This window comes from Acinetobacter sp. S-1 (genome assembly GCF_059579785.1).
Genome location: NZ_CM184207.1, coordinates 978,736 through 1,036,406, shown reverse-complemented (window position 1 = coordinate 1,036,406; position 57,671 = coordinate 978,736). Strand labels below are relative to the sequence as shown.

The window sequence follows — 57,671 nt, the reverse complement described above, 5'->3', positions numbered from 1 at the left end:
TTGGCTGTTGTTGAGTATCAATTGAGAAATCAATCGCGTAACCCAGCTCAGGAAGTAAAACATGTTCGAACTGGCGCAAAATCTGTCTCAGAAAAAGATCAGGATTTTCGTGGGAAGATAATTGCTGTAATTGAAGTAAAGTTAATTGATATTGCTCAAAAGTTTGTGGCATTGCCTCTTCTAATGGGCAAAGTCTAAGAACAATTTCATTTAAATAAAATCCGGCAAAAAAAGCATCACCAAAAAAGAAAACAGGCTGATTTAATATTTCCAGCTTAGTAAAATTTTTGAGTTCACTTTTACCTGTGGCTTGCAGTCGAATAGGTTGATATTGAGGGGGCGGAGTCTGTCTTAAAATACCATCAACTCGCCCATATTCCTGAGTAAAAAGATGCACAATATGACTTTTTTCACGGTACTTACGGTGATGAATCATATATCCATGGAGGACTTCATTGCGCATCATAAAAAGAATCTATTCCTCAGATTCTTTTTCTTTTTTATCATCCTCATCATCACCGTCAGGAATAACAGCACCTACAACAGCTGCTGTACCTTTAACCACCCCTTTAGTAGTTTTATAGGCGATACCTACTGGTACGGTTACAAGCTTATATACACAACCTTGTAACATCAATGTACATCCAACTATAGCGATTAATGATGTAATTGTTTTCATACCAGCATCCTTATCCTTTAGATATCACTGTATCCTAAGCTTTTGAGAGCACGCTCATCATCAGACCAGCCACCCTTCACTTTCACCCAAAGTGTGAGCATAATTTTTTGCTCAAACATTTTTTCCATGTCTTTTCGAGCATCCATACCAATCGTTTTAAGCTTGGCACCTTTTTCACCAATCACAATGGCTTTTTGACCAGCGCGGTCTACAAAAATCGTTGCATCGATATAGGTACAAGCTGGTTTTAAACGACCAGTTTTTTCATTAACAGTTGCTTCTTCTGTTTTGAAAGATTCAATTTGTACTGTTAAATCATAAGGAAGCTCTTCACCCAACTGACGCATGATTTTTTCGCGAATAATTTCACTTGCCAAGAAGCGTTCAGAGCGGTCAGTAATCTGATCAAATGAATACAATGGTGGTTGATAAGGAAGGTATTTCTCAATCGTTTCACTCAAGTGTTCTAAGTTTGCACCACGCAAAGCAGAAACAGGAACAATCTCAGCAAAATTCATAAGTTTGGCACGTTCTTGAATGAGAGGAAGAATCTCTCTTTTATCTTCAAACGTGTCCGCCTTATTAATGACCAAAATAACCGGCATTTCAGCGTTCTTGAGTTTTTCAAGCACTAAATCGTCGTTTTGAGTCCACTTATAAGCATCGATAACGAATAAAACTAAGTTAACGTCACGTAATGCAGAATGAGCAGCACGGTTCATCATTTTATTAATAGCACGCACTTCTTTTTTATGCATACCTGGGGTATCTACATATACCGCCTGCATCTTTTCGCGCGAATCAATACCAATAATTTTATGACGTGTTGTTTGAGGTTTACGCGAAGTAATAGAGAGCTTTTGACCCAATAAATGGTTCATAAGGGTAGATTTACCCACATTTGGACGTCCCACAATCGCCACAAATCCGCTCTTAAAATCCGAAGGGATTGTTACACCTTTGGAACTAAAAAATTGATCAATCAGATTATTAGGATCTTGGTTTTCATTTGAATCTGGATTGATTTGATCAGAATGCATCGACATGCAGGTTATTGCTCCAATAACTTTAAAATTTCCGCCGCTGCTGCCTGCTCGGCAAAACGACGACTTGAACCCTCACCATAAATCTTCGGTAAACCATCTACCACACATTCCACTTTAAAGTGCTGATGAGGTGCATCACCCTGAATATCTACAACCTCGTAAACAGGGAGAGGTTTTTTACGTGCTTGTAGATACTCTTGTAAACGTGATTTCGGATCTTTGAGTTGATCCGTAGGTTCTATATGGTCTAAATAGGGTATGTACCATTTTAGCACAATATCTTTAAGTAAGTTGAGATCACCACTATCAAGATAAATTGCACCAATAATCGCTTCTACCGTATCTGCTAATATTGACTCACGATGATGACCACCAGATTTCAACTCGCCTGTACTTAATATTAAACACCGACTAAGTTGCAAATCGGTTGCAATCTTACCTAACGCTTCTTGGCGAACTAAGGTCGCACGCATACGCGTGAGACGACCTTCATTTTCATTTGGATAGGCATGATATAGATAATTGGCGATTATCATGCCTAATAATGAATCGCCGAGAAACTCTAAGCGCTCGTAATTGTATTTGTGACTCACCGAACGATGAGTCAAAGCTAACTGTAACAATTCAAGCTGCTTAAATTGATATCCGATTCGACTCAGTAAGCGAGGATCACTTAGTTTGAACTGATGTTTTATCAAAACTCTTCTCAAATGTTAAAACTAAATCAATATTGAATAAGAAAGGTTTTCTTACTTCATATTTCTTTTTGACCGTTAGACCTGACTGATTAAACACTTGAGCGATCTCTTTAAAGTGGAGATCACGAATATTGTTCATTTCGAGTCGCTGATCCATTTGTGTTACAAACTTTTGTGGTGTGGTCTCAGAAGAGCTTTCTTGTAAAAGCTCTTCTATCTGATTATTAATCAGCCGATCATCCCAATATGCTGGCCAAACTGCAAGTACAGCTTTTACTGCAATTGCAAATATAACCACCCCAAATAAAATTGCTAAATACGAAGTACCCTGTTGTGCCTTACGCATTTCTTTTTTTCCTAATGGTTGTTTTTAATCTATTTTTCCATTTCGGCTGAAGTTAGGAAGGTGTAAACCCGGTTCTTTATGCATCCACACGTAGAATGCTCGTCCTGTTAAGTTTTCTTCAGGAACGAATCCCCAGAAACGACTGTCTGCACTTTGATCGCGGTTATCCCCCATTGCAAAGTAATGTCCTTTTGGTACAGTCACTTCCCAATATAAACCGTCTTGGTTCGCATATTTACCATTTTCAACATAGTTGATAAACGGTGCTTGGCGCGCCACATTTACGCCTTCAAGCTCACGCATCGTAAAGGTATGCTCACCAATCGTCTCTTTATGATAAATAGACGTTGGCGTATCCATCACATCTTTTTCACGGCTGAACTGTGTTAATACTTTCGGTACTTTTTGCCCGTTAATAATTAATTGCCCATGGTCATAAACAATATGATCACCAGGTAAACCGATTACACGTTTAATATAACTAATAGTCGGTTGAGGTGGATAACGGAATACAATTACATCACCACGCTTCGGTTCGCCTACATCAATAATCTTCTTATTAACGATAGGTAGACGTACACCATAATCAAATTTATTCACCAGAATAAAATCACCAGTTTCTAAAGTTGGCACCATAGAGTCCGATGGAATATTAAATGGCTCATAAAGAAATGAACGAAGCACAAGTACTACAGCTAAAACTGGCCAAAAGTCATAGGCCCATGTAATGACAAAATTTTCGTTCCCGCGTCCTTTATTTGCACGCTGTTTTAATACAAGTTTATCTAACAACCACACTGCAAATAGAATCAGCGTAACTGGAACAAGAATTAAATTAAAATCAAAATCCACATGACCTCACTCGCAGCCTCGCTGCTTGTATTACAGTGGGGAAAGGAAATTATTCACTTTCCCCACCCTCATTTCTTATCTTTCTACTTTCAATACAGCCAAGAACGCTTCTTGTGGAATTTCAACACTTCCCACTTGTTTCATACGTTTCTTACCTTCTTTTTGTTTAGAAAGTAGTTTTTTCTTACGCGAAACGTCACCACCATAACATTTTGCCAATACGTTTTTACGCATCGCTTTTACGGTAGAACGGGCAATAATTTGTGCACCGATTGCTGCCTGAATAGCAACATCGAACATTTGGCGAGGAATTAAGTCTTTCATTTTCTCAACCAATGCAATACCACGATGGCGTGCATCATTACGGTGACAAATCATAGCCAAGGCATCAACCTTTTCGCTATTAATTAACACATCAACCTTAACTAAAGCTGAACTTTCAAAACGTACAAAGTTATAGTCTAAAGATGCAAAGCCGCGAGAGCATGACTTTAATCTGTCAAAGAAATCCATAACGACTTCAGCCATCGGGATTTCAAATGTAATAGAAACTTGGTTACCCAAGAATTTCATATCTTTTTGTACACCACGACGTTCGATACATAGTGTCATTACGTTCCCTAAATATTCTTGAGGAACAAGGATATGACACTCCGCAATTGGTTCACGTAAATCTTCTACAGTCGATCCATCTGGCATTTTTGATGGACTATCGATGTAAATCGTTTCGCCTTTCTTGGTTAATGCCTCATAAATTACGGTAGGTGCAGAACTGATGAGGTCAAGATCGTACTCACGCTCTAAACGCTCTTGTACAATTTCCATGTGCAGCATACCTAAGAAGCCACAACGGAAACCAAAGCCTAAAGCATCCGAACTTTCTGGTTCAAAGAATAAAGCCGAGTCATTGATCTGTAATTTTTGCAATGCTTCACGGAACGGTTCAAAGTCACTCGCATCAATAGGGAAAAGACCAGCATATACTTGCGGTTTAACCTTTTTGAAACCTGGTAAAGTTGCAACGTCTGGTGTAGAAGCAAGAGTAATTGTGTCACCTACTGGTGCACCAAAAATATCTTTAATACCAGCAATAACAAAACCTACTTCACCAGCTTCAAGAATATCTGTTTCAGTATGCTTAGGATTAAATACACCTACAGAAGTGACCGGATGAGTTTGTCCTGTCGATTTAACCAACATTTTGTCGCCCTTGCGGATACGACCTTGTTTAATACGAACAAGAGAAACTACGCCTAAGTAGTTATCAAACCATGAGTCGATAATTAATGCTTGTAATGGTGCTTCACGATCACCTTCTGGCGCCGGAATAACATCGACTAAACGCTCGAGTACACCTTCAACACCTAAACCAGTTTTTGCTGAACAGGTTGGTGCATCTGTCGCCTCAATCCCGATAATTTCTTCAATTTCATGAATTACACGTTCAGGTTCAGCCTGTGGTAAATCAATTTTATTTAGAATAGGAAGAACTTCTAGACCTTGTTCAATTGCTGTATAACAGTTTGCAACTGATTGAGCTTCAACGCCTTGTGCAGCATCTACAACCAGTAGCGCACCTTCACATGCAGCTAATGAACGAGAAACTTCATAGGAGAAGTCAACGTGCCCTGGCGTATCAATAAAGTTAAGTTGGTATTCCTGACCATTTGGATGGGTGTAATACAGCGTGACAGAAGCGGCTTTAATGGTAATCCCACGTTCACGCTCAAGCTCCATTGAGTCTAAGACCTGAGCTTGCATTTCACGATCTTGTAGACCGCCACACATCTGAATAAAACGGTCAGCCAATGTAGACTTACCATGGTCAATGTGGGCAATAATCGAGAAATTTCGTATATTTTTGATATCGACGGATTTTTTAGCTTGCGCCATGGGTTACCTTGAGAAAATATAGAGTGCTATGTAGCTTGTTTTAATACACAGCCAAAGCGGTTAAATAAATTGCGTGAGATTATAACAGATGCATATTTTAAAGTATCCAAAATAATCATTAGCTTTGTACTTATGTTTTAAAAAAGGACAGTCAAAGTAAGCGTCTTACTTCAAATTATCGAGCATACGAAACGGTAAAATCGTAAGGGTTTATGCTTGAGTCAAGCGGCTTATATGCATGGGTAAAAGTTGGTGACATTCGTTTTGGACGTCCTGTAGCAATTTCAATACATGCCCATTTGGTATTTCCAACAAATAATACGGCCTGATCTGATGGACGAAAAAACACATACTGGCGGAATGAATAAAGTGCATTAATGTCATCTAACCATGTACGTAACACAATTTGTTCGCCTTCAAATGCAGCTTTACGATATTGCACATGATGCTCAACCGCGACCATGGCGTGTTTTAACTCAAGATATTTAGTTACCCCTACTCCCAAAGTTTCAACATGAGCAGCAGCTACATCCTGCATCCATTGAACATACATTACGTTATTTACATGCCCTAACGCATCAATGTGATGTGGCTGCACCTGAATATGTAAATCAAAAATACTACTCACAAATGAACACTCTTATTTATTAACCTTAAAACTGAAATAAGTGTAGGTAGATATCGCTAAACGCTCAAGATAAATAATAAAAACCACCCATTTTCAGGGTGGTTTATTGATTGGGTTAAGAATTATTGAATACGTAAACCAAGCATTGCGCGCTGTCCCTGACGAATAATAGCAACACGTGCTACGGTATTTTTCGGCAAGTTAGAAACAACTTTTGCAAAATCCTGACTATTTAAAATTTGGCTATTATTGACTTGGGTAATCACATCACCTGGAATGATATTGGACAATGACGCTAAACCGCCACGGCGAACATCTTGTACATAAATACCTCCTTTCACGCTCAACGCATTTTTTTCCGGTTCAGCTAGATCACGAATACTCATGCCTAAAACTGGCCCTTTAGATGCAGCACCTTGTGCACCAGTAGCAGGTGTTTCATCTGGCGCAGTCGTTAAGGTTGCTGAAATATTACGTGTTTTATCATCACGTAACACTTCAAACTGAACAGTTTGATTTGGCTGTACTTTGTTTAATGCATACAGTAAATCACTCGTACGAAGTACAGGCGCACCATTTAATTTTAAAATCACGTCGCCCGCTCTTAGCCCTGCTTTTTGTGCAGGTGAGTTCGGAGAAATTTGAGTAATTAAAGCACCTTCAGGTTTTGGTAATTTGTACGCATCAGCAAGGTTTCGGTCAATATCTTGCATCATCACCCCTAGATAAGAGCGTGTGACTTTACCTTTTGTTTTAAGCTGATCGGCAACATCCATAGCTACATCAATCGGAATAGAGAAAGACAAGCCCATATAGCCGCCAGTACCACTAAATATTCGAGAATTTACCCCGACTACTTCACCATTTTGATTAAATAATGGACCACCAGAGTTACCTGGGTTTAAAGCCACATCAGTTTGAATAAACGGCACCGAAGTTTCACCGCTCATGTTCCGTGATTTTGCACTGACAATGCCGGCCGAAGCTGAGTAGTCAAAACCAAACGGCGAACCAATAGCTAAAACAGGTTCTCCGACACGTAAACGATCAACATTTCCTACTCGTAAAGCTGGATAATTTGTTCCGTTTACTTTTAACAAAGCAACGTCTGTACGCTCATCACTACCCACCACGGTTGCATCAATTTCACGGCGGTCATTTAGAGTGATGCTGATACGCGAGGCATTTTCAATCACATGATGGTTTGTGAGTAAGTAACCATCTTTACTAATGAAGAATGCACTTCCGTAAGCTGTCTTTTCTTGTGGACCTTGTTGCTGTGGAATGATGACCTGATTGCCAAAGAAACGTTTTAAAATTTCAGGAACTTGCTGTTGCAACAGTTCATCCTGAGTCATTTTTTTTACGACATTTACACTCACCACTGCTGGACTAACTTGTTCAACAAGATTTGAAAAATCAACAGCAGCATTTGCTTGAACAGCAGCAACTGTAAATACCGCTGCATACATTCCTTGTTGTAAATAGCGAGATTTCATTCGGTGCTCACCCACAATTGGTCTACGAGAATAAGGATAAAAATGTTGTATCACAACGCTTTGAGGTTGTGCGTAACAATATGTTTATTTGTAATACGTCATCACAAGGATTATTTTACGCATTGCAACTTTTTAAGCCAATTGCAATTTTTCTCTGAGTTAGAGCGCTTAAGCTCTTGCCTTTTTAGGTAAAAAGGGGTGTCATTAGCGGACGTTTTAAATTGATGCGAATGGACATGCCTAATTTACAGACAATTCACCACTTTGACGTGATTATTGTGGGCAGCGGCGGCGCTGGTTTAAGTCTGGCTTTATCGTTACCAAATCATTTTAATATTGCAGTTTTAGCCAAAGCTGCTCTAACCGAAGCAAGTACCTTTTATGCTCAAGGTGGCGTTGCTGCTGTTCTTGACGAGACTGACTCTATTCAACAGCATATTAATGACACTATGATTGCAGGTGCTCATTTATGTGAAATGGACGCGGTACAACATACCGTAGAAGGCGGCCGCCCTTCTGTTGATTTTCTTTTAAAACAAGGCGTGCAATTTACCTTAGATGAAGATGAACAACTTCACTTAACTCGCGAAGGTGGTCACTCGCAGCGTCGCATTATCCATTCCGCTGATGCAACAGGCAAAGCCATTTCAACCACTTTAGTTGAGCGTGCCAAAGAACGTAAAAATATTACTATTTTTGAAAACTATATTGCGATTGATTTAATCACCTCACATAAATTAGGCCATACCGACCAAGCGAATCGCGCTATTGGTTTATATGCATTAGATGAAAATACTGAAAAGGTTCATACTTTCCTTGCACCATTCACCGCGCTAGCTTGCGGCGGTGCGATGAAAGCTTATCTGTACACATCTAATCCAGATATTGCCACAGGTGATGGTATTGCTATGGCTTACCGCGCAGGTTGCCGTGTAGCGAATATGGAATTTAATCAGTTTCATCCAACATGTCTCTATCATCCTCAAGCCCGCTCTTTCTTAATTACTGAAGCTATGCGTGGTGAAGGTGCTTATTTGCGCCTACCTGATGGTGAACGTTTTATGCTGCGTTTTGACGATCGTGCAGAACTGGCTCCTCGCGATATTGTGGCACGTACCATTGACCATGAAATCAAACGTCTCGGTATTCGTCACGTGTGGTTAGACATTACCCATAAATCACCTGAGTTTATTAAAGAGCACTTCCCTACACTTTATGCAAGATTGCTTGAGTTAGGTATCGACATTACCAAAGACATGATTCCAGTGGTACCAGCAGCTCACTATACATGTGGTGGTGTTGTGGTTGACTCAAATAGCCAGACAGATATTGAAGGTCTCTATGCGATTGGTGAAACGTCATATACGGGCTTACATGGTGCAAACCGTATGGCAAGTAACTCATTACTTGAGTGCTTCGTTTATGGCATGAGTGCGGCAAAAGATATCGAAAATAAATTTGATGAAAACTTCAAATTACCTGAAGTACCAACTTGGGATGACTCACAAGTAACTAATCCAGATGAAGATGTTGTGATTTTACAAAACTGGGATGAGTTACGTTCGACCATGTGGAACTACGTTGGTATTGTAAGGACTACTAAACGTTTAGAACGTGCTTTACACCGTATTGAAATGTTAAAACGTGAAATCACCGAATATTATCAAGACTACCGTGTTAGCAAAAACCTGATTGAACTGCGTAACCTTGTTTTAGTATCGGAAATGATTGTGCGCTGTGCTATGCAACGTAAAGAATCACGTGGTTTACATTACACACTCGATTATCCGGAAACTTCCAGCGAGATTCGTAAAACTGTTTTAACTCCTCCAAATTTTGCAGTAGAACAGCCATTGGTTAATACTGATATTTAAACTGTTCTTCTACAAAAAAGCACAGCTCTGACTGTGCTTTTTATTTGGTTTGATATTTATGGTCTAGGTGGGATTGAATAAGTCGCCGTCACATGCGCAACAGGTTCATCCAGACCAACTGAATAAATCCAAACCTCACCCACCACTAAACTCTTTCCGACTTTCATGAGTTTACATTCACTACGTAAGTCTTGATCACCCGCAGGTTTTCTTAAAAAATTAATATTAAAGTTGGTGGTTACGGCTAAACCGATAATTCCGATTTCACCTAATATGGCAATATATAAAGCAAAGTCTGCCAAAGTCATCATGGTTGGGCCAGATATGGTGCCACCAGGACGTTGATGTCTTTGATCAACATGATAGTAAACGACAGCAGCTTTAGGCGTGACTGATTCAATCGTGCAGTGTTCAAGACTTGGTGGAAATTCCTTTTCAAGAAATGCCACGATTTCTTCTTTTGAGCTTTTCATCCTTGTTATTCTTCAATCTATAAAATCATATGTAAGATAGCATAAGAAAATAACAGATCTTTTCTATGACTTTTTAAATCAGAATTAACATCATTTTTCACCACTCCCATATTTTTATAAGAGTGGCTCATCCAATTTGCTTACCGTAAATATTGCAATGCCTGTTCGAACACCTGATCAGGACTTTGAGTTGCATCTATTCGCTTAATACGTTCTGGTTCAGCTTTCCATAAGGTTTCATAGCCTTCACGAACCTTAGTAAAGAAGCTTAACTTTTCTTGTTCAAAACGGTCTAAAGCTCCGCGTTCACGTGCACGGTTCATACCAAGTTCAATCGGTGCATCTAACCAGAAAGTCACCTCCGGCATGCGTGAAACGAAGTTCTGATTTAAAAGTTGTAATTTATCTTGGCTTAAACCACGACCAGAACATTGATAAGCAAAACTCGCATCGGTAAAGCGATCACTTAGTACAATTTTGTTAGCTTCTAAAGCAGGCAAAATAACCTGTTGTAAGTGTTGAGCGCGTGCCGCATAAATAAGCAATAGCTCAGTATCATGACTCATATTTTCATCATGATTCACCGCCAAAAGCATCGAACGAATTTGCTCAGCTAACGGTGTGCCCCCCGGCTCTCGAGTTAAAATAACTTGTTTGCCTTGCTCTTCAAAATGCTGATGAATTTTTCGAATGAGTGTAGTTTTACCTACCCCTTCCGTGCCTTCAAAGCTGATAAACATCTCTTTTCCTTATTTCTTCGATCTCAACACGGATAAATATTCTTGCACAGCTTGATTATGTGCTTGCAAGCTTGCCGTAAATTTATGACCACCATTACCAGTCGCTACGAAATAGATGTTATTTGAATCATCTGGATGTAACGCTGCTTCAATTGCTTTTTGGCTTGGCAAAGCAATTGGAGTCGGCGGTAAACCATTAATGGTATAAGTATTATATGGTGTTGGAGTACGCAGGTCTTCTCGGGTAATGTTGCCTTTATAGTTATTACCCATTCCGTAAATAACAGTTGGATCCGTTTGTAAACGCATACCGAGTTTTAAACGGCGGACAAAAACTCCAGAAACTTGTGTAAGTTCACTGTCTAAACTCGTTTCTTTCTCAACAATAGAAGCCATAATTAATGCTTCATATTTATCTTTATAAGGTAAATTCGGCGCGCGATTTGCCCAAGCTGTATCTAGAGCTTTTATTTGACGATGATATAAATCGGTAAGAATTTTCTTGTCAGTCTCGCCTTTGGCAAAGAAATAAGTATTCGGCGCGAATAAGCCTTCTGGATGATCGTAAGGAATCCCAAGCGCTTTCATAAGCTGATCATTAGGTAAATCCAATATTGTATTTTTTACATTTTTATCATTTTTGAGTGCAGTAATAAGCTGCTTAAAAGTTGTACCTTCAATCACCAAAACACGATTCATCTGAGCATTATCAGCGTCAGATAACATCTCTAACACTTGTCTTACGCTCATCCCTTGTTCAATTTCATACACACCAGCTTTCATGCTGTCATGAATCATAAACTTTTGATAAAGCTTCAATATGATAGGAAAGCTAACTTTATCTTCTTTTGCCAAACGATCAATAAAACCAGAATAAGTTTCTCCAGATGTAATCGATAACATCTGTTTTTTGCCTTCGATAGGATAAGCCTTAAACAAACTTGACCATAAAATGGCAAACGTAAAGATTAAAACAATAAAAAGGCCAATTAGAACCAATCGCTTAGAAAATTTTGGAGCTTGTTTTTTGTTATTTTTCTTGGCGTTTTTTGCTTTCGCATTCACAGGTGGCTTCGGCATATTAATGAATCTGATTTAAGTTAAGGATATGAAATAAATCTATGCATGCCTGTGTATCTAGCGTTTTCTCGCCTAAATGAGTAACCACTCGCATAGGGTTTAAAGCATTACAAAAGAATAGACTTTGTATTTCAGATACTTCATCTAATTCAATCACACGTACTTCACAGGCAATACCATGGTGCTGCATACGCGCCAGAATTTCTGCCCGCATTACACCGTGGACGCCATTATAGCGAAGTTCAGGAGTAATCCATCTATCATTTAAACGAATAAAACAATTACTACTGACCCCTTCAACAATATAACCTTGTACATCAGTAACTAATGCTTCAGCCCACCCGAGTTGATCTGCTTCTTTTTTTAGCAATACTTGTTCAAGGCGGTTTAAAGATTTAAGCCCCACTAAGCTCGGCATGGTTAAACCTAGGGCCTGATTTAAAACACCACACTGGATAAAATCAGGCATACACGGCTCTAAAGCTTTTGGATAAAACCAGATATAAATATCAGCTTCATGTTTCGGCAAAGTATAACCGCGATCGCCTTCCCCACGACTAATCACAATTTTTAAAGTGCCATTGAGTACGAGGTTCTGCTTTTGCAGCTGCTGTAAACTCAGTTCAATTAATTCAAAATTTACAGTCAAAGACAGTTTTTGACATGCAAGTTTTAGACGTTGCCAGTGCCTTTCTTTAAGCTCAATTTGGTTTTGAAAAACACGAATTGTAGTAAAGCATCCATCTCCATAATGAAAGGCTCGATCTAATAAAGGAATAGTCTCAACGGGTTGCCCATTTTTAAAACACCACATGTTTGTTCCATCCTTTGCTAAAAGCCGCACAACAATACAACACCTTTCATTTAAATAATAAATGATTGATTTTAAAAAATTATACCGATTTCCTATCTACTTTTGAAACTTGTTATATATCAAGATTTAAGAATAGTTTATCTCTTATTATTATTTCTATTTTTTTCATATTAAATTCGTTTTTTATTATTTTTTTAGAATAAAGACTAGCGCTATTCTGCGTTCATGTTTTGAACATTTCATATTTTTTGAGGACTTATCTCATGCGTTTTTCTCAATTAAAAGTCGGGGTTATCGCTGCACTTCTTTCTGTTTCGTCATTTGCAGCCCAAGAATTTTTAAACGTTTCTTACGATCCTACTCGTGAGCTATATACAGATTTCAACAAACAGTTCGGTACTTACTGGAAACAACGTACTGGTCAAGATATTGAGTTTAAGCAATCACACGGCGGTTCTGGTAAACAGGCTCGTGCGGTTATCGATGGCTTAAATGCAGATGTGGTGACATTAGCACTTGCAGCAGATATTGATGAAATTGCTGAAAAAGCAAAACTACTTCCAACTAACTGGCAGAAAAAACTGCCACAGAACTCAACGCCATATACATCAACTATTGTATTTTTGGTGCGTAAAGGCAATCCAAAGCAAATTAAAGACTGGGCTGATTTAATCAAACCAGGCGTAGAAATCATTACACCAAACCCGAAAACCTCTGGTGGTGCTCGTTGGAACTATCTTGCAGCTTGGGCTTGGGCAAAACATCAACCAGGCGGCAATGACGCGAAAGCACAAGAATACGTTCGCCAAATTTATAAACACACTAAAGTTCTAGACTCTGGTGCTCGCGGTGCGACGACTACTTTCGCTGAGCGTGGCATTGGTGATGTATTACTGGCTTGGGAAAATGAAGCTCATTTAGCTATTCGTGAACAGCCGGGCAAATTTGAAATTATTACTCCGTCTCTTTCGATCTTAGCTGAGCCTCCAGTTGCAATTGTGGAGAAGAATGCAGCTAAAAAAGGCAACTTAACTATTGCTAAAGGTTATCTCAACTATTTGTACTCACCTGCTGGTCAAGAAATTGCAGCACGTAACTTCTACCGTCCTCGTAACGCAGCTGTTCTTAAAAAATATAGCAATGTATTTAAGCCATTGAAGCTTGTAACAATCGATAAAGAATTTGGTGGTTGGACAAAAGTACAAAAACAACACTTTGATAATGGTGGTGTTTTCGATCAAATCGTGAAAATCAATAGTGCAGAGAAGTAATTCTTTGCACTAAAGGTAAGGAGAACAGACATGATTCACACTGTAATTGTTCCGGGTGTAGGTGGCAGTGAACATCAGCATTGGCAATCTTGGTTGCAGCGTCAACTCGTGTCTAGTTCTCGTGTTGAGCAAAAAAACTGGGATAGACCTGTATTAAGCGAATGGGTAGAGCAATTCGTTAAAACACTTCAAGCAGCTCAAGCTCCTGTTCAAATTGTTGCACATAGTTTTGGATGCTTAACGAGTGTAGCTGCTTTAGCTGAGCATCCAGAATTAAAAAGCCAAGTTAAGAAACTAATTTTAGTGGCTCCAGCGAATCCAGCACGCTTTGGGGAGGCGGGGTTTGCCCGCCATAGCTTGACCGACTACAAAGATTATTTTCATCAATTAAAAATTGATGTGCCTACAACGCTACTCATTAGTGAAAATGATCCATGGCTCGGCTTTTTTGATGCTTTACAACTTGCAAAATCATGGAAGTTAAATCCCGTCAATCTTGGTGAAGTGGGCCATATTAATGTTGCCTCAGGTTTTGGGCCATTTCCGGATTTGCTGAACTATTTGATTCCAGAAGATTCGATGTGTAGTCACTCATCTATCGACCCGGTAAAAACACATTTCTCTCTGAAATTTGCTTAATACCAATCTTTATACCGCACTGTTTATCTTTTTTTATTCGCTTACTGGTTTCAGCAGGCTTTTCTCTTTGAGGAAATATCATGTCGCAGCGATCCCGAGTGCTGCCTGGGTTTGGTCTATCTTTGGGCTTCACCCTCGCCTACGTTTCTTTTATTGTGCTTATTCCATTAGCCGCAGTCTTTATCAAATCATTTGGAATCGGATGGGACGGATTATGGGAAATTTTAACGTCTGAGCGTATTTTGAAATCGCTTCAACTCAGCTTTAGTTCAGCTTTAATCGCAGCATCTATTAATGTTGTGTTTGGTCTGCTTTTGGCTTGGTGTCTTGTCCGCTATAACTTTCCAGGAAAGCGTCTAGTTGATGCATTGGTCGATTTACCTTTTGCTCTTCCGACCGCAGTTGCAGGTATTGCACTGACTTCACTCTATGCACCTACTGGTTGGTTAGGTCAATATCTGGAACCACTTGGTATTCAGGTTGCCTATACGCCTATCGGGATTACGCTGGCATTGGTATTTATTGGTATTCCTTTTATTGTTCGGACCGTTCAACCAGTACTCAGCGATATTGAAACCGAACTTGAAGAGGCTGCTTCAGCACTTGGTGCAAATCGTTGGCAGACCATTACTAAAATTATTTTACCCATCTTACTACCTGCTCTATTTACAGGCTTTGCTTTAGCGTTTGCTCGCGGCGTGGGTGAGTATGGTTCTGTTATTTTTATTGCAGGTAACCAGCCATTTAAAACAGAAATTGCACCGCTGATGATCATTTCTCGTCTTGAAGAATATGATTATGCAGGTGCAACGACCATTGCAGCGGTCATGTTAGTTCTCTCTTTTATCATCCTATTTGTCATTAACTTACTTCAAGCATGGGCAAACCGTCGTACAGGGAGAAACATCACATGAATTTACATACCGACAGCAATGCACTTGCCTTGAAGTTACAGTCTCGTGATGCAACACGTGAGCCAACTTGGGTACGTTATACCCTTATTACAATTGCACTGATTTTTTTCCTCAGTTGCCTCATGCTGCCACTTATTTTGGTTTTCGTAGAAGCATTTAAACAGGGACTTGAAGTCTATGTTCAGGCTTTGATTGATCCAGATACGTTATCAGCAGTGAAATTAACATTACTCACCGCAGCAATTGCAGTTCCAATTAATGTGATATTTGGTGTTGCTGCAGCATGGGCTGTCTCTAAGTTCCAGTTTAAAGGTAAGGCAATTTTAACAACTATCATTGATATGCCTTTTTCAGTTTCACCTGTTATTGCAGGTTTAATGATTGTTCTAATTTTTGGTGCGCAAGGTTGGTTCGGCGGCTGGTTAATGGATCATGACATCAAGATTTTATATGCCGTACCTGGAATTGTTTTAGCCACCATTTTTATTACAGTTCCATTTGTGGCGCGTGAGTTAATTCCACTCATGGAAGCTCAGGGAACAGAGGAAGAAGAAGCAGCAATTGTACTCGGTGCATCAGGTTGGCAAACTTTTTGGAAGGTCACCCTCCCTAACATTAAATGGGGTCTGATTTACGGCGTGATTTTGTGTAATGCCCGTGCAATGGGTGAGTTTGGCGCAGTATCAGTGGTTTCTGGTCATATCCGTGGTGAAACCAATACTCTGCCATTGCATGTTGAAATTTTATATAACGAGTACACCTTTAGCGCAGCCTTTGCCGTGTCCTCACTGCTTGCCTTCTTAGCTCTTTTAACACTGATTTTAAAAACTTGGTTAGAGCTACATCAAGATAAACCAGAACCGCATTCAACTGATTCGTAAGGAATGAAATCATGAGTATTCAAGTTAAAAATATTGAAAAACACTTTGGTGCATTCCATGCGCTTAAAAATATTTCCCTAGACTTTCCAGAGGGTGAACTGGTTGCGCTACTTGGACCATCTGGTTGTGGTAAGACGACTCTGCTTCGTATCATTGCAGGTCTAGAGTCAGCCGATGGCGGTCAGGTTTTACTTGAAGGTGAAGATGCGACTAATGTACATGTGCGTGAGCGTCAGGTCGGCTTTGTATTTCAGCACTATGCTTTATTCCGTCACATGACTGTATTTGACAATATTGCCTTTGGTTTACGTGTTCGACCTCGTGCAACCCGTCCTTCGGAAGCTGAAATTAAAAAACGTGTCACTCGTTTACTTGATCTAGTTCAACTAGGCTTTTTAGCAGACCGCTACCCTGCTCAGCTTTCTGGCGGACAACGTCAGCGTATTGCTTTAGCCCGTGCTTTAGCAGTAGAACCTCGCGTGTTATTACTCGATGAACCATTTGGCGCTCTAGATGCCAAAGTACGCAAAGAATTACGTCGCTGGTTACGCAACTTACATGATGAATTGCATATCACTTCAATTTTCGTGACTCACGATCAAGAAGAAGCACTTGAGGTTGCAGACCAGATTATTGTCATGAATAAAGGTAATGTTGAGCAAATCGGTTCACCTCGTGAAGTTTATGAAAAACCTGCAACGCCATTTGTGTTTGATTTCTTGGGTCAGGCAAATCGATTTGAAGGTGAACATACGGAAGGTATTATCCGTATCGGTAATGACCGTATTCAATTACCAACAGCAGTTGAGGCACCTCAAGGAAAAGTGATTGCTTTTGCCCGTCCAGATGAGTTACATATTCACTCGCAACCGCAAGCGAATACCATTGAAGCGACTTTTGTACGTGAAATCTGGATTGCTGGAAAAGTAGTGGCCGAATTACAAGACCGTAATGGACGTTTAATTGAAATTGCTCTGAGCAGTGAAGCTGCAAAATTACATGCATTTAAACCTAATCAAACTGTTTGGGTGAGCGCATCTCAATTGCACTTATTTGCAGACCAAGTTGCTTAAGAAATATATTTGGTGAGGAAATATCTTGCGGATCTTTAGACGCTCCTCACCTCTTTTGAGGAAAAGTGTAAATGAACTTTCAACAATTAAGAATTATCCGAGAAACAGTACGCCAAAACTTTAACTTGACGGAAGCATCGGCTGCACTCTACACATCTCAATCGGGTGTAAGTAAACATATCAAAGATTTAGAAGATGAATTAGGTGTTCAACTTTTCGTTCGTAAAGGTAAACGCCTTTTAGGTTTAACTGAACCAGGCCAGTCACTTCTTAGCATTGTTGAACGCATGTTAGTGGATGCTGAAAATATTAAACGACTTGCTGAAGATTTTAATAAGGTTGACGAAGGAACATTAACAATCGCAACTACGCATACTCAAGCGCGTTATGTATTGCCTCCAATCGTTAATCAATTTAAGAAATTATTTCCAAAAGTTCATTTGATTTTACAACAAGCTAGCCCTGTCGAAATTTCAGAAATGCTTTTACAAGGCGAAGCGGATATTGGAATTGCAACCGAGTCTTTAACGACTGAAGAAAATCTGGCTAGCATTCCTTACTACCAATGGCAACACAGTATTATTACCCCGCAAAATCATCCTTTAGTGCAGGCAGATAAGATCACTCTAGAACTTTTAGCAGAATATCCACTCATTACTTATCATGGTGGTTTTACAGGTCGATCTAAAATTGATAAAGCCTTTGAAGAGGCTCATCTAGATGCAGATATCGTAATGTCAGCTCTTGATGCCGATGTTATCAAAACCTATGTGGAACTTGGCATGGGTGTGGGTATTGTCAATGACGTGGCTTATGATACAGAACGTGATTATCGTTTAAAGCAAACCAAAACTGATATTTTTGGTGTTAATACGACATGGATTGCGGTTCGCAAAGGCCACTTATTACGCGGTTATGGTTACGAATTTATTTCTTTATGCTCACCTGATGCGGATATTAAAGCGCTTAAGAAAATTGCTTACCCAGACGAATAAAAATTAAAAATAAATAAAAGAGCTTTTTAGCTCTTTTATTTATTCTATTAAGTACAAAAAAAACGAGCCGTAGCTCGTTTTTTCTTTTGTGATCTTACCAGTAGAAGTTCACACCAACTTTACCAACTGGCATCCATTGGTATTTATCGTCATTACGAATTTCATTTGCTTCTTTATCAACAGCATCTTGGGCAGATGTTGGGTTACCTGTTACAGGAGCAAGGTTATATTGAGTTAACTGAACTTGTGGGTTACCAGTATAGTAAGCACCTACCTCACCAAATACACCCCAGTTTTTATTGATTTTAGGTGCAAAACCAAAACCTAAGTATGGAGCGATATCATTCTTGTAAGACATTTTACCTCTTACACCGCCCTCTTGGCCTGCAACTGCTTGTTGATAGTTCTTACCATCAATTGATAAAGTTTCACCATTACCAATACGTTTAGCTAAGTCATAATCATTATCTAGATAAGCAGCACCCGCAGCTATATATAATCCTTGAGCCCAACGGTTAGCACTTGCACCCCATGGACGAATCTCAGCATTTAAATAGATATTATTGTTATCCATATCTAGGTCATATTTAGTACCATTTACAGAAACATCATCTGTCCACGAAATGTCACCACCGTTATAACCCAAAGCCAAACCTACATATGGGTTTGCTTGCCATAATAAAGCACCACCGTAACCAGTTGTACCTACCTCAGCACGTGCCCCCACAGGAATTAATTGGTTTTTGTCAAATGCGTAGCTGTCATGAACAACGGCTTCATCTGCCATAGCAGCGCCAGCAGCGAATAAAGCTGTTGTAGTGACTAATACACGTAATGCTTTCATAGTTTTCTCCTCAAAAAGGCTCTGTTTTTAATTTATTCATCTTGTGACTGAAATCATAATAATGACAGCTTAGATTCTTTTTTATACAAAAAATGCTAGATTTCTGTTATTTTTTGATACAAATTGAGTTAAATTTTTATTTTCAAATCATTTTTGTGTAAAAAACACTTGATTATCTAATAAGCTTATTTCGATTTACCTCATTTATATCATCAATTAAACGTAACACGTTTTTTGAAAGATTCTTGTCACAAATTAGTGTAAAATCTTTAAAATTTTTTATGGAAGGAAGATCATGTCTCAGCTTTCTACGATCATTGAGCAAGCATTTGAAGACCGCGCAAATTTTACTGCAGCAGATTGTTCAAGCGAAATTCGCCAAGCTGTTGAAGAAGCAATTGCTGGTTTAGATAACGGTACACTTCGAGTTGCTGAAAAAATCAATGGTGAATGGGTTGTTCATCAATGGTTAAAAAAAGCTGTTTTATTATCATTTAAACTTAATGACAATAAACCAATTGAGTCATGTGATCTTCGTTTCTATGACAAAGTTGAAACTAAATTCTCTGGTTGGACTGAAGAGCAATTTAAAGCTGCAGGTGTTCGTGTTGTTCCTCCTGCTGTAGCACGTCGTGGTAGCTTCCAAGCTAAAAACGTGGTGTTAATGCCATCTTATGTCAACATTGGTGCTTATGTAGATGAAGGCACAATGGTTGATACATGGGCAACTGTAGGTTCATGTGCTCAAATCGGTAAAAATGTTCACTTGTCTGGTGGTGTAGGTATTGGTGGTGTTTTAGAACCATTACAAGCTAACCCAACCATTATTGAAGACAACTGCTTTATCGGTGCACGTTCAGAAATCGTTGAAGGCGTTATCGTTGAAGAAGGTTCAGTCATTTCAATGGGCGTTTTCATTGGTCAATCAACTAAAATTTATGACCGTGAAACTGGCGAAATCCATTATGGCCGTGTACCAGCAGGTTCAGTTGTAGTTTCAGGTAGCTTGCCATCTAAATGTGGTACTTACAGCTTATATGCTGCAATTATCGTGAAAAAAGTTGATGCGCAAACACGTTCAAAAACAAGCTTGAACGATTTGTTACGCGCTGACTAATTTGTTATAACTCTGTTGCGGAGCTTTAATCGCTCCTCATCTCTACGATCAAACTGATCGTAGAGATTTTATTTTTTATATAGTGTGGTATTTCTAGAATGGCTTCCTTACGTTCCTCTGCAATTCCTGTCTCAGACCCTGCGTCCGGTTTACGCATTACCGAGATTTTTTACTCGTTGCAGGGTGAAGCAAATGCCTCTGGCCTACCGACTGTATTTATCCGTCTAACAGGCTGTCCATTACGTTGTAGCTATTGCGATACCACCTATTCCTTTGAGGGTGGCGAACGTTTTTCACTTGAACATATCATTGAAACAGCTACACAATTTCAAACACCTTATATTTGTGTGACAGGTGGTGAACCTCTTGCTCAGCCAAACTGTTTGATTTTATTACAACGTTTATGTGAAGCAGGTTTTGACGTTTCTCTAGAAACCAGTGGCGCTCTTGATGTGTCAAAAGTAGACCCTCGTGTCTCTAAAGTTCTCGATTTGAAAACACCAACTTCTGGTGAAGAACATCGCAATCTCATCAGTAATCTTGACCATTTAACACCACGTGACCAAATCAAATTTGTGATTTGTAATCGTGAAGACTATGAATGGTCAAAGCAACAAGTTGAAAAATATCAACTGCAAACCAAAGTCAGTACCGTTTGGTTCTCCCCTGCCTTTGCGGTTGAAAAAGGTGCTGTAGGCCTGCCACGTCTAGCACGTGATCTGGCACAGTGGATACTTGATGATAAATTACCTGTTCGTTTCCAGCTTCAGTTACATAAACTGCTTTGGAACGATGAATCAGGTCGTTAATCACTCAATAAAATAAATCATTCCGAATATGGAGAAAAATATGCGCTCTCGTGCCATTGTTTTACTTTCAGGCGGCTTAGACTCAACCACTTGCCTAGCTTGGGCACAAGCGCGCTATGAATGTATTGCTATTAGTTTTATGTATGGTCAACGCTCAACCACTGAACTTGATGCTGCAAAAGCATTAGCTCAGCGTTCAGGTGTTGAACATCGTGTAATTAATATTGATCTCGCTAATTTAGGTGGATCAGCACTTACAGATCACAACATTGCAGTACCAGAACAGTTACAAGAAGGTATTCCTGTAACTTATGTACCAGCGCGTAACACTATTTTCCTCTCGTATGCTCTAGCAGCAGCTGAAGTATTTAATGCTGAAGCTATTGTTATTGGTATCAATGCTGTTGATTATTCAGGATATCCTGATTGTCGCCCTGAATTTATTGATGCTTTTGCGAATATGGCCCGTTTAGCAACTAAAGCTGGCGTAGAAGGAAAACCACTTAAATTTGAAACACCCCTGTTACATTTATCCAAAGCGAATATCATACGTTTAGGGATTGAACATGGCGTAGACTATAGTCAAACGGTATCTTGCTACCAAGCAGATGCTCAAGGACGTGCGTGTGGTAAATGTGACAGTTGCCGTTTGCGTAAAGAAGGCTTTATCGATGCTGGTGTTACCGATCCAACACGCTATATACCGTAATAAGTAGGTAAAATTTATGAAGTTGTTAAAATCAAATCTTATTCTTTCATCTTTATTCTCAGCAGCTGCACTTATGGCTGGTTCAGTTCAAGCAGCTGAAAACCCAGTTCAAGCGGCATATAAAAGCACTAACGTTAAAGGTGCATTAGTTAACGTTTGTAAAGAACAAACTGCTAAAGGCGGCAAGTTAAGTTCATCTGAAGTTAGCAAATTCTGTAGCTGCCAAGTTGAAGCACAAGGTAAAGTGACTGAAGCACAAAAATGGGAAATCCAAAGCGCAATCAATGCGAATAAAAGCCCAAGTTCTCTAGGATTTGTACAACAACAAAACCGTGATCTTAAAGCATGTTTTGGTCCTCAGTTAACAACTAAGCTTGAAAAGTTAACTGAAGATGCAATGAAGGCAGCTCAACAACAAACTCCTAAAAAATAAGATTTTAATGTTCCAAATTAAGCCTGCATTTATGCAGGCTTTTTTTATAGCTCTGTTAAAATAACAGCACTTTTGACCAATTCATTTAATGTAAGCCATGCAAGAACAATGGAAAACTAATGCTAACCATAAAAGGTCTATTGTCTCATTTAGTGGAGGCAAAGATAGTTCTCTAGCACTCTACCATGCAATGCAGACAGGCGAAGTGATTGGATTGATTGTAATGCTAGAAGAACAAGGCCAACGTTCTCGCTCACATGCCATGCCTCTTGATATTATTCAAGCGCAAGCTAAAGCAATCGGCTTTCCCGTGTTTATAGCTTCATCAAGTTGGAATGACTATGAAGTAAAGTTTATTGAATTACTCAATCAAGCAAAGCAACAAGGAGCCGAGGTACTGGTTACAGGTGACCTTGATATGCCTGAACACGGCTGTTGGCATGATCGAGTAACGCAACAAGTAGGTCTTCAATTAGGAATGCCTCTTTGGCTACGTCCGCATCGTGAAGTTGTTGAAGAATTTATTCAACTTGGATTCCAGAGTGTAGTGGTGACCGTAAACCTTAAACTCGGGATGAATATAGACGATTTAGGTAAAACCTTAACTTTAGAATACATCCAAGAGCTTGAGAACCGTGGTATTGATCCATGTGGTGAGGGCGGTGAATTTCATACGACCATGATTGATGGGCCAATTTTTAACAAAGCAATCCCTGTAAGAAAACTCAATATTGTTTATCATGAGGAATACGCTTTTTTACCACTTGAATTAGATCATATTTAACTTTTATTTAAAGGATAAGAAATGTCTGAGAATATTCAACTCCCAAATCAGGTGTTCCCTACTACACACGGCGAAGTGAACTTGGCCGAAGTCGAAAATGAATGGTTAATCATTTACTTCTATCCTAAAGACTCAACACCAGGCTGTACAACACAAGCAGTTGGTTTTTCTTGTTTGAAAGATCAATTTGAAGCTTTAGGTGCCCGTATTTTCGGTATTTCACGTGACTCGGTAAAAGCCCATCAAAATTTTACAGAGAAGCAAGCACTTACTATTGATCTGATCAGTGATAAAGAAGAAACTCTTTGTCATCACTTTGACGTGATTAAAGAAAAGAATATGTATGGTAAAAAAGTCATGGGTATTGAACGTTCTACTTTTATTTTCCATAACAAAACTTTAGTTAAAAGCTATCGCAAAGTTAAAGCAGCTGGGCACGCAGAGCAAGTTCTAGAAGACTTAAAAGCACTACAAACAGCTTAATAAACTTAAAAACAAAAAGCGGGCATAATGCTCGTTTTTTGTATATGAACAAATTACTTACTACTTTACTTTGGCGTATGATAAACATATTAGAATAATTCACGCTAAGGTATTTACATGAGTCTGCTCAAAGTTTGTAATTTACTGTCTAGTGGTCTTGTTATTTCTGCATGCTCCGTTAGTTCATCCAGTATGCCGCCCTCAATTACACCATCTACCACGCAAGTTGAAACTCCACCTATAAAAATAAGTTGCCAAGATTTACAAAACCCTGCCTATCAACAAGCCGTACTTAAAATAATTAATCAGATTCGCCAGCAATCACGCCAATGTGGACAACAATATTTCGCTGCAACCAGACCATTAAGTTGGAGTAATAATTTATATAAAGGTGCACTTTCTCATAGTGAAGATATGGCAACACACAACTTTTTTGGACATGTTGACTCCAGAGGATTAGATTTAAAATCTCGTTTGAAAATTTATAATACACTCGGTAAAGCCAATGGTGAAAATGTCGCGAGTGGACAGAAAACATTAGATGAAGTGATGTCTAGATGGCTGTCGAGTCCCCTACATTGTAGTAACCTAATGAACCCTAAATTTACAACTTACGCAATTGCTTGTGCTTCTGATCAATCTGTAAAACAAAAGAGCTATTGGACTCAACAATTTGGTACACGTTAAAAGGAAAAAAGATGCAATCAGGTTCGATCACCCCTATTTTAAGAATTTTTGATGTCGAATTAGCTCAATCATTTTATCTTGAGTTCTTAGGTTTTCAGCTTGATTGGCAACACCAATTTGAAGACAACTTTCCGTTATATTTACAAATTTCTAAAGATGATTGCGTTATTCATTTATCTGAGCATTTTGGAGATGCGAGTCCTCATAGTGCGATCCGTATTTATTGGGAACATATCTATGAGTTGCACAGTGAGCTAAGCCAAAAAAATTATAAATTTTCTAAGCCTCAAGTTGAAAAAACAGATTGGGAGACACTTGAACTCTGTATCACCGATCCTTTTTCAAACCGAATTATCTTTTGGGCAGATGCTTAATTTATATGCACTTACTCAAAATCATCTAAATTAGAGCGATCATCTTCTTCAAAGCGTTGTTGCAACTGTTGATAAGTGCGTGTTTTTTTAAATTCATCCAAAAATTGAATAGTTCCTACAGGGAAAAATTCGGTCTGGATTTCACCACGATAATAAGCTTCACGCATTGGTGTTGCCGAGATAGAGTCTTTTAAACTATCAAGTTCAACCATAATCCACTCAGGAAATAGTCGTAAATAATATGAAGACTCATCCTTAAAGTGTCCAATCAAACCAACTTTTGAGTTCGGTTCAATTACGCCATTCACTAAAGATTTGACTTGTTTTACCCATTTTTCGTCATTATAAACATCTACTACATGTACAAAACGAATACGTTTTTGCTCTTCTAACGAGAAATTTGACAAGATCATTTGCTCGCGCTCTACTGCTAAGAACGGATTTTTAATATTACGTTCCATTTGAGCAGAACCTAATGCCAAAACGACATAGTGGCTTTGTTGTAAGGCAATTTCAATTGTCTGCATATGAGCTAAATGAAATGGTTGAAAACGCCCTATAAAAACGAGATAGTCAAATTTATACATAATTAGATTTTCACTTTTTATGAACTCACCAGTTAACCGCATTACAAAAAATATGCGCCATAATGAGAACCTAAAAATTAACAACGTGGTTTAAAGCAAGGATAGTACGATGACACTTAGCTGTATTCAACAACCTCATCAACATTTACACGCAAATTTAGAAGGTGGCGTACTCACCTTAGCCATAAATCGTCCAGAAGCGAAAAATGCACTGTATGGCGAACTTTACTTATGGATTGCCAAAGCACTTGATGAAGCTGACCAAGACAAAGATGTACGAGTAATCATTCTACGTGGTGTAGAGCAAGACTTTACCGCTGGTAATGACATGAAAGATTTTATGGGCTTTGTACAAAATCCTAATCTAGGTCCAGCAGGTCAAGTTCCTCCGTTTGTACTCCTTAAATCTGCTGCTAGATTATCAAAGCCGCTTATTATTGCAGTAAAAGGTGTGGCAATTGGTATTGGTGTTACGATTTTATTACACGCAGATTTAGTTTTTGCTGACAACACTGCCCTTTTCCAAATTCCATTTGTAAGTCTTGGCCTTTCTCCAGAAGGCGGTGCAAGCCAACTATTGGTTAAACAAGCGGGTTATCACAAAGCAGCTGAACTTCTATTTACTGCGAAAAAATTTAATGCAGAAACCGCAGTACAAGCAAGCTTAGTTAATGAAGTTGTTGAAGATGCTTATGCATCTGCTCAGGCAACTGCTCAACATTTAGCAGCTTTACCACTTGCCTCATTAAAACAAACCAAAGCATTGATGAAACATGATTTAGATCAAATTATTGAATGTATTGATCATGAAGCTGAAATCTTTATGCAGCGCGTTCAATCTCCAGAAATGCTAGAAGCTGTACAAGCATTTATGCAAAAACGTAAACCAGATTTCTCACAGTTTAATTAAAATCAATTTCTATGATTTGAATAAACTCAAAGGCAGGCTCTTCATAAGGATGGCTTGCCTTTAATGCTTTTGCTACAGCCTTTGCATTTTCTTCAATTACAATTGTTTCAACTCGCCACTCATCAACTTGTTCAAGTTCACCCAGCTCTCCGATATAAGGATCTGCACCTTTGACTGGTTTAAATTGCCCTGTTCCTTTCACTTGCCATGCGCAGTGTTCATAATTACCGATACCACCCGCACCAGCAGAAAAAATAGCTTGTTTTGTCGACTCAAGATGTGACTCAGGTACGTAATAAATCAGCTTTAACATAAGTAGAATGGCTCGAAACTAGTGAACTAGCTTTAAATCATACCTTTAAAAAAGCTTCTAAATCAAAGTCAGCTCATCATTACCAAATAATTTACTCCAATAAAGAGGATTTGAATGGCAAGTGCCAAGCCAAATAAGCGCCAGCCCTTATCTTTGGTATACATTGTTCTTATGTGATACTTATTTTTCATCATTTTGATCTCCGATTTTTATCGTTGTTACAGAGAAAGCAAAAATTGATCCAATCTTGAACAAACTATAAAGTGTTAAATAGCCGAATGTCTATAGGCTTATAATTTTCATAAAATGCTTAGTAGAGCTACACTCATTTATATGTAACTCTTACTCTGAACAAAGTTTTAAATTTCAGTGTGCTAGAGCTGCGTCTTTATAATTTTAAGTATTCGATTTCTTTAAATATCTGTTCTCATATATTGTCATCATGAATGCTAAACCACATAAAATGACGAAACCGCCAGTCATTGGTATTAATGTACCGTTATATAGCTGCCCAATAATGGAAGCGAGAATAAGTGACAAAACAGAGGATGCTGCACCAATAATGGCCGAAGCCATACCAGCAACATGCCCCATTGGTTCCATTGCAATCGCGTTTAAATTACCAAATAAAGTTCCAAATAATAAAAATAAAATGCAGGCATAAAGCATAAACATCCAGAATGAAACAGCCACACCTAAAAGTTGAATTCCTAAGAAAACTAAAGAAATTAAGCACAAACCTAGAAAGCCATAAATACAGATTGGACGCATACCAAACTTCATAACAATTTTAGAGTTTGTAAATGAAGCGACTCCCATTACACCTGCAAGCACAGCAAAATAAGCACTAAACTCTTGCCCTGTTTTCCCAAACTGCTGCATAAAAATTTGCTGAGAAGTACCCAAATAACCAATGAATCCACCAAAGCAAAAACCTGCACATAGCAAATAGCTCATGGTGGTTTTATTACTTACAACTTCTTTAAAACCTTCCCGAAATGCTTGTAGACGCATAGGTAAACGATTTTCTGGAAGCAACGTCTCTTCCAAACGTAAAGCAACCCATACCCCGACAACTGTGGCATAGGCCATATATAAAACAAAGATCTCACGCCAACCAAAGAAATGGATAATGAGCTGTCCCAAACTTGGTGCAATTGCTGGGGCAACCATAAACACCATCATAATTAAAGACATGATGCGGGCCATTTGAGCCCCACTGTATTTATCCCTAACAATTGAAATAGAAGCCACATAAGGACCTGATACACCAACCCCTTGAATGAAACGTCCAATTAGAAACCATTCAAAACTTTGTGTGGTAAAACACAACAAACTTCCCAGAAAGTAAATAACAATTCCTGTGAATAAAATACGTTTACGGCCAATCGCATCGGATAGAGGGCCAGCAATCAGTTGACCAATCGTCATACCGGAAAAAATACCAATAATGACCCACTGTGTCTGATTATTATTTTTTAAGTCAAAAACTCGTCCGATTTCGCCCAAAGCAGGTAGGACTGCATCTATTGAAAAAGAAACAATAGACATGAGCAATGCCATCAGAAGTGCAAATTCATGGAAATGGATTTTTGATTTCATTTTTCTTCTCTGCTATTTATTAATATCGTACTACATATAAATAAGCCACCTTACGGTGGCTTATTTCAATTTTTATATTAACCGATAAACTTACGTGCGTTACGGAACATACGTAACCATGCACCATCTTCAGTCCATTCTTCTGGACTCCAAGAGTGTTGAATTGCACGGAAAGTACGCTCTGGGTGTGGCATCATAATTGTTGCACGACCATCTTTAGACGTTACACCAGTAATCGCTTCTGGCGAACCATTCGGATTCAATGGATAATGTTGAGTCGGGTTACCATGGCTGTCAACATAACGCAAAGCAACTTGGTTAGCTGCATTCAAGCCTGCAATATCAGCTTCACTCGCAACTGCACGACCTTCACCGTGTGCTACAGCAATCGGTAAAATCGAACCTTCCATTCCATTAAGCAATACAGAAACAGATTTTTCAACACGAACGTTTACGCTACGAGCTTCAAAAACTTCTGACATATTGCGGTGGAAACGTGGCCAGTGTTCAGCACCCGGAATAAGTGGCGCTAATTGTGACAACATTTGGCAACCATTACAGATACCTAAGCTGAACGTATCTTCACGATGGAAGAATTGTTCAAACTGATCACGTAATTTCGCATTGAACAATACAGATTTTGCCCAGCCACCGCCAGCACCCATTACGTCACCGTAAGAGAAACCGCCACAAGTCACTAAACCTTCAAAATCACTTAGGCTAACGCGACCTGCAAGTAAATCACTCATATGCACGTCAACGGTATTGAAACCAACCTTATCAAAGGCTGCTGCCATCTCAATATGACCGTTTACACCTTGCTCACGCAAGATCGCCATATTAGGACGACGTGTGTTAATGAACGGTGCTTCAATAGGTTCATTCAAGTCAAATGTTGGTTTAGCAATTAAGCCTTGATGTGATTTATCTGCAATTAAAGCAAATTCTTGGTCAGCAGTTTCAATGTTATCACGTAAACGTTGGATCTGATGAGATACTTCTGACCAAGCTTGTTGTAACTCTGCGCGCTCTAAAGTCAAACCATTTACAGATAATTGATCTGTGTTGTTTACACGACCAACTACAGCAATTGCATCTTTTAAGCTAGAAGCAGCAACTTCTGCTTGTAAAGCGTCCCAATCAGTTGCCTTAATTTGAAGAACTGCACCAATTTCTTCAGCAAATAAACTTGCTGGAGTTTGGTCTTCTAATGCAACACCTAAACGTGCAGCGAACATCATTTCAGCAACAGTTGCGAGTAAACCACCATCACCAATGTCATGGTAAGCTTGAATCAAGTCACGGTTGTTCCAATCTTGAATTAAAGCAAAGAACGCTTTGAAATCATCAAAACTATCAACGTCTGGAGTGATTGAACCGATTGCTTTATATACTTGCGCAAGAATCGAACCACCTAAACGGAACTGGCCTTTAGATAAATCAATACGTACAAGTACTGAGTCTTCTAAATTCTTAAGTTCAGGTGTTAAAGTCTTACGAACATCAGCTACTGGAGCAAATGCAGTAATTACACCAGTCATTGGAGATGTTACAGCTTTATCTTCACCATTATCATTCCAAGTGGTACGCATTGAAAGCGAGTCTTTACCTACAGGAATCGCAATTCCTAAAGCAGGACACATTTCCATACCAATCGCTTTCACACCTTCAAACAATGCTTGGTCTTCACCTTTTTGACCAGCAGCAGCCATCCAGTTTGCAGAAAGTTTGATATCGCTAATTTGTTCAATGTTTGCACATGCAATATTAGTAATTGCTTCAGCAACTGCCAAACGAGCAGATGCTGCTGGATTTAACAATGCTACTGGCGGACGTTCACCCATCGCCATTGCTTCACCAGTGAAGCCTTGTAAGCTTGTCGTCGTTACTGCTGCATCCGCAACAGGAATCTGCCAACGACCAACCATTTGATCACGTGCAACCATACCTGTAATTGAGCGGTCACCAATGGTGATTAAGAATGACTTAGACGCAACTGTAGGATTTTTCAATACACGGAAAATCGCATCTTTCAAATCAACTTTTGAAGCGTCAAACTCGTTACCTTTACGCTCAATTGTTTCATAAGAACGTTGCATACGCGGTGTACCACCAAGCATTACTTGCATTGGGATATCAACTGCATTGTTCTGGAACAATGGATCTTCAACAGTTAAATGACGAGCTTCAGTTGCTTCACCTAACACGGCAAATGGACAACGTTCACGAGCACAGATTGATTCGAACTGTTCTAAAGACTCTGGACGAATTGCAAGAACATAACGCTCTTGTGCTTCGTTTGACCAGATTTCCATTGGGCTCATGCCCGGTTCTAATGAAGGAATCTTACGAAGGTTAAGAACTGCACCTAACTCATGGTCATTCACAAGTTCAGGCATAGCATTTGATAGACCACCCGCACCAACGTCGTGTACAGAAACGATTGGGTTGAAGTCTTCTAAGCGCCAGCATGTATCGATCACTTCTTGACAACGGCGTTCCATTTCTGGGTTTTCACGTTGTACAGATGCGAAATCAAGGCTTTCACCCATTGTACCGCTGTCTACAGAAGATGCTGCACCGCCGCCAAGACCGATTAACATTGCAGGGCCACCCAATACAATGAGCAAGTCACCTGGTTGAATCGCATCTTTTTCTACATGGTCAGGACGAATGTTACCATAACCACCAGCAATCATGATTGGCTTATGGAAGCCCTTCACTTCACCATTTACATTCTGTTCGAAAGTACGGAAATAACCATTTAATGCAGGACGGCCGAATTCGTTGTTAAATGCCGCGCCACCTAATGGACCTTCAATCATGATTTGTAATGGCGATGCCATACGTGAAGGTTTACCGTAGTTTTCTTCCCACGGTTGTTCAAAACCAGGAATATTTAAGTTAGAAACAGTAAAGCCTGTTAAACCAGCTTTTGGTTTACCACCACGACCAGTTGCACCTTCATCACGGATTTCACCGCCTGAACCGGTAGCAGCACCAGCAAATGGAGAAATTGCTGTTGGGTGGTTATGAGTTTCAACCTTCATTAAAATATGAGCAGCCTGGCTCTTATATTTATAAACAAAGTGACCATTTTCATCCGCTTTTGGATAAAAACGCATCGTGTCATAACCAACGATTACAGACGCGTTATCTTTATATGCAGATAACACATCAGTTGGAGATTCTTTATAAGTATTTTTAATCATCTGGAACAATGATAATGGTTGTTTTTCACCATCAATTGTCCATTCAGAACCGAAGATTTTATGACGACAGTGTTCAGAGTTCGCCTGTGCAAACATCATCAATTCGATATCATTTGGATTACGACCAAGCTTACCGAATGCTTCTGTTAAATAATCAATTTCTTGTTCAGAAAGCGCAAAACCGAACTCATTGTTCGCTTTAACCAAAGCTTCTTTGCCTTCGCCCAAGATATCAATTGAATTTAATGGTTTTGGAGCTGTTTCTGAGAATAATGCTTTTGCATCTTCAATTTGAGCAAAAACTGTTTCTGTCATACGGTCATGAAGTACTTGTTTAACTTCATTCGTAATTTCAGTAACGCCTTTTAACGTGAATAAAAGACCACGTTCTAAACGGTGTACTGGCGTATTACAGTTTTTGAAAATATCAGTTGCTTTAGAAGACCAAGGTGAAATAGTACCCACACGTGGTGTAACTAAAATCTGAATCTCATCACTTGCAGATTGACGAAGTTCAAAAGACTCACCGTCATTCAATAATTGCAAAGCAGATTGATGTTGCTGCTCGTTGAGCGCGTGATCAAACAAATAGACCCATTGGCTGTCAAAAGATTGAACAGAACTAATTGACGATAAACGTGTTAATAGTTGAGCTTTCTTAAAAGAAGAATGTGCTGCTGCACCGGCCACGATAAACATGTTGATTTTGGCTCCACGGGCAGGTCTTGTGAACCTTACCGCAATGTGACTTTAGAGAGAGCGCATATTCTACTGCTTCTTGGTAAAATCAGCTAGATGTAGAATCAGTATTCTGTAACCTAATTCTGCAAGAAGTGATTTGTTTTTTGTTCAAAATCATTTTTTTAGTCATTCTTGCTAAAAATAAATTGTTGCATGTTTATTCAATAACATAATAAAACCCGAACTAAGACAAACTATGTCGCACCAAGCTAGTGCTTTTAAGTTTTTTTTGGCATGATCAGGTTTTATAGTTTTGAATAATGATAAATGGAACAAATGCGTTGGTTAGAGCTGCTTTCCGCAGTTCGTTTAGGTAGCAAAAAAAGTAGTACAGAACTGGCTCGTAGCCCATTCCATAAAGATTATGACCGCATTATATTTTCTCAAAGTTTTCGTCAGTTAAACCGTAAGACGCAAGTTCATCCTCTAGCACAACATGATGGCATTCATACCCGCTTAACACACTCCCTTGAGGTTTCCTGCATTGGTCGCTCAATGGGCATGCTTGCCGCAGAAAAAATAAAAGATGAATTACCTGTCTGGATTTCACCTGCCGATGTCGGAGCAATTATTCAGGCAGCTTGTCTGGCCCACGATATTGGTAACCCCCCTTTTGGACATGCGGGTGAATACGCAATTCGTGAATGGTTCGATGATGCCTCACATGATGATTTTTTAAAGAAACTAAGCCCCGAAGAAGAAGCTGATGTTCGTCAGTTTGAAGGTAATGCTCAAGGATTACGTCTATTAAGTCGCATTGACTATCATCCAAATGATGGCGGTATGCGCTTAACTTATGCAACTTTAGGTGCTTATCTAAAATATCCATGGCTTTCAAAAACAATTGCTTCGCAGGGTGACCGCCCTTCGCATCAAAGAGCAAAGTTTGGTTGTTATCAGTCTGAAAAAGAAATTTTAAAACAGATTGCGGAACAGCTCGGGCTGATTCAACTCGGGGAATATCATTATTGCCGTCATCCACTCACGTACCTGTTAGAAGCTGCTGATGACATTTGCTATGCCCTCATTGATTTAGAAGATGGTATTGTCTTAAATATGCTGAGTTACCAAGAAGTTGAACCAATATTCCTAAATCTTATTGCCGACTATGGTCAACCTGAAGAGTTGTCTCATCCAAACAGTACATGGCAACAAAAGATCTCAGCATTACGTGGTCGAGTCATGAAACGTCTTGTTGATGAAGTCACTACGGCTTTTGCTAAAAATCACTATGAAATCATTACAGGTCAGCTTAAAGGCAATCTTTTGCAATATTGTTCGCCAGATATTGCAATTGGTATCGAAACTGCCAAAAATCTGGCACGTGATAAAATTTTTGAGCACCCACAAAAGTCGGGTTTAGAAATTATTGCACATCAGAGTTTACAAACGATTTTGGATGCATTTGTACCACTCACAACGCCGCATAAATCTTTAAGCTTTAAAGAACAACGTTTAATGTCTATCCTTAACCTGTATGGTGCTAACTTTAGCAATAATCACTACAGCAATATCATGCAAGTACTCGATATTATTAGTAAGTTCTCAGATCATCAGGCTTATAGCTTGGCGCAAGAGTTGCAAGGTAATAAAATTGGCTTGTTTTAAGCTGGCTTGATATAGAAAGAAATAAAACCAGTGTCGTTTTCAATTCATTTTAGAACGACCAGATTTACAGTTATGAATAAGTGAAATTACGCTATGATCGGATGTTTAATTGGCGAAGTGTTTGCCTTAGAAGCCCCTACTGTCTTACTGAATGTAAATGGGGTGGGCTATGAAATTGATACGCCACTTTCAACATTTTGCCAATTACAAAAGGGCCAGAAAGTTACGCTATGGACGCATTTGGTTGTTCGTGAAGATGCTCAACAACTCTACGGTTTTAGTGATGCTCAAGAGAAAACAATTTTCCGCACCTTATTAAAAGTAAACGGTGTCGGTCCGAAAATGGCATTGGGTATTTTATCGACGCTAAGTGTTGAGTTATTGGTTCACACCATTGAACATGATGATATAAATACGCTGCTCAAAGTTCCAGGGGTTGGCAAAAAAACAGCTGAACGTTTAATGATTGAACTCCGTGACCGTTTCAAAACATTGGCTCAAGGCACTTCAACTGTGGCGACCATGCCTCAAATTCAATTTGCTGCAAATTCTCCTGTTGCAGAGGCAGAAGCTGCGTTGCAATCTTTAGGTTATAAACCACTTGAAGCACAAAAAGCTGTTGCTGCGGTTAAAGCCGATTACACAGAATCAGCCGATATTATTCGTGCTGCTCTTAAATCCATGATGAAGTAAAACACTTATGCAAGACCGTCTAATCAGTGGAACAGAAAAACCAGAAGATCATTTTGACCGGGCTATTCGACCAACTTCTCTTGCCGACTATATTGGGCAACCAGTCGTACGCGAGCAAATGGAAATTTTTATTGGTGCTGCTCGTGGCCGTGGTGAAGCACTCGACCATACACTGATTTTTGGTCCGCCGGGTTTAGGTAAAACCACACTTGCTAATATTATTGCTCGAGAAATGGGTGGTAACCTCAAATCTACTTCAGGACCGGTATTAGAACGTGCGGGTGATTTAGCAGCAATGCTGACTAACCTTGAAGAAGGCGATGTTTTATTTATTGATGAGATTCATCGTCTTTCTCCAGTGATTGAAGAAATTCTCTATCCAGCAATGGAAGATTACCAATTAGATATCATGATTGGTGAAGGCCCTGCTGCTCGTTCAATTAAACTCGATTTACCACCTTTTACACTCGTCGCTGCGACCACACGTGCGGGCTTGTTGACCTCACCATTACGTGACCGCTTCGGTATTGTGCAACGTCTTGAGTTCTACTCTGTAGAAGACTTGACTCACATTGTGTCACGCTCTGCAAACTTAATGGATGTACCCATTACAGTTGAAGGCGCAGAAGAAGTAGCACGCCGATCACGCGGAACACCTCGTATCGCTAACCGTTTATTACGACGTGTTCGTGACTATGCTCAAGTGAAAGGCACAGGTGAAGTGACCCATGAAATGGCGCAGCGCGCACTAGATATGCTCAATGTTGATAAAGCTGGCTTAGATACCCTAGACAGACGTTATTTGAGCATGCTATTAGAGCGTTTTGATGGCGGTCCTGCTGGAGTTGAAGCGCTTGCAGCAGCGATGGCTGAAGACAGCGGTACGCTTGAAGATGTGATTGAACCTTATTTAATTCAACAAGGTTATGTCATGCGTACTGCACGAGGTCGGATTGCAACCAACCAATCTTATTTACAGTTTGGAATGACACCACCTGAGCCTAAAAACTAATCAAAGGAAGAGAATTTTCTCTTCCTTTTTTAATTTAATCTCTCTATCCAATGAAATAATAAGTGTCTTATCAATAAATTAGCCACTCCATACCTTTTAAGTCTATTTTTATACCTTATTGATTTTTTAATATTTTTAAAAACTGCATTATAAGAAATGTAGATATCAAATCTTATGAACAATAATATTTTTAGGATAAGGACATGTACAAAAAAGCCGCTTTAATTTTTCCACTTGCTCTAATGAGTCAGCTGAGCCTAGCAGATTGGGTAAAAGATGCTGCACAACAAAATGAAAATCAGGTTATTCAATTAAGACAACATATTCACGAGCATCCTGAACTCGGCAACATGGAATTTAAAACATCAGCACTGGTTCAAAAAGAATTGAAGTCTTATGGCATTCAAGTCAAAACAGGTTATGCAAAAACAGGGGTTATTGGCATTTTAAAAGGTAATAAACCCGGTCCTATTATCGCGCTTAGAGCAGATATGGATGCGCTACCTATGGAAGAAAAAAGCGGAGTTCCCTTTTCTAGTAAACAAAAAGCAATTTATCAAGGTAAAGAAACTTATGTGATGCATGCCTGTGGACATGATGCACACACAGCAATGCTATTAGGTGCAGCAAAAATTCTAGCTGCGAATAAAGATAAAATATCGGGTACTGTTGTCTTTGTTTTTCAACCCGCTGAAGAAGGTGGAGCAGATATAGACAACTTTAAGCAGGGTGATCAAATCGGCTCAAGAAAAATGATCACAGACGGTGCATTTAAAGATTATAAACCCGAAGCTATTTTTGGAATACATGTCATATCTGGTATGCAAAGTGGACACCTTTATTATAAAGATGGTGCCATTTTAAATAGCGCAGATCACTTGCGTATTCAGGTTAACGGTAAGCAGGTTCACGGCTCGACCCCATGGTTAGGTAGAGATCCAATTTATGCATCTGCACAAATGATTAATAATTTACAGAGTCTTATTAGCCGAAGAACCGACCTCACCCAAGGCATGGGTGTAGTCACTATCGGTAATATTCAAGGTGGTACGGCAGGAAATGTAATTCCGGAACAAGTCAATATGATCGGAACCATTCGCTCTAACAACGAACAGATACGAGCAAATATCTTAAAAAGTTTACCCACCATGATAGAGCATAACGCTCAAGCCAACGGCGTGACTGCCAAAGTTGAAATTGCTCCTTATGCTCCAGTAACCATGAACGACAAGGCGCTTACCCAATTGATTCAACCTACATTAGCCGAAGTTGTTGGCGATTCAAAACTTCATGTTCTAGATCATAATGCAAGCGCAAGTGAAGATTTTGCCTATTATGGTAAGTTAATGCCCTCATTTTTTGTTTTTTTGGGCGCAACTCCAGAAAATCAGGACTTAACTCAGGCTGCACCAAATCATAGTCCTTATTTTATTGTAGATAACAAGGCCTTAAAAACAGGGACCGAGCTACATGTAAGATTCGTATTAGATTATCCGAATATATCAAAACAAGTTCAAACCGCATGGAAGCCCTCTTAACTTAAAAAGCTTGCTAGCCATAAGATGTAGCGTTTTTAGTTTAGAAATACAGTAACCGCAATTGAAAGGTTGTGCCATAGGACTTAGTATGCAATCTGCTAAACTGCCCCGTATTTAAAAGCAGATGTATGGCTTTTGAGTAGAGCTAATGTTTTATTCAAAGCCATATTTTAAATATAAAGCTCTATAGTGAACTAAAACGGAATACTCTCATGGCGAATCATTTTGAATTCAACATTCGTGTTTATATTGAAGATACGGACGCAGGTGGTATTGTTTACCATGCCAACCATATTCGCTATATGGAACGTACCCGTACCGAATGGCTCCGTGCTGCTGGCGTTGACCATTACTGGCACCAAAAAGACTACAACTTTGTCGTATATAAAATTGACGTAAAATATATGCGTCCTATTTTAATGGATGATTTAATTACTGTTACAGCACGTGTAGTTTCATGTAAAGCTGCGTCATTTGTGTTGCAACAAAATATTTATCGTGGTGAAATCTTGCTTGCTTCTGGTGAGGTTGAGTTGGCATGTTTAAGCAAAGACTTAATGCCTCGTCGTCTTCCAGAAGAAATACGTGATCTTATTCGTAAAGAATTGGAACAAGACTAAAAAAACAACCGGCATATGTAACCTATGGCAACAAACATTGAATCAACCCTGCATATTTCTGACCTTATTTTACAAGCAAGTCCAGTCGTTCAGTTGGTCATGCTAATTTTATTGTTAGCATCGATCTTTAGTTGGTATCTGATTGCCAAGTTACATATGAGTTATAAAAAAGCACATCAGGACGATGAACATTTCCAAAAAATGTTCTGGTCTGGTGCTGAACTCAATACGCTTTACAACAATGCTCAACTCAACTCAAAGCGTTCAGGGCTTGAAGATATTTTTTATCAAGGGTTGAGCGAATTTTTTAAACTCAAAAAACGTCAAGCTCCTGTCTCTCAAACAATCGAAGGCACGGAGCGTATTTTACGCGTAGGTTTGAGCCGTGATCAAAGCCATTTAGAATATGGTTTAGGGACTTTAGCAAGTATTGGTTCTGTGGCCCCATACATCGGTCTATTCGGTACTGTTTGGGGTATTATGAATGCCTTTATCGGTTTAGCTGCGGTTGATCAAGTAACTCTGGCAACTGTTGCACCCGGTATTGCCGAAGCACTTATTGCAACTGCAATTGGTTTGTTTGCCGCAATTCCTGCTGTATTGGCTTTTAACCACTTCACTGCTAAAAGTGAAAGTGTTTATTCTGATCGCGCTTTATTTGCTGAAGAGATGATTGCTTTATTGCAACGTCAATCTGTGGGTTCATCACAGGAAGATGCATAATGGCAATTCAGCGTTCAGGGCGCTTTGAGCGCATAAAAAAACCATTAAAAAGTGATATGAACGTCGTACCTTATATTGACGTTATGCTCGTACTTTTGGTTATTTTTATGGTAACTGCTCCTATGATTACCAGTGGTATCAAGGTTGATTTACCTCAAGCAAATAACCATCCTATCGAATCAAAAGATATGCCAGCCATGGTAACAATTGGCAAAGATGGCAATATTTATCTTCAGTATGAAGATTACAAAGATAATGAACCATTATCTCGTGAAAAACTCGAAGCAGTTTTAAGCGATGCTCAAAAACAAGCTGAACAAGAAAACAAACAACTCACAGTTTTAGTCAATGGTGATAAGTCTCGTCCTTATGGAGAAGTCGTATCATTGATGGCGAGTTTACAAGAAGCAGGTTTAACTCAAGTTGGCCTTCTGACAGAGCCTTTAAAATAAGCTATGAACAAAAATCAAAAGCCACCCTTTAAACAAAATGCGATTGCATTGAGCTTTACACTCGGAGTTCATGCAATTGCCATTGTTGGCTTGCTTTTTTTAGGCTTGAGTAAACCACCTGAACAGCCAAAAAAGCTAACAACTATTTTAGTTAAGCCAGAAGATTTGCCTCCTCCTTTAGCAAAAGAAGTTGAACAAGAGACTACAGCTACCAATGAAGCAAAAGAGGTATTAACCCCTATTGTGGATGAAACGCTTCCTCAAAATCTTCCGACTACGCCTCCTCCTCCAACAGCTCAACAACTTGCTGCCCAACAGCAAAAGGCCGAACAGGCACAACAAGCTAAGTTAGCTGAGCAAAAACGTAAAGCTGAAGAAGCTGCAAAAATGAAACAAGCAGCGGAACAGCAACGTAAAGAGGAAATACAAAAACAGCAGGCTGAAGCTAAAGCAAAATCAGAAGCCGAACAAAAGCGTAAGGCCGAACAAACGGCAAAAGCTCAAGCAGATGCCAAAGCTAAGCAAGAGCAAAGTGAAGCTCGTAAAGCTGCTGAAGACGCTAAACGTAAAGCTGAGGCTGATGCAAAATTAAAACGTGAAGCTCAAAAGGCCGAGAATGCTAAGCTTCAGGCACAACAAGAAGCTAAGCGAAAAGCTGAAGCAGATGCTAAAGCTAAACAGCAAAAAGCTAATGACGATGCTAAACGTAAAGCTGAAGCTGATGCAAAAGCCAAGCAGCAAAAAGCTGCCGATGACGCTAAACGCAAAGCTGAAGCTGCTGCTAAAGCTAAGCAGCAAAAGTCTGCTGATGATGCTAAACGTAAAGCGGAAGCCGATGCGAAAGCTAAACAGCAAAAAGCTGATGATGCTAAACGCAAAGCTGAAGCAGATGCAAAAGCTAAACAACAAAAAGCTACTGACGATGCTAAACGTAAAGCAGAGGCCGATGCGAAAGCCAAACAGCAAAAGGCTGCTGACGATGCTAAACGTAAAGCTGAAGCTGATGCTAAAGCCAAGCAAAAAGCTGCTGACGATGCTAAGCGTAAAGCTGAAGCAGAGGCCGAAGCCAAAGCTGCATCTGCTCAAAAAGCACAAGAAGAAGCAGCTCAAAAGAAAGCTGAAGCTAAAAAAGTTGCTTCTTCAGCTAGACGCGATTTTGAACAAAAAATTCGACGCTCTTGGGACGTTCCAACTGGCAGTAGTGGTAAAACAGTTGGTGTTCGTTTTACCCTCTCCGATTCGGGAAGCGTTAATTCTATTGTGATCACACGTTCAAGTGGTGATGATGCCTTAGACGCAAGTATTAAAGCTGCAATTCAAGCCGCAGCGCCCTATCCTATGCCATCAGATCCAGATGCAAGACGTGAAGCAAGAAGTGTTAGCTCTACATTTAGAGCGCAATAATTTTGAAAGAGTTACATGCTTTAAATAGTTTAAGGCATGTAACTATGCTACAAAATCAACAGTCACAAAAATACCTGCTATGACTTTAAACTTATGAATACGAGCCGCAAACACCTGCTATCTTTAGCACTGATCACAGCCTTAAGCCCTATTGCTTCTACCACTGCTTTTGCCCAGTTATATCTGGAAATTGCCAAAGCACCAGATCAGGCACCCAAAATTGCTATTGTCCCGTTTACCAACGACAATGGGCTCTATCCTATTGTTGAAACAGACTTAAACCGTTCTGGGCGCTTTACAAGCTCATCTAAAAACTTACCTGCCAATGCTGCAATTAATCAGATTCAAGCTTCTGACTGGCAAGCCGCAGGTATACCATATGTAGTTACGGGTCAAATTAAACAAACAGCGACAGGTTTTGAAGTTCACTACCAACTTTATGATGTACAAAAGCAACAATACATTTTAAATGAACTTTTAAATGTACCAGCTGCTCGCATACGTCAGGCTGGCCATATGGTAAGTGATGCTATTTATCAAGCACTTACTGGTATTCCAGGTGACTTTAGCGGCCGTATTGCATATGTGCTAAGAAATCCTGCAACACCAGCCGAGCGTTATACACTACAAATTGCAGATACGGATGGTGAACAACCAAAGACTGTTTTATCATCTCGTGATCCAATTCTTTCTCCAGCATGGACACCAGATGCTAAAAAAATTGCTTATGTTTCTTTTGAAACTAAACGTCCAGCAATTTATTTACAGGATTTATCAACTGGAACACGTGAAGTTCTTACTAGTTTCAGAGGCTTAAACGGCGCACCAAGTTTCTCACCCGATGGCCAATCAATGCTGTTTACAGCATCTATGAATGGCAACCCTGAAATCTATCAAATGGATTTATCAACTCGCCAAGTCAAACGCATGACAAATGACTCGGCAATTGATACCGAAGCACGTTATACACCAGATGGAAAATCCTTTATTTTCACTTCTGACCGTGGTGGCTCTGCCCAAATTTATCGTTACACCTTTGCTGATGGCTCAGTAAAGCGTTTGACATTTAAAGGGTCATTTAATGCACGTGGAACTCTGAGTGCAGATGGCAAAAAGATTGCACTTGTTCATCGCCCAAGTGGCAGCAGTTATAAAGTTGCAATTCAAGACATTAATACTGGCATCACCAATATTCTTACCCCAACTAGTTTAGATGAATCACCAAGTTTCTCACCAAATGGGCAAATGGTGGTCTACGCAACTCGTGAAGGCAACCGTGGCTTGTTGTCTATTATGTCTACTGATGGACGTTTCCGTATGAATTTACCAAGCGAACAAGGTGAAGTACGTGAACCAGCCTGGGCACCAAAATAACTTTTAATTCCATTGACGGAGATGATCATGAAATCAATCAAGTATTTAGCTCTACCCTTTCTTAGCGTAGCACTCGTAATGACAGGCTGTGCTAGCCGTAAACCTGCAGCGACGACCACGACTGGTACAAATCCAAGCACGGTAAACACTTCTGGTTTAAGTGAAGATGCTGCATTAAATGCTCAAAATTTGGCAGGTGCTTCATCTAAAGGTGTAACTGAAGCAAATAAAGCGGCTTTGGCTAAACGCGTTGTTCACTTTGATTATGACAGCAGCGATTTATCTACTGAAGACTACCAAACACTTCAAGCTCATGCTCAGTTCCTTATCGCAAATGCAAATTCAAAAGTTGCATTAACAGGCCATACAGATGAACGTGGTACACGTGAGTACAACATGGCTTTAGGTGAGCGTCGTGCTAAAGCTGTACAAAGCTATTTAATTACCAATGGTGTAAACCCGCAGCAACTTGAAGCTGTAAGTTATGGTAAAGAAGCTCCTGTTAATGCGGGACATGATGAATCAGCGTGGAAAGAAAATCGCCGCGTTGAGATTAATTACGAAGCAGTCCCTCCTTTATTAAAATAAGGGATATGCATAAAAAAACGCTCATAATAATATGAGCGTTTTTTTATTACTTAAGAAGATTTCTTGTCTTCTTCAGGATGTTGCATGGACTCAATCAAATCATGCTTATTAAAATCTTTATATTCAGGTTTTGCCTCATAATCTTTCCAAGCTTCCTGAACATTTTCTTTCGAAATTTCATCTAGATTGATTGGTTCACCTGCCGTGGGGGTCGCATCAAACTTCTTTGTTGTCATTTCGATTCTCCTAAAAATATACAATCCTTTGTAATGCAATCAACATACCATTTTAATTGGGGCTTGTAAGCATAAATCCAACACAAATAAAGTAAGATAATTTTTATTTTATGACATTCTCATCTAGAATATGCCACGTATTTATCTGACTCATTTTGATGCTTGAAGCACAGGAGCGTTTTTTATGTCCAACCTCACTTTGTCCCAATTTTTACAACAACAAAAAGGGAATCTAACACCTGAGTTGGCTCAAGTCATCGATACTATTGCCACGACCTGTAAAACAATCGACCAAGCATTACAAAAAGGTGCTCTGGCTGGTATTTTAGGTAGTGCTGGCAATGAAAATGTTCAGGGTGAAACACAGAAAAAACTTGATGTGATTTCGAATGACTACTTAATTGATGCTTTAAAAGTACACCCGCACGTGGGCGGTCTCGCTTCTGAAGAGCTTGATGAGTTCACACCTGCACAAGAAAATGGTAAATACCTCGTTTTATTTGATCCATTAGATGGCTCAAGCAATATCGATATCAATATGTGTGTAGGCACGATTTTCTCTATTTTGCCTGCAAAAAATGCAGTAACACAAGCAAACGATTTCATGCAAGCTGGCACACAGCAAGTTGCTGCTGGTTATGTACTTTATGGCCCATCAACTATGATGGCTTTAACTGTAGGAAATGGCGTAGCATTCTTTACTTTAGATCCAGAAACTCAAACTTTCTTGCTGACGAATGAGAATGTACAGGTTGCAGCAGATACTCAAGAGTTTGCAATTAATGCCTCTAACCAGCGTCATTGGGAACAACCAGTAAAACAATATATTGATGAATTACTCGCAGGCAAGACATCTGTTCGTGAAAAAGATTTCAATATGCGCTGGGTAGCATGTATGGTGGGTGATATTCACCGTATTTTATGTCGTAGTGGTATTTTCCTTTACCCATACGACTTAAAAGATCCGAAAAAAGCAGGTCGTTTACGTTTAATGTATGAAGCAAACCCAATGAGTATGCTCATTGAACAAGCAGGCGGTGCATCAACTACTGGCCGTGTACGCATTCTAGAGATTGAACCTACAGAACTTCACCAACGTGTACCTGTAATCATTGGTTCTAAAAATGAAGTTGAACGCGTAACAAGCTACCACTAATAATTTTAATTACTTAGGGCATCATAGTATGATGGTGCCCTTTTGTTGGATATTTTCTTATGGCGGTTATTTTTTTAGAATCAAAAGACAATGCAAAAATTAAACATTTGCGTGGATTAATCGAACTCAGTAACGCCCGAAAAAAGCACCAACAAACCGTTCTTGAAGGCACACATCTTTGTTTGGCTTGGTTACAACAGCAAAAGAAGATTTTTTCTTTATTTACGACAGAACAAGCATTAGAACATGAAGATTTAAAGAAAATAACAGAGCTACATCAAGGCCATATTTTTGTTATTAGTGAAGTTTTATATAGAGATTTGAGCACATTAGGTACAAGCTTACCTTGCTTAGCGATTATTGATTTACCTAAAACTGCATCAACTATCGACTACAATGTAGACACCTTAATTCTAGAAAATATTCAAGATCCGGGTAATGTAGGTACTTTGCTACGTTCAGCAGCAGCAGCAAATATTAAACAAATCATTTGCACACAAGGCTCTGCATCACTTTGGTCACCGCGAGTTTTAAGAGCAGGTATGGGCGCTCATTTTAGCTTACATTGTTTTGAAAACTTCCAGCTGACAGATATCCTTCCAAAATTTCAAATCCCGGTTTTTGTTACTAGCTCTCATCGCTCAACGAGTCTTTACTCAAAAGACCTTTCTAAACCGTGTGTGTGGATTTTAGGAAATGAAGGACAAGGTGCTAGTGATTATGCATTAGATCACGCACAATCAGTGACTATTCCTCAACCAGGTGGACAAGAGTCATTAAACGTGGCAATTGCAGGATCTATTTGTTTTTTTGAGATGGTCCGCCAGCGCCAATAAAACGTTAATTTATTTTACATCGCACATATTTGTGAAAAAAATCAATTACACTAGTAAAAAATAACCGATTGTTGTCAACCTCCCACCTCTTTTCAACGTTATATAAGAGATATATTGAAGATAAGGTGGGTATGTCCAATGACAGGATTTTCCATCTCCATGGATTTAGCACCGAAAAAGTCTCGATCGGAAACATCTAGTGCTCATGCCAGCACGGCTGAGCAACGCCTGAAAGTTTTCATGCAAGATGTTACTGGTCGTGCTTTGGTAATGATGGAGAGTGCTACCCAAGGTCAACAAGGTATTGCGATGGATTTGGTTCAAGAAGCATTTATTGCTTTACACAAATCTTATGCCGATAAAAGTACTGAAGAATGGTATCCCCTGTTTTACACTATTTTGAATAACAAACTTCAGGATTGGCGCCGCAAAGAAGCTCGTAGAGCAAACCCATTTTCATTCTTCAAAAAAGTTAGTCTGGATAATGATGACGACGAAGTTATCGATGTAGTTGATGAAAAAGCCATTAATCCTGCAGATTTTCTCGATCAGGCGGTAACGATAGAGGAAATTCGGGAAGCGATTGAAAAACTACCTGTTCGTCAACAACAGGCATTTATGTTACGTGCGTGGGAAGGGTTTGACACCCATACAACAGCTCAGATCATGAACTGTACCGAAGGTAGTGTGAAAACCCATTATCACCGAGCAATTCAGGGACTTAGAGAATACTTGGCACATTTAAATCCCTTGGGAGGTTCTGATGAATCATGATGATTTCACTAAAAAGGTGACATCCAAACTTGATAGTTTGGCAGATCACCATAAAAATAAAACAGTGGTCATGAATCATGTGTTTGACCATATTCAACAAAAACCAGCCTCTTATTATAGTGTCTGGAAAATGACTGGTTTCGCACTTGCCGCAGCAATTACAGGTTTTGTGATTTTGCCTAACTCAGTCGAGATTGTGGATAAGCCACAAAATCAAGTGATCGTAAATCCTAAATTATCTCCACAAATGGTGGAAGATTTAGAGATGTTAATGGTGTTGGGTGAGGATAAAGTACAACATGGCAGCTAAAAAATTAGCGCTTATCCTGTGTTCATTAAGTTTCTTGCAGACAAGTTTTGCAGGTTTTGAACGCTTTTGGATTTTTTCTAAAGATGCCAATGCACAAGTCGATGACACATGGGATGCCCTTTCCGAAGAAGAGCAACGTGCAGTCATTAAACGTTACCAGAGTTTAAAAGAGCTACCAGCGAATCAAAGCACCAACTTACAGCAACGTATGGACTGGTTTACTCAACTTCCTGAAGCTGAAAAACAAAAAATGCGTGAAGCATGGCAAAAAATGAGTACGCAAGAGCGAAAAGACTTACGTGAGCGGATGCTTAAAGCGAATGGTGAAGAAAGAACAGCAATTCGTGAAGAATACATGAATAAGTATTTAGAACATTAAATACAAATCTGTTTGATATAAAGTAACTTTAATGTCTTAAATAACTTTCTATAAAAAAGCCTCCAATTGGAGGCCTTTTTATTCTTTAAGTTTATTTACGGTAGCGTCTATAAGCTGCTAAACCAAGTAAAGAGGCTAAAGATAAAATTCCGAGGCTACCACCACCGCCTCCACCACGCGTATCATCTGTAGTAGTAGCGGTACTTACAAGGTTAATTGTGCCAGCTTTAGATGAGATTTTCCCATCAGCATCATAAACGTTATAACTTAACGAATCATTAAAAGTATTAAATACGTTAGTTGCCTGAATATAGATATTTCCACCATAACAAATGTTATCTTTATCTTGACCAGGACACGGCCCTTCCCGATCAGCTTTAACTACTTTAAAAATACCGTCTTTCGATGTTTTGCTTGGTAAATAGATGGGTAACTCTACGCCTTTTTCATCTACCCAAAATTGTGATTTAGGCTTTAAAAGCGTATTAATAGGACCATCACCATCATCATTAGCATATTTAAGTAAATTCAATGGAATAGTTTCATTTGCAAGATATTTAAAGGTAATTGTTCCATCGCCAGAAACTGGTTCTATATTATTAAAACGAGCTTTTATCAGACCGCTTGAGCTTAATTTATTATCAGCTGTTGTAATTGTATATTTACAATAAGCATAGGTACCAGCTTGAGTCACCGTATCGTCTTTGCGATAAAAAACAATTTGCTGTAAAGCACTATTCCACTCACAGAATACCTTGTCCTGATCAGATAAATCTTTAACTTGTTGAGCATCATATTTATCATCAAGAGATCCAATACCTAATGGCTCGGTTGCAATACGATAATCTGTGGTGTTGAAGAACTTCAGCACATGATTCGCGTCTTCAGTCGGTAAAGGTAAATCATAGTTCTTTAAATCAAGATAGATTGCGCGATACTTAAGATTTGCTTTAGTTGTATCAATTAGGTTCTTAAATTCAGCTAAACGTACTTTATAGTAAGTAATAAAGTTAGAAGGCGTCTTAGGGTCCTTAATATAATTATCAAATAAATCATAATTTTGTTGATAAGTATCAATTAAAGTTGTTAATGAAATATTACTAACATCCTCTAGATCACCTGTAGTGAGCTTCATTAACTCAACAGAGCCAATATCACAACTATTACGACTTTCTGGCTGATAATATGAGGTAATATCTGCCAAACGATTTAAACCACGTTGATCAATTGTGGCACAACTTCCTTTACTATCTTGATCAACGTCAATTAAATCTGTGCTAGAAGAAATATTTTTTGGATAGTAAATAGGTAAGAACCCAGTATAAGCAGTTGCCGCTTGTAAAGGACTTAATAAATTGCTGAATGCTTGTGTACTAATATTAATATTAGTCTGACCATCTGGCAGAGATTCCTTTGGAACATCACACTTTGCTGTTGCTGATGTCCAGTCAAGTGCATTGAAATCCAGAGTCAGACCTACACTCTTTTGCTCTGCTGCCGCACCTAAAAGATATTTACAGGCATAACTTCCGGTATTATAAGCCAATACGTTAAAACTTAGCTTTTTTGCGCCCAATTTATCGTAGAGGAAAGTACTATTCGCGTTGTTTTCAACAATTGTATTATTTAAAAGTACTAAACTACTGCTTGAACTTAAAATACTTGATGTATTGGCTGGATTATTGGTATCACCAGTAAACTTAATAATACTGCCGCTAGTACTATTCGCTATATTTTTTGCAATGGTATTAACCGATAATGTCGCAGTAGGTTTACCACAGAACTCAAATGTACTTGTTGAAGCTGTATTACCATTATTCACAATACTATTTGATGTAAGGGTGATGGTACGTGGTGCATAGACAGTGTCACTAAAACACCCCATTGATAAAACACTACCTTGTGTTGCGTTATTACCTTTAAGTAATGAATGATTTACTGACAAAGTAATATTAGGTGAAGCTAAATAAATTGCTCCACCGTTTGTTGCTTGAGATGATAAAATCTGACTATTTTGCAAAGCGATATCAGCACCAGCATAAATCGCGCCACCCTGGCCAGTTGTAACGCCATTTTCAAGAATTACATTATTTAAGGTCAAGGGCTGTTTATAGGTAGTAGTATTGAAAATGCGTGATTTACCTTGAGCATTAATACGTGTTTGTAAGTCAAGTTGTGCAGGATAATCATTGGTTAATACGCTTTTTTTCTGCCAATCTACGGGATCAGCACCAAAAATAGCAATATTAGCATTTGGAACTAATTCCTTATTTAGAGTGTACATTCCTGCTTTAAGCTGAATCGATTTTTGAGTAGTTTCACGTGTATCAATAACAGTACATCCACCATACGATTTACGCAACTCAGCTGTTTTTATCGCTTCACGCAATGAGCAGGCGTTAGTATTGTCGCCATCTTCATCATCAAATGTTGTAACATCAATTCTTCCAGTCGTTGTATCTGCAAATAATGGCATCGCAGCAATCACAGCTAATGCTAATAAAGCCTTTTTATAATTTTTCATAGCCTTTATCATCCTTGATTATGACTTTAAACGTCTTAAAGCAATTAAGCCAAATAGACCTAAAACTAAACCACCACCTACACTTCCCCCGCCACCCGTGCTTACAGATTTATCTTCAATACCTGATGGTGGATCTTGCACGATTTGAACTGGAACAGTTAGATAAACATCCGCAGCATCATTAAAACGTGTGGTAGTAGTAACGACTAATAGATTAAATACATCTGCTCCATGCCAGTTCCCATTTGGAACATAAGTTAAATTTCCCTGAGCATCAATGGATAAAGTCCCTTTAGATGGTGTACTGGTTTGAACAATCTTCATACACCCAGACTGCCAGGCTTGACCATCTGTTCTTTTTCCAAACATTTTTTCACATGTTTGTGGAGAAACTAACTCTCCATCACCTACAACATCAGCGATATTAAATTTGGCAATTTCTCCATACTTAATATCTTGACCATGTGTACTGATATCATCGCGGTTGATAATTAATTCAATTGCACCTAAATCACATAACTCATCATAGCCACTTCGATTCTTTCCACGTTGATCTTGCTTTTCACAACTCGCCAAACCGACAGAAGTTCCATCACTATATAAACGACCTTTGTTAATTAACAATGATTGCGAAAGACTAGTATATTTATCCAAAACTCGAGGTTTAAAGAATCCTAAAAAACTATCACTCGGTGTTGAATACGGACATAACAAACCATCTGCTGGTGGAACATCACAGGTTCCTTCATCTGTATTTCCAGCAATTAGTTTTTCACTTGCAGGGTATATAATATTTGGTAACTCTGCCGAAGCATTACGGTTACATTCCGTTGTTACTAAATTACTCTGCACAATCGTTTTATCTGTTGTAGATACCTTACAGTTTGTCGTATTACCTACTAAAATACTATTAGAGACAGACGCTTTTCCTTGTGGAGCATCAAAATACAATCCTCCCACATTTTTAATCATAGTAATATTATTGATCACCATTCCATCACGGACATTGGCAATAAAATTACCCTTATTATGAAAAATCGTACTATTACTTAAACCAATAATACGAGAGGTTAAATATCCGCCCGTACTTTCATCTGCAAATTTAGTTTCAGCATGAAATAATGTACCATCTACAGCAGTTACTTCATTATCACGCACTACAGAGCGAGTAATATAGTAAAGTGGCATATCACTATATAAAACACCTCCCTGACTCGCTTTATTATTCTGAATCAAGCTATTAGTGATCGTTACCGAACCCGCTGTTTTTGTAGTATTTGATAAATTACCAGCGTTATAAATTGCTCCACCATTTGTTGCATATCCATCCATTAAACGAGAATTTTGAATAACCAATTGTTCATGGTTATAAATCAATCCACCGTTACCTTGAGGTATTACACTCTTTAGGCCAGCACCCTTTAAATTGACATCAATAAATGAAACGGTAAAAGAGGCTTTTTCAACGCTACCATCATCAATACGAAATAATTGATCCGTACCTATCATTTTAATCGTTGCATTATGCGAATTGGGCGCACCTTCCTCAATCAGAGTAGAATCATTTTTTGCTGTACTAATAGATACAGGAACGGTAATTACTATACTTTTGCTTAGAGTATATTCTTTATCACGCTGCAAAATAATATTTGAAGAAGCATCTTTATTTCCGCAACCGTTATAACCGTTTGCATATTTTTCAACTTCAGCAGCATTAGAAGATGCACGATATTTTAGAAATTGTATTGCTTCACGTAATGAACAGACCGTGTTATCGACGTCTTCATCAGTTGTAGTTGTAACTTGAATATCGGCAGAATAAGCGTGTCCAGCAGCAGCCAATAAAGCAAAAGCAATGCTCCGTTTGAGCATACCCATCTCCTTACATCTTTTTTCGTTTTTCTTTGTCAATATTGCAAAATTTCCGCTTTTGCAATCGCATCCTTTGTGCGTACTTTGTCACATGAAATAGAATTTCTCAAGACATTTTGGTCGGTCTGTAGAGTCATTTTTGAGCTAGATTACAAAAAGCTTCGTAGATCTAAAAAAGTTTTTTAAATACAAAAAAGTGGCATATTAAAAATTAAAATAAAATTTAGAAGATATAAATATAACTATTCTAAAATGAGAAAACTTATGTAAGGGAAGCCATTTTTTTAATTGTATAAGTTTAATTTAAGCAAAACAGCAAACTTAAGTTAAAGAAACTATTGTTGATACTCATCAATCAAAGCATAAATTTGTCTTAAAGTCGCATTAGAAAGTTTTGTTTTTTCGCCTTTGAGCAGTTTTTCTAACTGAGCAACGGTTTGCAGTAAAAGAGACGCTTGATGAGGTCCATGTAATAATAAGTAGTCAACAATTTGTTGATCAAAATGGATACCCCGTCTAGCCATTACAGATGTCACCAAGGCATAGCGGTCTGCATATAAACTTCCACTCGGGACTTTTACACTAACGGCTTGTGTAAGTCGTGATTGTAGATCTGGTAATTCCAACTTTAATTCGATTGGCGCTACACGCGAAGAAAATACCAGTTGTCCTTCATGATTATTCATTAAATGAAAAACAGCTTTTTGCCAATGAGGCACACCACTAATCGATTCAATGTCATCCAAAGCAACAAGATCATAATGTTCTAAAGAGGTAATTGCCTCAATAGGTGCATCAAGCAGTTCGAGCAAAGATACTTTAATAGCAGATTTGCCTATTTCTAAATAAGAATCACAAATTGCAGAAAGTAAATGACTCTTCCCCGTCCCCGCTCCACCGTAAATATAGAATCTACTCACCAGACCAGCATGTAGTTGACGCACGGCATCGACTACATGCCCCCAACCCGGTCCCGAAAAATCACTGATTCGGGCATCAAGTTGAGGTTCTATATCCAGTTGGAGTTGACGCATATATTGAATTAACCTTGAAATTATTTCTGGTTAGGAGATTTTAGTTCATCTGTATCTTGCTGTGTTTTAACTTCAAGATCAAGCTTAGTGCTTTCGGTTTGTACATGAATTTGCTCAATATCGCCATGTTGGATCACTAATGTAGATGGTGGAGCATAAAGTGAGCTTCTTTCGTAATTCTCTCTTAAATGTTTCAACAACACTACAATAACCGCAGCAACAGGCAATGCAATTAACATTCCCAAGAAGCCTGCAAGTTGTGCACCTGCCAATACTGCAAAAACAACTGCTACAGGAGATAAGCCAATTTTATCACCCAGTAGGAATGGCTGTAAGATATAGCCTTCTACCGCTTGACCAATCATAAAGACGATACCAACCAGTAATAGATGCATCCAATCCAAGCCAAACTGGAACAGGCTAGCAATAACAGCGGCAATAATACCTACGGCAAAACCTAAATAAGGAATAATACTAGCAAGCCCTGCCACCATACCAATAATCAGGCCAACTTCCAAACCGATGAGCTGTAAACCAACTGCATACACTACGCCAAGCAATAGCATGACAAGAAACTGACCTTTAACAAATGCCCCTAAAACGCTATGGCATTCACCAACGATCTGTAAAGTAGTTGCTTCATATGGACGCGGAATGAGACGGCGTAAGTTTTGTAACATACGTTCCCAATCAAGCAAGAAATAGAAAGCAATAATTGGTATTAAAACAACCGTTCCACCAATCTGAATAAAATTCAAACCAGATTGAGCCAGTTTTAATAACACTGCCTGAATGCTGTCTGCGCTATAGTTTGTTTGGACATATTCCATGACAGCTTTAGACAACTGCTCTGTATCAATTTCCATTTGCTGGACATTAAATGTTGAAGACACCCAAGGTAAAAAGGTAGCGTTAATCCAGTGAATACCTGCTGGAATACTATCTCGGGCATAAACTAATTGTTTCCAAATCAGTGGAACTAAATACCAGAGTGCAATAGTTAAGGTTACACCTATTCCGACGAATACCACGCTAATTGCTAACCAGCGAGGCAATTTCATTTTTACCAGCACATCAACAAGTGGACTGAATAAATAAGCCAGGAAAAAAGCACCGATAAAAGGAATGACTACAGGCTTGAGTAAGTACAACACCCATACCAGCAATACAATACCTGCGAGTAAAAAAATACGGCGCAGTATACGATCTTGCATAAAATCTAGCCTTTTTTGATTTAATCGTTATAAATGAAAAAATATTTTTATTAAAGATAGCATTTTCGAGCATAAATAACATAAGAGTTTCGTATATTCAGGTTATAATCTGCCGCCAATGCGGAGACTTCATTTATGAGCAACTCAACTTCTACCCCAAATACCGGTTTAAGCTACAAAGATGCGGGTGTCGACATTGAAGCGGGCGACGCACTGGTCGATCGTATCAAGTCAGTCGCTAAACGTACAAGTCGTCCTGAAGTAATGGGCGGGCTTGGTGGCTTTGGTGCACTATGCAAAATTCCTAAAGGTTATGAAGAGCCTGTTTTAGTTTCTGGAACCGATGGTGTAGGAACTAAATTACGTTTGGCCCTTAATCTCAATCGTCATGACACAATCGGCCAAGACCTTGTGGCTATGTGTGTAAATGACCTTTTAGTTTGTGGTGCAGAACCATTATTCTTCCTTGATTATTACGCGACTGGTCACTTAAATGTTGACGTTGCTGCAAATGTTGTTACTGGTATTGGTAAAGGTTGTGAGCTTGCAGGTTGTGCACTTGTAGGTGGTGAAACCGCAGAAATGCCAGGCATGTACGAAGGCGAAGATTACGACCTTGCTGGTTTTGCCGTTGGTGTTGTTGAGCAAAGCAAAATTATTGATGGCTCTAAAGTAAAGTCTGGTGACGTACTTATTGGTGTTGCATCAAGTGGTGCTCACTCGAATGGTTACTCATTACTACGTAAAATTTTAGACGTTAAAAACGTTGATTTAACTCAAACGATTGATGGTCGTCCTCTTGCTGATGTAGCAATGGAACCAACTCGTATTTATGTAAAACCAGTTCTGGAACTCTGCAAACAAGTTGATGTTCATGCTATGGCGCACATTACTGGTGGTGGTTTACCAGGTAACTTACCTCGTGTATTGCCAAATGGTGCTCAAGCGGTTATTGATGAATCTTCTTGGGAATGGCCTGAATTGTTCCAACTTCTACAACGCGAAGGTAATGTAGAACGCTTTGAAATGTACCGTACTTTTAACTGTGGTGTAGGTATGGTTATTGCTGTTGATGCAAATGATGCTGAAAAAACAATTGAAGTACTTAATGCTCAAGGTGAAAAAGCTTGGAAAATCGGACACATCCAAGAAAATACTGAGTCAGTGGAAGGTGCAGACGAAAAAATTCGTGTGATCTTTGCATGATAAAAATTGCTGTTCTAGTCTCTGGGAATGGCAGTAATTTACAGGCCTTGATAGATGCAAATCTATCAGGGCAAATTGTAGGTGTACTGTCTAATAAAGCAGATGCTTATGCCCTAGAGCGTGCTCAAAAAGCTAATATTGCTACGGCGGTTATCTCCCATAAAGACTTTCCAACGCGCGAAGTGTTTGATGATGCAATGCATCAGCGACTCTTAGCTTGGGAAGTAGATGTAGTTATTTTAGCTGGCTTCATGCGCATTTTAACACCAACCTTTGTCAACAAATGGCAAGGGAAAATGCTGAATATACATCCCTCGCTTCTTCCAGCTTACAAAGGTGTGAATACTCATCAACGTGTTTTAAACACAGGTGATCGTTTGCATGGTTGTACCGTACACTTTGTAACTGCTGAACTGGATTCTGGTCAATCTATTGCCCAATCAGCTATATCAGTTAAAGAACATGATACTGCCGCTTCATTAGCAGATCGAGTGCACACACTTGAGCACTTTATCTACCCACAAGTTGCAGAGTGGCTGTGTAACGGTCAACTTACATGGAAAGATGGGCAAGCCTATTTCCGTAATCAAGTTCTAAAAGACCCTATTCGTTTTGCAAGTTGGTAAAGTATTTTACTAACAAACAAAAATAAAAAAGGACATGCTGGCATGTCCTTTTTTATAAGCTTTAAATTAATTTAATTAATGATGAATCAATTTCTTTATAGAATTTACTGTATCAATAGGATGCTCTAGAGGGAACATATGGCCCCCTTCAACCACAGTAAATGGGATTCCCATTTTTCGCTTTGCCATTTGAGGAAAGCCTCTTTTTAAGAAATCACTTCCTTTACCCACAACTAAATGCACAGGCATCTTAGGTTTTGGCATAGGCAGCCACCACCAAGAAGGATTTTTACGGAAAATTGCAACTTCATCTTCACGAGAAATCGTTAAAGTTACTCCACCGCGAATCGAATCTTCTTTCAAAGCATAATCAATATAAGCCTGAAAACAATCTTCATCAAAATCTTTATAAAATCCTTTAGGACGAAGTAACTCAGCAGCCTGCTCTCTCGACTCCCAATGTTCACGACGACGTGCAGATAAGCCCGCCGGTGTCATCGCATCAACCAATTTAGGACGAAATAATTTTGCCATATGAAAAGCAAATGAATATCGCCCTAAAATAAGAGGCGGATCTAACATAATGACTTGAGAAAACAGTTCAGGACGTCGAAAAGATGCCATCAATGTTAAAACCGAACCAAGAGAATGGCCTAATCCGATGACTTTACGTCCTTTCGCCTGACGCACAATACTATCAATAACTTGATCAACCAAAGCAGGCCAATGGTTAGTCACAGGATAACGTTTGTCAGGACCAATGAGTGGAACATAAATTACGTCATACTCATCTTTTAATTGATCAAACAATTTTTGATACACCATAGATGGCACACCATTGGCATGCGCAAAGTGTATAACCGGTTTCATTGACATACCGTTATCCTAAAAATACAGATTTATTGTAATTTTGCGCTTTGACTAGTCTGCACCTCTTGAGTAATAGATTCACTTACTCCTTGCCCGATTTGTGCCCCCATACGACCCAAAATGGATTGTAGTGGGTTACGCTCAATTGTGTAGTCAACTTTATTATCAAGGTTTAGTTCGCGCATCAAGCTCGTAATATTACCTGAACGGTCAGCAACACCTAATTGAATTGCTTGTTCACCCGTCCAGAATAAGCCAGAAAAAATAGCTGGATCATTCGATTTCAAACGCTTACCACGGCCTTCTTTCACTGCGGTAATAAAGTGAGTATGAACATTATCAAGAACAGATTGAATATGTTGCTTTTGAACAGGATCAATCGGTTTTGTCATACTTAAAATGTCTTTATTCGTTCCGGCAGTTAAAGTGCGGTCTTCAATACCGAGCTTCTGAGCTAAACCAGTAATGCCATAGTTAGGCATAATTACACCAATTGAGCCCACTAAACTTGATGGGTTGACAATAATCTCATCCGCAGCAGAAGCGATATAGTACGCACCCGATGCCCCCATATCACCAATAACGGCATAAACTTTCTTATCAGGGTGCTGTTTTTTCAAATAACGAATTTCCTGCCAGATTTCATCAGACTGAACTGGAGAACCGCCAGGTGAGTTAATGTTAAGTGCAACAGCCTTACTATTTGAGGCTTCAAAAGCACGTTTAAGCGCTTTATTCGTATCTTCACTATTTACCGCTTGATTACTCGAAGCATCAATCGTTCCAATAATATCCACCACTGCCAAATGAGCACTACTGCTACTTACAGCAGAGCCTTCTTTGCTGGTTGAACAGCCTTTGCCCATGAGTACAATAATGAATAATAGATAAATAAAAGTTAATGTTTTAAAGAAGATACCCCAACGACGACTACGGCGTTGCTCTTCTACTGAAGCGAGTACAGCCTTCTCAAGAATTTGCCATTCTGGTCCATTTTGTTTAGGGATTATAGGTTCATTTTGTGGTTTTGGTGGCCAATCGGACATAAAATTCCAATCCAAATCAATCTAAAATGATGTCATTATATACGTTGATTTGATAAAAACTGTCTAAATTATATGATTTCATTTATAATATTTTTATCTTTTTTTACTTGTTGCCTCCTTTTTACCGCGATAGATGACCAAACTAGATGTAAAAAGCATGAACTATTACTTACTCAAAACTTTTAGCCGTCAACCCATTCAATTTGGACGTTTTATTGCCCGTATGTTGGCAGGGTTAGTCAATACTTTAAAAATTACTAGAACGTCAAAAAGTATAGAACTTAACTTACAAATTGCTCTTCCCCACTTAACACCACAGCAACGAATAGATATTACACAACAAGCTATTCGTAATGAGTTAACCTCATACTTCGAGTTTTTAAGTATTTGGGGCTCATCAAATAGTAAGAATATTTCACGTATTCACCATATTGAAGGTGAACATTACTTTCATGAAGCACTGGCAGCAAAAAAAGGTGTGGTATTGATTGTTCCACATTTTGGTACATGGGAAATCATGAATGCTTGGTGTGCCCAGTTCACTTCCATGACTATTTTATACAAGCCTGTAAAAAATGAAGATGCAGACCGTTTTGTTCGAGAAGCACGTAGCCGTGAACAAGCCAATTTGGTACCTACCGATGAGACTGGTGTTCGACAAATTTTTAAAGCACTCAAACAAGGCGAAACCACTGTAATTTTACCCGACCATACACCTAATATTGGTGGGGATATGATCAATTATTTTGGTGTACCACTTGCCTCAAGTAATTTAAGCGCCAAGCTCATCCAAAAAACAAAAGCCAAAGCATTATTTCTTTATGCGATTCGTAATGAACACGACGGTTTTACAATGCATATTGAGCCTATGGATGAGAAAATTTACGAAGGTAGTGCCGATGATGGAACCTTTGTTATTCATCAAGCCATTGAGCAACTGATCCAGCACTATCCAGAACACTACCACTGGAGTTATAAACGTTTTAAAGCAAATCCCGCTTTAGATAATATTTACAATATAGATCCGAATGAAGCACTTCAAATTGTAGATAGACTTAAAGCAGAAGCTTCACAAATTCCTGTGAAGCCAAGTACGTACGAAACGTCGAGTGTATAAAACCATCACTTGATTGCGAGATACAAAGCTTAATGTTCCTTGCTCAACTGTGCTTTTAAACGGAAGATTAAGTGCTTGTACTCTCGCTAAAACCTCTTTGCTTGGATGACCATAACGATTATTAAAGCCAGCAGAAGCAACAACAAGCTTGGGGTTTAACGTCGCTAAGAAGTCGTAAGCTGAACTATGTTTACTTCCATGATGACCTAATACCAGAACATCTACCTTTAAATCAGGATATTCTTTCATGAGTTGATATTCTGCTTCCCACCCTGCATCGCCCATGATTAAATAATTTTGATAGCCATTTACCTGTTTTAAATGAATATAAACCACACAAGAATATTGATTTTGATTTGAAGAAACTAAGTTTAAATCTTTTTCTTTAGGCCAAAGAATTTCAATATCTAATTGTGGATATTGCCATTTTTGACCTTGATGACAATAAGTAAATGGTTC

Annotated in this window: 61 protein-coding genes (2 of these 61 only partly in view); 34 read left to right on the top strand and 27 right to left on the bottom strand. The window is 39.0% G+C overall.

The features are described 5' to 3' along the window. The 9 genes from recO to AC52J8_RS04980 form a co-directional block, all read right to left on the bottom strand. A protein-coding gene (recO, locus tag AC52J8_RS05020; protein WP_086399790.1) for a DNA repair protein RecO crosses the window boundary here: on the bottom strand, positions 1-466 show its 5' portion. 248 nt of this gene lie to the left of the window's left edge; 466 of the gene's 714 nt are visible here — the first part of the coding sequence; the start codon lies at positions 464-466; its stop codon lies off the left edge, out of view. A gap of 9 nt (positions 467-475) precedes the next feature. Beyond that, positions 476-679, bottom strand: a complete 204-nt coding sequence (locus tag AC52J8_RS05015; RefSeq protein ID WP_005067833.1) for an NF038104 family lipoprotein — start codon at positions 677-679, stop codon at positions 476-478. 17 nt (positions 680-696) lie between these two features. Further along, entirely contained in the window at positions 697-1,719 is a 1,023-nt protein-coding gene (era, locus tag AC52J8_RS05010) for a GTPase Era (protein WP_079381034.1), read from the bottom strand. An 11-nt stretch (positions 1,720-1,730) separates the two neighbouring features. Further along, positions 1,731-2,423: a ribonuclease III gene (gene rnc / locus AC52J8_RS05005; RefSeq protein WP_005067830.1), complete on the bottom strand. Its 693-nt coding sequence runs from the start codon at positions 2,421-2,423 to the stop codon at positions 1,731-1,733. Continuing rightward, positions 2,395-2,769, bottom strand: coding sequence for a DUF4845 domain-containing protein (locus AC52J8_RS05000; protein WP_086399789.1), 375 nt, complete (start codon positions 2,767-2,769; stop codon positions 2,395-2,397). Before AC52J8_RS05000 ends, rnc begins: the two co-directional genes overlap by 29 nt. A gap of 24 nt (positions 2,770-2,793) precedes the next feature. Further along, positions 2,794-3,621, bottom strand: a complete 828-nt coding sequence (lepB, locus tag AC52J8_RS04995; protein ID WP_005067825.1) for a signal peptidase I — start codon at positions 3,619-3,621, stop codon at positions 2,794-2,796. A 75-nt stretch (positions 3,622-3,696) separates the two neighbouring features. After that, the gene (lepA, locus tag AC52J8_RS04990; protein ID WP_002118606.1) at positions 3,697-5,514 is read right to left on the bottom strand and encodes a translation elongation factor 4; all 1,818 of its coding nucleotides are present in this window, start codon (positions 5,512-5,514) and stop codon (positions 3,697-3,699) included. A 175-nt stretch (positions 5,515-5,689) separates the two neighbouring features. Beyond that, a complete protein-coding gene (locus AC52J8_RS04985) occupies positions 5,690-6,142 on the bottom strand; it encodes an acyl-CoA thioesterase (RefSeq protein WP_002118612.1) in 453 nt (150 codons plus the stop codon). Positions 6,143-6,264: 122 nt separating this feature from the next. Then, entirely contained in the window at positions 6,265-7,641 is a 1,377-nt protein-coding gene (locus tag AC52J8_RS04980) for a Do family serine endopeptidase (RefSeq protein WP_032004437.1), read from the bottom strand. A 230-nt stretch (positions 7,642-7,871) separates the two neighbouring features. Between AC52J8_RS04980 and nadB the strand changes: the two genes are divergently transcribed. Continuing rightward, positions 7,872-9,515: an L-aspartate oxidase gene (nadB, locus tag AC52J8_RS04975; RefSeq protein WP_000367525.1), complete on the top strand. Its 1,644-nt coding sequence runs from the start codon at positions 7,872-7,874 to the stop codon at positions 9,513-9,515. A gap of 56 nt (positions 9,516-9,571) precedes the next feature. Here nadB and AC52J8_RS04970 read toward each other — a convergent pair whose 3' ends face one another. The 4 genes from AC52J8_RS04970 to pabC all read right to left on the bottom strand — a co-directional run bounded on the left by AC52J8_RS04970 (position 9,572) and on the right by pabC (position 12,622). After that, complete coding sequence (locus AC52J8_RS04970) at positions 9,572-9,988, bottom strand: PaaI family thioesterase (protein ID WP_086399788.1); 417 nt, start codon at positions 9,986-9,988, stop codon at positions 9,572-9,574. 140 nt (positions 9,989-10,128) lie between these two features. Then, complete coding sequence (tmk, locus tag AC52J8_RS04965; protein ID WP_086399787.1) at positions 10,129-10,728, bottom strand: dTMP kinase; 600 nt, start codon at positions 10,726-10,728, stop codon at positions 10,129-10,131. Positions 10,729-10,737: 9 nt separating this feature from the next. Beyond that, positions 10,738-11,808 carry an endolytic transglycosylase MltG gene (gene mltG, locus AC52J8_RS04960; RefSeq protein ID WP_086399786.1) on the bottom strand — a complete coding sequence of 357 codons (1,071 nt, stop codon included), beginning with the start codon at positions 11,806-11,808 and terminating at the stop codon, positions 10,738-10,740. Position 11,809: 1 nt separating this feature from the next. Then, complete coding sequence (pabC, locus tag AC52J8_RS04955) at positions 11,810-12,622, bottom strand: aminodeoxychorismate lyase (RefSeq protein WP_086399785.1); 813 nt, start codon at positions 12,620-12,622, stop codon at positions 11,810-11,812. A 263-nt stretch (positions 12,623-12,885) separates the two neighbouring features. On the opposite strand from pabC, the gene AC52J8_RS04950 reads away from it, so the two are divergent. The 6 genes from AC52J8_RS04950 to AC52J8_RS04925 all read left to right on the top strand — a co-directional run bounded on the left by AC52J8_RS04950 (position 12,886) and on the right by AC52J8_RS04925 (position 18,395). Then, positions 12,886-13,893 (top strand): sulfate ABC transporter substrate-binding protein, encoded by a 1,008-nt coding sequence (locus AC52J8_RS04950; protein ID WP_001212602.1) that lies wholly within the window; start codon positions 12,886-12,888, stop codon positions 13,891-13,893. 30 nt (positions 13,894-13,923) lie between these two features. Then, positions 13,924-14,532 (top strand): RBBP9/YdeN family alpha/beta hydrolase, encoded by a 609-nt coding sequence (locus AC52J8_RS04945; protein WP_086611388.1) that lies wholly within the window; start codon positions 13,924-13,926, stop codon positions 14,530-14,532. Between the two features lie 80 nt (positions 14,533-14,612). Then, positions 14,613-15,446 (top strand): sulfate ABC transporter permease subunit CysT, encoded by an 834-nt coding sequence (gene cysT / locus AC52J8_RS04940; RefSeq protein WP_005067805.1) that lies wholly within the window; start codon positions 14,613-14,615, stop codon positions 15,444-15,446. Beyond that, positions 15,443-16,327, top strand: coding sequence for a sulfate ABC transporter permease subunit CysW (cysW, locus tag AC52J8_RS04935; protein ID WP_002118746.1), 885 nt, complete (start codon positions 15,443-15,445; stop codon positions 16,325-16,327). The genes cysT and cysW overlap by 4 nt, the downstream gene beginning before the upstream one ends. 11 nt (positions 16,328-16,338) lie before the next feature. Then, the gene (locus AC52J8_RS04930) at positions 16,339-17,400 is read left to right on the top strand and encodes a sulfate/molybdate ABC transporter ATP-binding protein (RefSeq protein ID WP_002118816.1); all 1,062 of its coding nucleotides are present in this window, start codon (positions 16,339-16,341) and stop codon (positions 17,398-17,400) included. A 71-nt stretch (positions 17,401-17,471) separates the two neighbouring features. Beyond that, on the top strand, positions 17,472-18,395 hold the full coding sequence (locus AC52J8_RS04925) for a CysB family HTH-type transcriptional regulator (RefSeq protein ID WP_002118601.1): 924 nt from the start codon (positions 17,472-17,474) through the stop codon (positions 18,393-18,395). A gap of 94 nt (positions 18,396-18,489) precedes the next feature. On the opposite strand, the gene carO is transcribed toward AC52J8_RS04925, so the two are convergent. Further along, positions 18,490-19,239 (bottom strand): ornithine uptake porin CarO type 1, encoded by a 750-nt coding sequence (carO, locus tag AC52J8_RS04920; RefSeq protein WP_032035952.1) that lies wholly within the window; start codon positions 19,237-19,239, stop codon positions 18,490-18,492. Between the two features lie 295 nt (positions 19,240-19,534). On the opposite strand from carO, the gene dapD reads away from it, so the two are divergent. The 8 genes from dapD (at position 19,535) to AC52J8_RS04880 (ending at position 24,635) form a co-directional block, all read left to right on the top strand. Further along, positions 19,535-20,356, top strand: coding sequence for a 2,3,4,5-tetrahydropyridine-2,6-dicarboxylate N-succinyltransferase (gene dapD, locus AC52J8_RS04915; protein WP_002118664.1), 822 nt, complete (start codon positions 19,535-19,537; stop codon positions 20,354-20,356). Positions 20,357-20,454: 98 nt separating this feature from the next. Beyond that, complete coding sequence (gene queE / locus AC52J8_RS04910) at positions 20,455-21,165, top strand: 7-carboxy-7-deazaguanine synthase QueE (RefSeq protein WP_033847880.1); 711 nt, start codon at positions 20,455-20,457, stop codon at positions 21,163-21,165. Between the two features lie 40 nt (positions 21,166-21,205). Beyond that, a complete protein-coding gene (gene queC, locus AC52J8_RS04905) occupies positions 21,206-21,874 on the top strand; it encodes a 7-cyano-7-deazaguanine synthase QueC (RefSeq protein WP_002118843.1) in 669 nt (222 codons plus the stop codon). Positions 21,875-21,890: 16 nt separating this feature from the next. Then, positions 21,891-22,307, top strand: a complete 417-nt coding sequence (locus AC52J8_RS04900) for a hypothetical protein (protein WP_496538886.1) — start codon at positions 21,891-21,893, stop codon at positions 22,305-22,307. A gap of 97 nt (positions 22,308-22,404) precedes the next feature. Next, positions 22,405-23,091 carry a Dph6-related ATP pyrophosphatase gene (locus AC52J8_RS04895; protein ID WP_086399782.1) on the top strand — a complete coding sequence of 229 codons (687 nt, stop codon included), beginning with the start codon at positions 22,405-22,407 and terminating at the stop codon, positions 23,089-23,091. A gap of 21 nt (positions 23,092-23,112) precedes the next feature. Further along, positions 23,113-23,574, top strand: a complete 462-nt coding sequence (locus AC52J8_RS04890) for a peroxiredoxin (protein ID WP_017480568.1) — start codon at positions 23,113-23,115, stop codon at positions 23,572-23,574. 117 nt (positions 23,575-23,691) lie between these two features. Continuing rightward, on the top strand, positions 23,692-24,261 hold the full coding sequence (locus AC52J8_RS04885; protein WP_140157916.1) for a CAP domain-containing protein: 570 nt from the start codon (positions 23,692-23,694) through the stop codon (positions 24,259-24,261). Between the two features lie 11 nt (positions 24,262-24,272). After that, positions 24,273-24,635, top strand: a complete 363-nt coding sequence (locus AC52J8_RS04880; protein ID WP_017480566.1) for a glyoxalase superfamily protein — start codon at positions 24,273-24,275, stop codon at positions 24,633-24,635. Between the two features lie 11 nt (positions 24,636-24,646). On the opposite strand, the gene AC52J8_RS04875 is transcribed toward AC52J8_RS04880, so the two are convergent. Next, positions 24,647-25,222, bottom strand: coding sequence for a nicotinate-nicotinamide nucleotide adenylyltransferase (locus tag AC52J8_RS04875; protein ID WP_002119001.1), 576 nt, complete (start codon positions 25,220-25,222; stop codon positions 24,647-24,649). A 109-nt stretch (positions 25,223-25,331) separates the two neighbouring features. Between AC52J8_RS04875 and AC52J8_RS04870 the strand changes: the two genes are divergently transcribed. Then, complete coding sequence (locus tag AC52J8_RS04870; protein WP_017480564.1) at positions 25,332-26,132, top strand: enoyl-CoA hydratase-related protein; 801 nt, start codon at positions 25,332-25,334, stop codon at positions 26,130-26,132. On the opposite strand, the gene AC52J8_RS04865 is transcribed toward AC52J8_RS04870, so the two are convergent. From AC52J8_RS04865 to purL, 4 genes are all read right to left on the bottom strand, one after another. Continuing rightward, complete coding sequence (locus tag AC52J8_RS04865; protein WP_017480563.1) at positions 26,125-26,445, bottom strand: YqfO family protein; 321 nt, start codon at positions 26,443-26,445, stop codon at positions 26,125-26,127. The two genes, AC52J8_RS04870 and AC52J8_RS04865, sit on opposite strands and share 8 nt — an antisense overlap. Before the next feature lie 68 nt (positions 26,446-26,513). Continuing rightward, entirely contained in the window at positions 26,514-26,639 is a 126-nt protein-coding gene (locus tag AC52J8_RS04860) for a KGW motif small protein (protein ID WP_031944991.1), read from the bottom strand. Between the two features lie 202 nt (positions 26,640-26,841). Continuing rightward, positions 26,842-28,047 carry a multidrug effflux MFS transporter gene (locus AC52J8_RS04855; protein WP_017480562.1) on the bottom strand — a complete coding sequence of 402 codons (1,206 nt, stop codon included), beginning with the start codon at positions 28,045-28,047 and terminating at the stop codon, positions 26,842-26,844. Positions 28,048-28,124: 77 nt separating this feature from the next. Beyond that, positions 28,125-31,958, bottom strand: coding sequence for a phosphoribosylformylglycinamidine synthase (gene purL / locus AC52J8_RS04850; RefSeq protein ID WP_086399780.1), 3,834 nt, complete (start codon positions 31,956-31,958; stop codon positions 28,125-28,127). 309 nt (positions 31,959-32,267) lie between these two features. On the opposite strand from purL, the gene AC52J8_RS04845 reads away from it, so the two are divergent. From AC52J8_RS04845 to pal, 10 genes are all read left to right on the top strand, one after another. Continuing rightward, entirely contained in the window at positions 32,268-33,608 is a 1,341-nt protein-coding gene (locus AC52J8_RS04845; protein ID WP_005067780.1) for a deoxyguanosinetriphosphate triphosphohydrolase, read from the top strand. Positions 33,609-33,701: 93 nt separating this feature from the next. Further along, a complete protein-coding gene (ruvA, locus tag AC52J8_RS04840; protein ID WP_496538885.1) occupies positions 33,702-34,301 on the top strand; it encodes a Holliday junction branch migration protein RuvA in 600 nt (199 codons plus the stop codon). Between the two features lie 7 nt (positions 34,302-34,308). Continuing rightward, on the top strand, positions 34,309-35,313 hold the full coding sequence (ruvB, locus tag AC52J8_RS04835) for a Holliday junction branch migration DNA helicase RuvB (protein ID WP_002052424.1): 1,005 nt from the start codon (positions 34,309-34,311) through the stop codon (positions 35,311-35,313). Between the two features lie 203 nt (positions 35,314-35,516). Continuing rightward, on the top strand, positions 35,517-36,851 hold the full coding sequence (locus AC52J8_RS04830) for a M20 family metallopeptidase (RefSeq protein WP_086399779.1): 1,335 nt from the start codon (positions 35,517-35,519) through the stop codon (positions 36,849-36,851). A 212-nt stretch (positions 36,852-37,063) separates the two neighbouring features. Then, complete coding sequence (ybgC, locus tag AC52J8_RS04825; protein WP_001273591.1) at positions 37,064-37,471, top strand: tol-pal system-associated acyl-CoA thioesterase; 408 nt, start codon at positions 37,064-37,066, stop codon at positions 37,469-37,471. A gap of 24 nt (positions 37,472-37,495) precedes the next feature. Then, the gene (gene tolQ / locus AC52J8_RS04820; protein WP_016140259.1) at positions 37,496-38,194 is read left to right on the top strand and encodes a protein TolQ; all 699 of its coding nucleotides are present in this window, start codon (positions 37,496-37,498) and stop codon (positions 38,192-38,194) included. Further along, entirely contained in the window at positions 38,194-38,646 is a 453-nt protein-coding gene (gene tolR / locus AC52J8_RS04815; RefSeq protein ID WP_016146149.1) for a protein TolR, read from the top strand. The genes tolQ and tolR overlap by 1 nt, the downstream gene beginning before the upstream one ends. A gap of 3 nt (positions 38,647-38,649) precedes the next feature. Beyond that, positions 38,650-40,050, top strand: coding sequence for a cell envelope integrity protein TolA (gene tolA / locus AC52J8_RS04810; RefSeq protein ID WP_086399777.1), 1,401 nt, complete (start codon positions 38,650-38,652; stop codon positions 40,048-40,050). 93 nt (positions 40,051-40,143) lie between these two features. Then, entirely contained in the window at positions 40,144-41,424 is a 1,281-nt protein-coding gene (gene tolB, locus AC52J8_RS04805) for a Tol-Pal system beta propeller repeat protein TolB (protein WP_002118491.1), read from the top strand. 27 nt (positions 41,425-41,451) lie between these two features. Beyond that, complete coding sequence (gene pal / locus AC52J8_RS04800) at positions 41,452-42,012, top strand: peptidoglycan-associated lipoprotein Pal (protein WP_002118513.1); 561 nt, start codon at positions 41,452-41,454, stop codon at positions 42,010-42,012. 50 nt (positions 42,013-42,062) lie between these two features. Here the strand turns inward: pal and AC52J8_RS04795 are convergent, their stop codons facing one another. Continuing rightward, the gene (locus tag AC52J8_RS04795; RefSeq protein WP_005067763.1) at positions 42,063-42,248 is read right to left on the bottom strand and encodes an NF038105 family protein; all 186 of its coding nucleotides are present in this window, start codon (positions 42,246-42,248) and stop codon (positions 42,063-42,065) included. Positions 42,249-42,432: 184 nt separating this feature from the next. Between AC52J8_RS04795 and AC52J8_RS04790 the strand changes: the two genes are divergently transcribed. The 5 genes from AC52J8_RS04790 to AC52J8_RS04770 all read left to right on the top strand — a co-directional run bounded on the left by AC52J8_RS04790 (position 42,433) and on the right by AC52J8_RS04770 (position 45,703). After that, on the top strand, positions 42,433-43,404 hold the full coding sequence (locus tag AC52J8_RS04790; RefSeq protein ID WP_017399238.1) for a class 1 fructose-bisphosphatase: 972 nt from the start codon (positions 42,433-42,435) through the stop codon (positions 43,402-43,404). A 59-nt stretch (positions 43,405-43,463) separates the two neighbouring features. Then, complete coding sequence (locus tag AC52J8_RS04785) at positions 43,464-44,240, top strand: TrmH family RNA methyltransferase (RefSeq protein WP_002118372.1); 777 nt, start codon at positions 43,464-43,466, stop codon at positions 44,238-44,240. Positions 44,241-44,399: 159 nt separating this feature from the next. After that, entirely contained in the window at positions 44,400-45,014 is a 615-nt protein-coding gene (locus tag AC52J8_RS04780) for an RNA polymerase sigma factor (RefSeq protein ID WP_002118814.1), read from the top strand. Further along, positions 45,004-45,324 (top strand): hypothetical protein, encoded by a 321-nt coding sequence (locus AC52J8_RS04775; protein WP_086399775.1) that lies wholly within the window; start codon positions 45,004-45,006, stop codon positions 45,322-45,324. Before AC52J8_RS04780 ends, AC52J8_RS04775 begins: the two co-directional genes overlap by 11 nt. Next, a complete protein-coding gene (locus AC52J8_RS04770) occupies positions 45,314-45,703 on the top strand; it encodes a DUF3106 domain-containing protein (protein WP_002118619.1) in 390 nt (129 codons plus the stop codon). The genes AC52J8_RS04775 and AC52J8_RS04770 overlap by 11 nt, the downstream gene beginning before the upstream one ends. A gap of 91 nt (positions 45,704-45,794) precedes the next feature. On the opposite strand, the gene AC52J8_RS04765 is transcribed toward AC52J8_RS04770, so the two are convergent. From AC52J8_RS04765 to cxpE, 4 genes are all read right to left on the bottom strand, one after another. Further along, positions 45,795-48,227 carry a CSLREA domain-containing protein gene (locus AC52J8_RS04765; RefSeq protein WP_086399774.1) on the bottom strand — a complete coding sequence of 811 codons (2,433 nt, stop codon included), beginning with the start codon at positions 48,225-48,227 and terminating at the stop codon, positions 45,795-45,797. An 18-nt stretch (positions 48,228-48,245) separates the two neighbouring features. After that, on the bottom strand, positions 48,246-50,105 hold the full coding sequence (rbtA, locus tag AC52J8_RS04760) for a rhombotarget A (protein WP_086399773.1): 1,860 nt from the start codon (positions 50,103-50,105) through the stop codon (positions 48,246-48,248). Between the two features lie 329 nt (positions 50,106-50,434). Continuing rightward, entirely contained in the window at positions 50,435-51,133 is a 699-nt protein-coding gene (hda, locus tag AC52J8_RS04755; protein ID WP_002118656.1) for a DnaA regulatory inactivator Hda, read from the bottom strand. A gap of 20 nt (positions 51,134-51,153) precedes the next feature. Continuing rightward, positions 51,154-52,347, bottom strand: coding sequence for a chloramphenicol efflux transporter CxpE (gene cxpE, locus AC52J8_RS04750; protein ID WP_002118385.1), 1,194 nt, complete (start codon positions 52,345-52,347; stop codon positions 51,154-51,156). 135 nt (positions 52,348-52,482) lie between these two features. Here cxpE and purM point away from each other — a divergent pair, with 135 nt between their 5' ends. Then, positions 52,483-53,553 carry a phosphoribosylformylglycinamidine cyclo-ligase gene (purM, locus tag AC52J8_RS04745; protein WP_086399772.1) on the top strand — a complete coding sequence of 357 codons (1,071 nt, stop codon included), beginning with the start codon at positions 52,483-52,485 and terminating at the stop codon, positions 53,551-53,553. Further along, positions 53,550-54,179: a phosphoribosylglycinamide formyltransferase gene (gene purN / locus AC52J8_RS04740; RefSeq protein WP_086399771.1), complete on the top strand. Its 630-nt coding sequence runs from the start codon at positions 53,550-53,552 to the stop codon at positions 54,177-54,179. Before purM ends, purN begins: the two co-directional genes overlap by 4 nt. 75 nt (positions 54,180-54,254) lie before the next feature. Here the strand turns inward: purN and AC52J8_RS04735 are convergent, their stop codons facing one another. Both AC52J8_RS04735 and sppA read right to left on the bottom strand, forming a co-directional pair. Then, positions 54,255-55,055, bottom strand: coding sequence for an alpha/beta fold hydrolase (locus AC52J8_RS04735; RefSeq protein WP_002118584.1), 801 nt, complete (start codon positions 55,053-55,055; stop codon positions 54,255-54,257). A 23-nt stretch (positions 55,056-55,078) separates the two neighbouring features. Beyond that, on the bottom strand, positions 55,079-56,095 hold the full coding sequence (sppA, locus tag AC52J8_RS04730; RefSeq protein WP_086399770.1) for a signal peptide peptidase SppA: 1,017 nt from the start codon (positions 56,093-56,095) through the stop codon (positions 55,079-55,081). A 133-nt stretch (positions 56,096-56,228) separates the two neighbouring features. On the opposite strand from sppA, the gene AC52J8_RS04725 reads away from it, so the two are divergent. Then, positions 56,229-57,212 carry a lysophospholipid acyltransferase family protein gene (locus AC52J8_RS04725; protein ID WP_086399769.1) on the top strand — a complete coding sequence of 328 codons (984 nt, stop codon included), beginning with the start codon at positions 56,229-56,231 and terminating at the stop codon, positions 57,210-57,212. Here AC52J8_RS04725 and AC52J8_RS04720 read toward each other — a convergent pair. Beyond that, on the bottom strand, positions 57,165-57,671 hold the 3' end of the coding sequence (locus AC52J8_RS04720) for a DNA internalization-related competence protein ComEC/Rec2 (RefSeq protein WP_086611516.1). Its footprint extends 1,926 nt past the window's final position; only the last 507 of its 2,433 coding nucleotides appear in the window; its start codon lies beyond the right edge, outside the window; the stop codon is at positions 57,165-57,167. The two genes, AC52J8_RS04725 and AC52J8_RS04720, sit on opposite strands and share 48 nt — an antisense overlap.

Coding starts and splice junctions, on each gene's coding strand:
- queE (WP_033847880.1), top strand. CDS start 20,455: ATGGCTTCCTTACGTTCCTCTGCAATTCCTGTCTCAGACCCTGCGTCC.
- AC52J8_RS04795 (WP_005067763.1), bottom strand. CDS start 42,248: ATGACAACAAAGAAGTTTGATGCGACCCCCACGGCAGGTGAACCAATC.
- AC52J8_RS04780 (WP_002118814.1), top strand. CDS start 44,400: ATGGATTTAGCACCGAAAAAGTCTCGATCGGAAACATCTAGTGCTCAT.
- AC52J8_RS04860 (WP_031944991.1), bottom strand. CDS start 26,639: ATGATGAAAAATAAGTATCACATAAGAACAATGTATACCAAAGATAAG.
- AC52J8_RS04925 (WP_002118601.1), top strand. CDS start 17,472: ATGAACTTTCAACAATTAAGAATTATCCGAGAAACAGTACGCCAAAAC.
- cxpE (WP_002118385.1), bottom strand. CDS start 52,347: ATGCAAGATCGTATACTGCGCCGTATTTTTTTACTCGCAGGTATTGTA.
- AC52J8_RS04980 (WP_032004437.1), bottom strand. CDS start 7,641: ATGAAATCTCGCTATTTACAACAAGGAATGTATGCAGCGGTATTTACA.
- AC52J8_RS04970 (WP_086399788.1), bottom strand. CDS start 9,988: ATGAAAAGCTCAAAAGAAGAAATCGTGGCATTTCTTGAAAAGGAATTT.
- AC52J8_RS05000 (WP_086399789.1), bottom strand. CDS start 2,769: ATGCGTAAGGCACAACAGGGTACTTCGTATTTAGCAATTTTATTTGGG.
- AC52J8_RS04950 (WP_001212602.1), top strand. CDS start 12,886: ATGCGTTTTTCTCAATTAAAAGTCGGGGTTATCGCTGCACTTCTTTCT.
- mltG (WP_086399786.1), bottom strand. CDS start 11,808: ATGCCGAAGCCACCTGTGAATGCGAAAGCAAAAAACGCCAAGAAAAAT.
- AC52J8_RS04875 (WP_002119001.1), bottom strand. CDS start 25,222: ATGTATAAATTTGACTATCTCGTTTTTATAGGGCGTTTTCAACCATTT.
- AC52J8_RS04945 (WP_086611388.1), top strand. CDS start 13,924: ATGATTCACACTGTAATTGTTCCGGGTGTAGGTGGCAGTGAACATCAG.
- purN (WP_086399771.1), top strand. CDS start 53,550: ATGATAAAAATTGCTGTTCTAGTCTCTGGGAATGGCAGTAATTTACAG.
- pal (WP_002118513.1), top strand. CDS start 41,452: ATGAAATCAATCAAGTATTTAGCTCTACCCTTTCTTAGCGTAGCACTC.
- era (WP_079381034.1), bottom strand. CDS start 1,719: ATGCATTCTGATCAAATCAATCCAGATTCAAATGAAAACCAAGATCCT.
- AC52J8_RS04785 (WP_002118372.1), top strand. CDS start 43,464: ATGGCGGTTATTTTTTTAGAATCAAAAGACAATGCAAAAATTAAACAT.
- AC52J8_RS04865 (WP_017480563.1), bottom strand. CDS start 26,445: ATGTTAAAGCTGATTTATTACGTACCTGAGTCACATCTTGAGTCGACA.
- carO (WP_032035952.1), bottom strand. CDS start 19,239: ATGAAAGCATTACGTGTATTAGTCACTACAACAGCTTTATTCGCTGCT.
- tolQ (WP_016140259.1), top strand. CDS start 37,496: ATGGCAACAAACATTGAATCAACCCTGCATATTTCTGACCTTATTTTA.
- tolA (WP_086399777.1), top strand. CDS start 38,650: ATGAACAAAAATCAAAAGCCACCCTTTAAACAAAATGCGATTGCATTG.
- lepA (WP_002118606.1), bottom strand. CDS start 5,514: ATGGCGCAAGCTAAAAAATCCGTCGATATCAAAAATATACGAAATTTC.
- purL (WP_086399780.1), bottom strand. CDS start 31,958: ATGTTTATCGTGGCCGGTGCAGCAGCACATTCTTCTTTTAAGAAAGCT.
- queC (WP_002118843.1), top strand. CDS start 21,206: ATGCGCTCTCGTGCCATTGTTTTACTTTCAGGCGGCTTAGACTCAACC.
- AC52J8_RS04870 (WP_017480564.1), top strand. CDS start 25,332: ATGACACTTAGCTGTATTCAACAACCTCATCAACATTTACACGCAAAT.
- AC52J8_RS04770 (WP_002118619.1), top strand. CDS start 45,314: ATGGCAGCTAAAAAATTAGCGCTTATCCTGTGTTCATTAAGTTTCTTG.
- tolB (WP_002118491.1), top strand. CDS start 40,144: ATGAATACGAGCCGCAAACACCTGCTATCTTTAGCACTGATCACAGCC.
- AC52J8_RS04845 (WP_005067780.1), top strand. CDS start 32,268: ATGGAACAAATGCGTTGGTTAGAGCTGCTTTCCGCAGTTCGTTTAGGT.
- AC52J8_RS04930 (WP_002118816.1), top strand. CDS start 16,339: ATGAGTATTCAAGTTAAAAATATTGAAAAACACTTTGGTGCATTCCAT.
- tolR (WP_016146149.1), top strand. CDS start 38,194: ATGGCAATTCAGCGTTCAGGGCGCTTTGAGCGCATAAAAAAACCATTA.
- purM (WP_086399772.1), top strand. CDS start 52,483: ATGAGCAACTCAACTTCTACCCCAAATACCGGTTTAAGCTACAAAGAT.
- AC52J8_RS04895 (WP_086399782.1), top strand. CDS start 22,405: ATGCAAGAACAATGGAAAACTAATGCTAACCATAAAAGGTCTATTGTC.
- nadB (WP_000367525.1), top strand. CDS start 7,872: ATGGACATGCCTAATTTACAGACAATTCACCACTTTGACGTGATTATT.
- ruvA (WP_496538885.1), top strand. CDS start 33,702: ATGATCGGATGTTTAATTGGCGAAGTGTTTGCCTTAGAAGCCCCTACT.
- hda (WP_002118656.1), bottom strand. CDS start 51,133: ATGCGTCAACTCCAACTGGATATAGAACCTCAACTTGATGCCCGAATC.
- dapD (WP_002118664.1), top strand. CDS start 19,535: ATGTCTCAGCTTTCTACGATCATTGAGCAAGCATTTGAAGACCGCGCA.
- cysT (WP_005067805.1), top strand. CDS start 14,613: ATGTCGCAGCGATCCCGAGTGCTGCCTGGGTTTGGTCTATCTTTGGGC.
- tmk (WP_086399787.1), bottom strand. CDS start 10,728: ATGTTTATCAGCTTTGAAGGCACGGAAGGGGTAGGTAAAACTACACTC.
- AC52J8_RS04890 (WP_017480568.1), top strand. CDS start 23,113: ATGTCTGAGAATATTCAACTCCCAAATCAGGTGTTCCCTACTACACAC.
- AC52J8_RS04880 (WP_017480566.1), top strand. CDS start 24,273: ATGCAATCAGGTTCGATCACCCCTATTTTAAGAATTTTTGATGTCGAA.
- AC52J8_RS04830 (WP_086399779.1), top strand. CDS start 35,517: ATGTACAAAAAAGCCGCTTTAATTTTTCCACTTGCTCTAATGAGTCAG.
- cysW (WP_002118746.1), top strand. CDS start 15,443: ATGAATTTACATACCGACAGCAATGCACTTGCCTTGAAGTTACAGTCT.
- ruvB (WP_002052424.1), top strand. CDS start 34,309: ATGCAAGACCGTCTAATCAGTGGAACAGAAAAACCAGAAGATCATTTT.
- pabC (WP_086399785.1), bottom strand. CDS start 12,622: ATGTGGTGTTTTAAAAATGGGCAACCCGTTGAGACTATTCCTTTATTA.
- AC52J8_RS04775 (WP_086399775.1), top strand. CDS start 45,004: ATGAATCATGATGATTTCACTAAAAAGGTGACATCCAAACTTGATAGT.
- AC52J8_RS04790 (WP_017399238.1), top strand. CDS start 42,433: ATGTCCAACCTCACTTTGTCCCAATTTTTACAACAACAAAAAGGGAAT.
- AC52J8_RS04725 (WP_086399769.1), top strand. CDS start 56,229: ATGACCAAACTAGATGTAAAAAGCATGAACTATTACTTACTCAAAACT.
- AC52J8_RS04900 (WP_496538886.1), top strand. CDS start 21,891: ATGAAGTTGTTAAAATCAAATCTTATTCTTTCATCTTTATTCTCAGCA.
- sppA (WP_086399770.1), bottom strand. CDS start 56,095: ATGTCCGATTGGCCACCAAAACCACAAAATGAACCTATAATCCCTAAA.
- AC52J8_RS04735 (WP_002118584.1), bottom strand. CDS start 55,055: ATGTCAATGAAACCGGTTATACACTTTGCGCATGCCAATGGTGTGCCA.
- AC52J8_RS04855 (WP_017480562.1), bottom strand. CDS start 28,047: ATGAAATCAAAAATCCATTTCCATGAATTTGCACTTCTGATGGCATTG.
- AC52J8_RS04885 (WP_140157916.1), top strand. CDS start 23,692: ATGAGTCTGCTCAAAGTTTGTAATTTACTGTCTAGTGGTCTTGTTATT.
- ybgC (WP_001273591.1), top strand. CDS start 37,064: ATGGCGAATCATTTTGAATTCAACATTCGTGTTTATATTGAAGATACG.
- AC52J8_RS05015 (WP_005067833.1), bottom strand. CDS start 679: ATGAAAACAATTACATCATTAATCGCTATAGTTGGATGTACATTGATG.
- AC52J8_RS04765 (WP_086399774.1), bottom strand. CDS start 48,227: ATGAAAAATTATAAAAAGGCTTTATTAGCATTAGCTGTGATTGCTGCG.
- rbtA (WP_086399773.1), bottom strand. CDS start 50,105: ATGGGTATGCTCAAACGGAGCATTGCTTTTGCTTTATTGGCTGCTGCT.